The following is a 55,813-nucleotide window of genomic DNA, read 5'->3' on the forward strand; positions in this document are numbered from 1 at the left end:
GTCGGCGGTGGAGGAGCAGACCGCGACGACGACGGAGATGTCTCGTGGGGTGCAGGAGTCCGCGACGGGTGCTTCGGAGATCGCGGGCAACATCACCGGCATCGCGACCGCTGCGCAGGAGAGCGCGGCGACGATGCAGCGGATGAGCGTGGCGGTCGACGAGCTTGCCCAGGTCTCGGTCGAGCTGCGCACCCGCGTCGCCCAGTTCCGGATCTGAGCCCGCCGGTGAAGCACAAGGCGTCGACCGCGCGCCCGGCCGGGAGCCCTCAGGGGTCCTCGGCCGGGTGCACGGCCCTGCCCGCCGTCCCAGGAGGACTCGCGTGATCCGGGTGCTCGTCGTCGACGACTCGGTCGTCATCCGGCGCCTCGTCACGCAGACCCTCGAGCGGGACCCAGAGATCACGGTCGTCGGCACCGCTGCCGACGGACGCCTCGCCCTCGCGAAGGTCGAGCAGCTCGAGCCCGACCTGATCACGCTCGACATCGAGATGCCCGTGCTCGACGGCATCGAGACGGTGCGCGCGCTGCGCGCCGCCGGCCGGCGCATGCCGGTCATCATGTTCTCGACGCTCACGGAGCGCGGAGCAGGGGCGACGCTCGACGCGCTCACGGCCGGGGCGACGGACTACGTGACGAAGCCCAGCGGCACGGGCTCGGTGCAGACCGCCCTCGAACGGGTAGGGCTCGAGCTCGTCCCCAAGATCAAGGCTCTCGTGCCAGGTGCCCGTCGACCGGCAGCGGCGGGGCCCGGCAGCGCGGTCGCGGCCGCCGTGCCGACCACGCGCAGGGCGGCGCCGCGACGCCCGGTCCGTGCCGTCGTCGTCGGCTCCTCGACCGGGGGGCCCGACGCGCTGCGCAGGGTCTTCTCGGCGATCCGTGAGCCGTTGCCCGTGCCGGTCCTCGTGGTCCAGCACATGCCGCCCGTGTTCACCCGCCAGCTCGCGGAACGGCTCGACCGTGAGGGGCCCACGACCGTGGTCGAGGCCGTCGGAGGAGAGATCCTCGCGCCTGGTCACGCCTACCTCGCGCCCGGCGGGCGTCACCTCGAGGTCGTGCGCCGGGGCTCCAGCCTGGCGACCGCCGTCACGGACGGCCCACCCGTCAACTTCACACGCCCCTCGGTCGACGTCCTGTTCCGGTCCGCGGTCCAGGTGCTGGGTGGCGACCTTCTCGCGCTCGTCCTGACCGGCATGGGCTCGGACGGGCGCGACGGCGCAGGAGCGGTCACCGGGGCCGGGGGACACGTCGTCGCCCAGGACGAGGCCTCGTCGGTCGTGTGGGGCATGCCGGGTGCCGTGGTCACGGCGGGGCACGCCCACCAGGTCCTTCCGCTCGACCACCTCGCCCGAGCCGTCGTCTCGGCGATCGAAGGAGCACACGCATGACCGTGTCCACCCAGTCGTTCTCGTTCGTGAGCGACCTGGTCCGCCGGCACAGCGCGATCCAGCTCGCCCCTGGCAAGGAGTATCTCGTCGAGTCGCGGCTCGGACCGTTGGCCCGGGAGAAGGGGCTCCACGGGACCGACGCCGTCGAGCAGTACGTGCAGAGGTACGTGCGCACGGGTTCGAGCGGCGAGATCGTGCGCGTGGTCGAGGCCATGACGACCAACGAGACGTCCTGGTTCCGTGACACCTCGCCGTTCACGGCCCTGCGACGCGTCGTGCTGCCGGCCCACGGCGACGGCGACCTGTCGATCTGGTCGGCAGCGTGCTCGACGGGCCAGGAGCCCTACAGCATCGCGATGGTCCTGGCCGAGCAGGGGCACCAGCGCTTCCGGATCCTCGCGACCGACATCAACGCGCAGGTGCTCGACCGTGCCCGTGGCGGCCGGTACAGCCAGCTCGAGGTCAACCGCGGGCTGCCCGCCCCGATGCTCGTCCGCCACTTCCGACGGGCCGGCGCGGAGTGGGAGGTCGACCCCGCGCTGCGCCGGAACCTGACGTTCGAGAAGCACAACCTGCTCACGCCGCCTCCGGGCGTCGGGACGTTCGACGTGGTCTTCCTGCGCAACGTCCTCATCTACTTCGACATGCCCACCAAGCAGTCGATCCTCGCCCGGCTCCGTAGCCGGGTGAGACCTGGCGGCTACCTGATCCTGGGTGCCGCCGAGACGACCGTCGGTGTCGATCCCGCGTGGGAACGCGTCGACGGCGCACACGGCTCCATCTACCGACTCCGAGGAGGCAGCGCATGAGAGCGCTGGTGATCGACGACTCGCGCGTGATGCGCCGCATCGTCGCGTCGACGTTGAAGGGTCTCGGCTTCGAGATCGCCGAGGCGGGGGACGGGCGCGCAGCGCTCGACCTGCTCGAGGCCGGTGAACGCTTCGACCTGGCGTGCGTCGACTGGAACATGCCCGTGATGGACGGCCTGGAGCTCGTCCAGGAGGTCCGCAAGCGCCGGGACTGGCGCGACCTCACGCTCATGATGGTCACGACCGAGTCCGAGCAGAACCAGATCGTGCGTGCCCTCGCGGCCGGGGCGCACGAGTACCTCATCAAGCCGTTCACCCCTGATGCGCTCGAGGCGAAGCTCGACATGCTCGGGCTGCTGCCGCAGAAGGAGCTCGCATGACCGACACCACCTCGACGCTCGCACAGAGCGTCGTCCCGATGGCGCAGGACCTGTTCACCGCGATGGTCGACGGCGAGCCGGGGTTGCTCCTGCCCATGGAGGCCCTGGAGGAGCCGATCACCGACCCGCTGTACGCCTGGGTCGACATCGTCGGACCGGCGGTCTCGCGCACGCTGGTCGTGACGGCCCGTGAGACCGCGGACCGTCTCGCCCGCTCGCTCCTGCTCAAGGAGGACGACGAGCCGGTGACGCTCGAGGACGTCCAGGACGCGCTCGGGGAGGTCGCGAACGTCGTCGGTGGGAACCTCAAGGCCATGATGCCCGAGGGGTCGTCGCTGACGCTGCCGGTCGTCGAGCACGCCGAGCCCTCAGCCTCCCGCCCGGCTGATCACGAGCAGGCGCTGCTCTGGTGGGGCGGCCCGATCCTCATCCAGCTGTGGACCTCGACGAACGGAGAAGACCTGTGAGAGTCCTCGTGGCGGACGACAGCCGCGTCATGCGACAGATCGTCCTGCGCACCCTGCGTCAGGCGGGCTTCGGCGACTGGGACGTCGTCCAGGCCGGTGACGGTGCCGAGGCGCTCGCCCTGACCCGCGCGGAGAAGCCCGACCTCGTCCTGTCGGACTGGAACATGCCCGAGATGAACGGGATCGACTTCCTGCGTGCGCTGCGCGCGGGCGGTTCGAGCGTCCCGTTCGGCTTCGTCACGTCGGAGGGCTCGCCGCAGATGCGCGAGCTCGCCGAGAGCGAGGGGGCGCTGTTCCTCATCGCCAAGCCCTTCGACGCCGGCACGTTCGAGTCGGCGTTGCGTCCGCACTTCCGCTGACCTCATCCACGCGCACCCCCAGCGCACCACCCACCGAGAGACCCCGGAGGACCCCACTCGTGACCACCACGCCCCTGCCCCAGCTCAAGGAGATCAAGGACCTGTACGCGGGCCTGGTCGGCCGTGCGTGCACGGCCGTGCCGGCCGGCCGGCTCATGACGCCCGAGACGAAGGGACTCGTCGTGGCCACCTACCTGAGCAACCGCGGCCAGGTCGAGGCCGTGGTCGCGGTCGACGTCCCCCTGGGCGCGTACCTCGGCGCGTCGATCGGCCTCATGCCGCCCGGACCGGCGAAGGACGCCGCGGCGGACGGGAGGCTCAGCGACGTGCTGCTCGAGAACGTCTCGGAGGTCCTCAACGTCACGGCCGGGCTCTTCAACACGCAGGATGCCCCGCACCTGGTGCTCGCCGACGTGTTCGACTCGACGCGGGCCGCCCTGCCGGGCACCGCCGTGTCGTTCCTGCGCAGCACGGGTCGTCGGCTCGACGCCGAGGTGGAGGTCGCGGGCTACGGCGGAGGAGCCTTCACGGTCGTCCTGCGGTAGTCCTCCACGGCTCGACGCACGAAGGAAGGCCCGTCCGGTTCCCCGGACGGGCCTTCCTTCGTGCGTCGAGCACTGCGTCGAGCGGGCCTGCGTGGAGCAGCGCACCCGGTGCGGCGGGGGACGGTGGTCAGGCCGGGACGAGCTCTCGCCGCAGGTCCAGTCCCTGGCCGTCGAGGATCGTCTGGATCGCGGCACCGGTGTCCGGGTGTACCAGGACCGGGGCCATGAGGTTGACGCTCACGACCCCGGCGCGTGCGCTCGCGACCACGAGGACCACGGGGTCCTGGTCGGACGCTCCGATGAGCGCGAGGTCGCCCGCCGGGATCGCGGGGGCGTAGTCGGGCACCCAGCGGCCCGGGTCGACGACGAGGAGCTCGACGCCGGGGACGTCGAGAGCCGCGAGCGTGTAGACGCCTTCGGCCTGCTCGTCGAGCAGCTCGAAGCGGCGCGCGGTGAGGCCCGGGGGCGGGGTCACGAAGGTGATGGTGGTCATCGGAGATAGTCCATGAGAGTGGGCTGCAGGAGGTTGGACCCGATGCTCAGCGTCGCCTGGTAGGCGACCTGCTTGAGCTGGAGGTCGATCGCGATCTCGGCGATGTCGGCGTCCTCGATCCCGGCGCGCTGCGTCTTGAGCGCGAGCTGAGAGTCGGCGTTGGTGTCCGTGGCACGTTCGAGCTGGTTCTGCCGTGCACCGACGGTGGTGTGCTGGGTCAGGACGGCGGACAGCCGGGAGTCCACGGCTGCGAGGTGGCCCCGGACGTTCGTGCCCGTCCGCAGGTCGGCCACGACCGTGTCGAGGAGGGCGAAGACCGATCCCGCTCCGGTGCCGAAGACCGCGGCCCCGTCGATGTCGACCTGGACGGTCGAGTCGGCACCGATACGACGCTCGACGCTGCTGCCAGGGACACCGGTGAAGCTGTAGTCGTCACGGAACGCGACGCCCTCGTCGGACGTGCCGGCGAACACGTTGCGCCCCAGGTAGGTCGTGTTCGACTGGCGCAGCAGCTCGGAGCGGAGCTCGTCGAGCTCGACCGCGATGGCTTCGCGCGCGTCGGGCGACGCCGTGTCCGAGGCTCCCTGCATCACGAGGTCGCGCACGCGCTGGACGACGTCCGTGACGGACCCGAGCGCCGAGTCGAGCGTCGAGAGCCAGCCGTCGCCGTTCTCGATGTTGCGCTGGTACTGCTTCTCGGTCGCGAGCTGGTTGCGCACCGACAAGGCGTCGGCCGCCGCAGAAGGGTCGCTCGACGCGCGGACGAGCTTGCGTCCGGACGTGCCCTGCTCCTGGAGCTCGGCCATCCGGGCGAGGTTGGCCTGCATGCTTCGTGTGACGAACGAGGCCTGCATCTGGTTGGTGATGCGCACGGTTCTCCCCTAGGAGGCGGGTCGGGCGGGCGGGCCGGCGGGCCGACGCGGCGGACGGTTCGGGTGGGTCACAGGCCGACGCGGCCCGTGCGGTTGATGAGCTGGTCGAGCATCTCGTCGACCGCGGTGAGGACACGCGCGGCCCCCTGGTAGGCGTGCTGGTACTGGACGAGGTTCACGGTCTCCTCGTCGAGCGAGACGGCCGAGTTGGACAGCAGGTCGGAGAACGCCGCGGTGGACGCGATGGTCGCGAGCTTCGCGTCGTACGTCGCCGAGCTCGACTTCACGGCGATCGTCGCGACGTGTGCGGACCAGCCGGCGTCGGGACCGTCGGACGCGACGCCGAGTCGGGCGATCTTGTCCGCGACGGATCCGTCGAGCGCGCCGCCGCCGCCGCTCGCAGCGACCTGCGAGGGGTCGGTGACCGCGACCTTGATGCCCGACGCCGGGGGCTTGCCCGCGTCGAAGACGAAGAAGGGGCCTCCCGGCGCGCCCGTCGTCGTCTGGGCCGTCGTGTGGAGCGCGTTGACCTGGGCGGCGATCGTCGAGGCGAGGGTGTCGTAGCCCGCCGCGGCCTGGGCGTACACGCCACCGGACGAAGCGGGTGCCAGGGCGGACAGGTGCCCTGCGAGGTCTCCGCCCTCGAGGGCGACCTGCGCCCCGGCGCGGTGCGCCCACTCGAGGCGGACAGGGTCCGTGGTCACGCCGTCCATCGACTGCGAGCCCGCCAGCTTGACCGGGTTGGTCGTGGTGCCGTCGACGAGCAGGTTGCCGCCCAGCAGGACGCTGACCGTGCCGTCCGGGTTCATGCTGGCCTGGGCGCCGGCGACCTGTGCGAGCGAGGCCGTCACCTGGTTCCGGTGGTCCACGAGCTCGTTGGTCGAGACACCCTGGCCTGCGGCGTCGCGGATCTGTGCGTTGAGCGCCGCGACCTTGTCCGCCATCGCGTTGACCTCCGAGACGAGGGAGGTCGCGCTCGTGCGGGACTGCTGCCACTGCCCGGCGACCTCGGCGCGCCCCGCGACGAGCCGGTCGACGATGCCCACCGCGCGCTCGATGACCACGCGCGCCTGGGCCTCCTTGCCGGGGGCGTTCGCGACGTCCTGCCAACCGCTCCAGAACGACTGCAGGGTCGCGGACATCCCCGTGTCCGAGGGCTCGCCGTGGATGTCCTCGACCGCGTTGAAGGCCGTGGCGCGCACCACGGAGTACCCCTCGTTCGACGCGGTCTGCCGCACGCGGGACTCGAGGAAGAGGTTCCCGAGACGGGCGACGCCGTCGATGCTCACGCCCTGGCCGTTGCGCACGGGCTGGGCGAAGCGCGCCAGGCCCATCTCGGCCAGCGGGGAGACGGACGACTGCTGGATGCGCTGACGCGTGTAGCCGTTGGTGTTGAGGTTGGCCACGTTCTGACCGGTCACGTCGATACCGGCCTGGGCGGCGTTCAGGCCCTGGCGGGCGGTGTTGAGGATGGCGAACGAGCTCATGGGCGCGGTTCCTTACAGGATCGTGTCGAAGAGGCGGGCGACGGCGGACTGCGCCGTGGCGGCGCCGGTCGCGTCGTAGGTCCGCGCCTCACCGCCGAGCGTCGCGAGGGTCTCCTGCGTCGAGCGTGAGGCGTGGTTGACGATCTGGGTGTTGGTGTCCCGGACCGTCTTGATGCGCACCGTCAGCTCGGTCAGGCCGGCGAGGTGCCCCTCGAAGATCTCGCGCCACGGTCCGGTGCTCTGCGCGGCCGCCGCGATCTCACGCAGCGTCGCGTCGGGGGACAGCCCCCAGGACGAGGCGACCGTCTCGGAGGCGACGGTGCGCACGAGGGTCGCCTCGCGCACCTTCTCCATGACGGTCTCGACCTCACGGTTGGCGTGCGCGAGCCAGCGGGTGCGGCCGGCCGTGAGGAGCAGCTGCTCCTCCTCGAGCTTGAAGAGCAGCATCTCCAGCAGCTCACGCTCTCGCCACAACAGGGTCGACAGCTCCTGAGGGCCCAATGCGGCTCTCCCTTACGTGCGGCGTGGTCGGTCGGGACGGCGGGCCGCGAGGCCCGCTCGGAGACCACTGTCGGTCGCTGCGGCGCGGATGTGGCGACTGATCGTCGACCGATCCGCATGGGAGTCCTTGACGCGGTCGCCACCGCGTACCTCGCAGCGTCCTCCCCGGTGCCCTCTCGGGGCGGTGCGACGCAGGGTGCCCAGCAGATGCCCAGCAGAAAGGTGCTTCGGCGTGAACCTCTCCGAGCGCAATGCTCTCGTCGTCGACAACCTTGCCCTCGTCGGCTTCCTCGTGTCCGACCTGTGCGCCCGAGCGGACCACCTCTCGCGGGAGGACCTCGCGTCGGTGGGGGCGATCGCGCTGACGACGGCCGCGACGGCGTACGACCCGGCCCGCGGGGTGCCCTTCGGTGCGTACGCCCGACGCCGCATCGTCGGTGCCCTCTCGGACGAGCTGCGGTCCCAGGACTGGGCGCCCCGGTCGGCGCGCAAGCGGATCAAGGAGCTCACCGCGGTCGAGGCCGCGCTGACGGCGTCGTTGGGCCGGGAGCCGACCGACGTCCAGGTCGCCGAGGCCATGGGCGTCGTGGTCGCGGACGTCCGGGCGATCCGCGACGACGCCGGCCGCTCGATCGTCGCGGTCGACGACACGATGTACGAGCACGTGGTCCTCGATGCGCCGAGCCCCGAGGAGCAGGTGCTCGCGACCGAGGAGCGGCACGTCGTGCGCGAGGCCGTCGCGGCCCTGCCCGAGCAGCTGCGGTACATCGTGGAGGAGGTCTACTTCGCAGGCCGCACCGTCGGCGCTCTCGCCGAGGAGCTCGGCATCGGGCACTCGACGGTCTCGCACGCGAGGATCGAGGCGGTCCGCCTGCTGCGTGAGGGGCTCGAGGCGCACTACTCCGACCGGGAGTCGCGGGGCTCGACGGCGCCGCTGTCCGCGCGGCGTCGTGAGTACCTGGCCGACGTGGGGGACAGGGTCGCGGGTGGCGCGACCCGCCGTGCCGCCTGGTCGACCCCCGCGGCCTCCTGACCTCAGGGTCGCCGGGCGCCGGCCCGCGACCAGATCTCACCCGCTCGGTGCCAGACGACGACGTGATCCGTGCCGACAGTCGTGGTCGACCGGCCCATGGATGGGCTGGGGGACCATCTTTCTCGCCCGTCTCACGGAGGACTCATCATGGGCTTCAGCGTCAACACGAACGTCTCTGCACTGAACACGTTCCGTAACCTGACGAACACGCAGAACAGCCAGAGCAAGTCGCTCGAGAAGCTGTCGTCGGGTCTTCGTATCAACCGTGCGGCCGACGACGCCGCGGGTCTGTCGATCGCGGAGGGCCTCAAGGCTCAGGTCAACGGCTACTCGGTCGCTGCTCGTAACGCGCAGGACGGCATCAGCGTCGTGCAGGCTGCTGAAGGTGCGCTGGGCGAGTCCCAGTCGATCCTGCAGCGTATGCGTGACCTCGCGGTTCAGGCGTCCTCGGACACGAACAACGCCGACGCCCGCACGGCGATCAAGTCCGAGCTCGACGAGCTCGCGAACGAGCTCACCCGCGTCGTGCAGTCGACGAACTTCAACGGCATCAACCTGCTCACCGCCGCGGCGACGGACCTCACGGTCCAGGTCGGCGCGGAGGGTGCCGGCAGCGGCAACACCATCACCATCGCCCTCGCGGCGAACGACCTCGAGACCATCATCGGGGCCGGGATCTCCGCCGCCGGTGGTGGGTCGTCGCTGACGGTCGCCACGGCGGCGAACGGTCAGGCCGCGATCGAGACGATCGACACGGCGCTCAAGGCTGTGTCGACGGCTCGTTCGAACTTCGGTGCGACGCAGAACCGTCTGGAGTACGCGATCTCCAACATCAACGTCGCCGCGGAGAACCTGACCTCGGCGGAGTCGCGCATCCGCGACGTCGACATGGCCAAGGAGATGATGAACTACTCGCGCACCAACATCCTGTCCCAGGCCGGTACCGCGATGCTGGCCCAGGCCAACCAGTCCAACGCCGGAGTCCTGCAGCTCCTCGGCTGAGACTGACAGCCACTGGCGGTCGCCCTGAGGGGACCTGCCGACGACGGCGCCGCACCGGAGGACCGGTGCGGCGCCGTCGTGCATCCCGGGACGGCCACGGTGGGCCTCCGCCGACGTGCGTGCCGGGAGCCAGGCACCGGGGCCGGCACCGATTCACCCGATCCCCGCTCACGCCGGTGCCCGCGATGCCGACAGTGGTGGATGACCGGCCCATGGATGGGCTGGGGGACCATTCTTCTCGCCCGTCTCACGGAGGACTCATCATGGGCTTCAGCGTCAACACGAACGTCTCTGCACTGAACACGTTCCGTAACCTGACGAACACGCAGAACAGCCAGAGCAAGTCGCTCGAGAAGCTGTCGTCGGGTCTTCGTATCAACCGTGCGGCCGACGACGCCGCGGGTCTGTCGATCGCGGAGGGCCTCAAGGCTCAGGTCAACGGCTACTCGGTCGCTGCTCGTAACGCGCAGGACGGCATCAGTGTCGTGCAGGCTGCTGAAGGTGCGCTGGGCGAGTCCCAGTCGATCCTGCAGCGTATGCGTGACCTCGCGGTTCAGGCGTCCTCGGACACGAACAACGCCGACGCCCGCACGGCGATCAAGTCCGAGCTCGACGAGCTCGCGAACGAGCTCACCCGCGTCGTCGACTCGACGAACTTCAACGGCATCAACCTGCTGACGGCAGCGGCCACGGACCTCACGGTCCAGGTCGGGGCCGAGGGCGTGGCCGGTGGTGGCAACACCATCACCATCGCCCTCGCAGCCAACGACCTCGAGACGATCCTCGGGGACGCAGCAGGGAGCATCTTCTTCGCCACGGGCGCCGCTGCAGGCACCGCCCCCGGGACCGGCCTGACCGTCGACACCGGGGCCAACGCCCGTACGTCGATCGAGACGATCGACACGGCGCTCAAGGCTGTGTCGACGGCTCGTTCGAACTTCGGTGCGACGCAGAACCGTCTGGAGTACGCGATCTCCAACATCAACGTCGCCGCGGAGAACCTGACCTCGGCGGAGTCGCGCATCCGCGACGTCGACATGGCCAAGGAGATGATGAACTACTCGCGCACCAACATCCTGTCCCAGGCCGGTACCGCGATGCTGGCCCAGGCCAACCAGTCCAACGCCGGAGTCCTGCAGCTCCTCGGCTGAGACTGACAGCCACCCGACGGGCCCCTGAGGGGGCCTGCCGACGACGGCGCCGCACCGGAGAACCGGTGCGGCGCCGTCGTGCGTCCGGAACTCACCCCCCACGAAGCCGGGGGCCCTGCCGAGAGTGGTGGGTGACCGGCCCATGGATGGGCTGGGGGACCATTCTTCTCGCCCGTCTCACGGAGGACTCATCATGGGCTTCAGCGTCAACACGAACGTCTCTGCACTGAACACGTTCCGTAACCTGACGAACACGCAGAACAGCCAGAGCAAGTCGCTCGAGAAGCTGTCGTCGGGTCTTCGTATCAACCGTGCGGCCGACGACGCCGCGGGTCTGTCGATCGCGGAGGGCCTCAAGGCTCAGGTCAACGGCTACTCGGTCGCTGCTCGTAACGCGCAGGACGGCATCAGCGTCGTGCAGGCTGCTGAAGGTGCGCTGGGCGAGGCCCAGTCGATCCTGCAGCGTATGCGTGACCTCGCGGTTCAGGCGTCCTCGGACACGAACAACGCCGACGCACGTACCGCGATCAGCTCGGAGCTCGACGAGCTCGCGAACGAGCTCAACCGCGTCGTCGACTCGACGAACTTCAACGGCATCAACCTGCTCACCGACACGGCCGCGGACCTCACGGTCCAGGTCAGCGCGGAGGGCGCCGGCAGCGGCAACACCATCACCATCGCCCTCGCAGCCAACAACCTGCAGGACATCATCAAGGACACGGTGTACGACGACGCGGGCGGCGCCGGCGGCACCGCGCTGAACGTCGTGGACGCCACGAACGCCCGTACGTCGATCGAGACGATCGACACGGCGCTCAAGGCCGTGTCGACGGCTCGTTCGAACTTCGGTGCGACGCAGAACCGTCTGGAGTACGCGATCTCCAACATCAACGTCGCCGCGGAGAACCTGACCTCGGCGGAGTCGCGCATCCGCGACGTCGACATGGCCAAGGAGATGATGAACTACTCGCGCACCAACATCCTGTCCCAGGCCGGTACCGCGATGCTGGCCCAGGCCAACCAGTCCAACGCCGGAGTCCTGCAGCTCCTCGGCTGAGACTGACAGCCACCCGACGGGCGGCGGCGTCCGCACAGGTCGCCGCCCGTCGGGTGCTCTTCCCTCACCGACCTGACCCTGGCTGACCCAGCCGACCCAACGTCCTGGAGGCATTTCCCGTGGGCATCACTCTCTCCGGTCTCACGTCGAGCGGGCTCGACGTCAAGGCGCTGGTGGCGGACCTCATGAAGGTCGAATCGATCCCCCAGCTCAACCTCCAGGCCAAGGTCAAGCTCCAGCGCACGGAGATCACCGCGCTCCAGGACCTCAACACGCGCATCGCCGCGCTCGCGAAGTCTGCCAAGGACCTCACGTCCCCCAACGCCCTCGCCCAGTTCAAGGCGACGAGCTCGTCGGACGCCGTCGCGGTGACGGCCAAGCCGGCGGCCGGCGCGGGCACGATCGACCTCGTCGTCGACTCCGTCGCCGCGGGCCAGAAGTCCGTGACCGGGGCCATGAGCACGGCCCCCGGCACGAAGTTCACGATCACCGACGCCAAGGGCGCGCACACCGAGGTCACGGCGGCCTCGACCTCCCTCGACGACGTCGTCGCGGCCCTCAACGGGTCGGACACGGGCGTCCGGGCCGTCAAGGTGTCCGCAGGCACCGACCCCGGTACGGGCGAGAAGCTCTTCCGCCTCCAGCTCACGTCGACCGAGACCGGTGCCGAGAACGCGTTCTCGTTCCACGCCGGCACTGCGGCCGAGGTGGACGGCGGCACCGCGACCAACCTCCTCACGGCCCCGGGGGCCGCGACCGTGACCGCCGCCGCCGACTCGAAGGTGCGCCTGTGGGCAGGGACGCCCGCCGAGCAGACCGTGACGTCGTCCACGGCGGTCTTCACCGACCTGCTCCCGGGGGTGGACGTCACGGTCGCCAAGGCCTCCGCCAACCCGGTGACCATCACGGTCAACGAGGACACCGAGGCGCGGACCGCCACGGTCAAGGGCTTCGTCGACTCGGTCCAGTCGATCCTGTCCCGCATGGCCGCGCTGACCAAGGTCACGATCGCGGCCGACGGATCGACGTCGGGCGCGACGCTGGCCGGCGAGTCCGTCGTGCGCAACGCGCGCCAGACGCTGACCGACGCCGCGTCCTACCCGATCGACGGCGAGTCGCTGTCCGCGATCGGCATCGAGATCACGCGCACCGGCGAGGTCGTGTTCAACGCCGAGAAGCTCGACGCAGCCCTGGCGGCGGACCCGAACAAGGTCACGGCCACGTTCAACAAGGTCGCGGCCCGTGTCCAGGAGGCCGCCGAGTCGCTGTCGGACAAGTACGACGGCCAGCTGACCACCTCGATCCAGAACCGTGAGACCAACGCGAAGCGGATGGACGAGCAGATCGTCCGGTGGGACACCCGGCTCGAGCAGCGCTACAACCGGCTCAGCGCGCAGTTCACCTCGATGGAGGTGCAGCTCGCGAAGCTCGACTCCCAGCAGCAGTGGCTCACAGGACAGCTCAACGCCCTGAACCCGTCCAAGCGCTGACCCTCCCGCGAAGGAAACCCCGTGACCAACCTCGCCCAGAGCGCCTACGGGCGCGACGCCATCCTCACCGCGTCGCCGGCGCGTCTGCTGACCATGCTCTACGACCGGCTGGTGCTCGACCTGCGCCGGGCCGAGGTCGCGCAGGGCGAGGAGCGCTGGACGGCCGCCTCCGAGCAGCTCCTGCACGCGCAGGCGATCGTCGCGGAGCTCATGGGCTCGCTCGACACCTCCGTCTGGGACGGCGGCGAGGACCTCCTCGCCGTGTACGTCTACGTGCACGAGGCGCTGGTCGCGGCGAACGTCCACCGGGACATCGCGCGCACGCACGAGGTGCTCGAGCTCGTCCTGCCGCTGCAGGAGACGTGGCGCCAGGCCGCCGAGGTGCTCCCTGCGGGGCACGACAGCACCTCGTCCGTCCGCACGGGCGGTGTGTCCGGTGTCGCCTGACTCGCAGCTCGTGACAGCCCGGCCCGGGACGGCGGCGCCGGCAGCGTGGGAGCTGCAGGAGCCCTCGCGGGTGCAGGGCTCGCCGGCCCTCGCGGACGCGTCCGAACCGTCGGTCGCTCCGGAGCCGGACGCCGCCCTCGACCGTCACCGAGCCCTCGACCCGCAGGGTGCCACCGACGCTGTCGCGGACCCGCACGCCGCCTGGTCCCGCGTCCTGGACGACCTCGCCGCGATGTCGGCGGGGGCTGGTCCCGACGCCGGCGCCGAGGTGATGGACAGGCTCGTCCGCTGGACCCCGCCGACCGACCTGGGGCGCCTGCCGGCGAGCCTGGTGGACCGCGCGCTCGAGGTCCTGGCGGGCCATGCGCACATCGTCGACCACCTGCACGACGCCGTCGCGGAGAACCGTCGGCACGCGCGAGCGCTGTCCGCCGTGCCGACCGTGCACGACGCGCCGGTCGCCGCCTACCTCGACGTCGAGGCCTGACCCGCTCCGTTCCGCGCGCGCCTGGCGGCGCCGCGCACGCCCCTCGCGGCGGACGACGGCTGACTCCCCGCAGCCCTGCATAGGGCTCGAAGTGACACGACGACGCATCCCTTCGCCCCCGACCCGGGGCAGGGCACGCGACGCACGACGGCCGCCCTGCGGCCGAGAGATCACGGTGAGCACGGACGACTCACCCCGTAGGCCATGGGACGGCCGACACCTCCGACGTGGGGATACCGCGATCGTGTTCGACTCCGTCACCTCCTTGGCGCTCCAGAGCGCGCTCGACGGGCTCTCCGCCCGTCAGCGTGTGATCGCGGAGAACGTCGCCAACATCAACACCCCCGGGTACACCGCGAAGCGGGTCCAGTTCGAGCAGGCGCTGGCCTCCTCCGTCGCCTCGGGCGAGGGGCGCGTCGCGTTCAGCGTGTCGCGCTCGCTCGAACCCACCCAGCTCAACGGCTCGAACGTCAACCTCGACACCGAGACGCTCTCCAACATCGACACCGTGCTGCGCTACCAGTTCGCGACGCAGGCTGTCGGCGGCGAGGCGGCCTCGCTGCGCGCGGCGATGAGGACGAGCTGAGATGACGTTCGACGCGATCGGCATCGCCAGCACCGGCCTGACCGTGCACCGCAAGTGGCTCGACGCGGTCGCCGACAACCTCTCCAACGTGAACACCGTGACGTCGACCGACGACGCCGCGTTCCGCGCCCGCTACGTGACCGTGCAGGAGGGTGGCAACGACACCCCCGGCGCGTTCGTCGCGGGCGCCGCCTGGGGCAGCGAGGAAGGGCGCGTCACGTACGAGCCGGACCATCCGCTCGCCGACGAGGACGGGTACGTGCGCTACCCGGACATCGACATGTCCGAGCAGATGGGCAGCCTCATCCTGGCCCAGCGCGGGTACCAGGCGAACGCGGCGGTCGTCGACCGGGCCAAGACGGCCTACGAAGCAGCCCTCCAGATCGGGAAGTGAGCCCCATGCCTGTGTCTCCTATCGAGCCCACGACCGCGACCGGCTACCTGTCGGGTGCCGAGGCTGCGTCGGCCCTGTCAGGCCTGTCGCCCTCCGCCGCCACCGCGTCCACGGGGCAGGTGGGCGCGAGCGCGTTCGCCGAGGTCCTCGGTGGCGCGGTCGACAACACCCAGCAGCTGCAGGCCGCCTCCAACGAGCTGACGATCGCCGCGGTGTCGGGCGACCTGGCCGACATCCACCAGGCGACGATCGCCTCGACGCGTGCCGCTACCACCCTCGAGCTCGTCGCCACCGTGCGCAACAAGGCGGTCGACGCGTTCAACGAGATCATGAGGATGCAGGCCTGACATGCCGGAGAAGATCAAGTCGTCGTTCGGGCGCGCGTTCGGCGCCGTCCGCGACTTCACGATCGCGCAGCGCACGCTCGCGGTCCTCGCCCTCGCGATCCTCGTGGTCGCCGTGGTCGGTCTCGTGTCCTGGGTGTCGCGCCCCAGCTTCACGCCCCTGTACTCGGGCATGTCGAGCGCGGACGCCTCGGCGATCGTGGACCAGCTCAGGTCGCAGGGCGTCCCCTACCAGCTGACCGACGGCGGAGCGACGGTGCTCGTGCCCGAGGAGCAGGTCTACGAGCAGCGGCTCGCCGCCGCCGCGGCGGGGCTGCCGGCCGACGAGTCGACCGGCGGGTACTCGCTGCTCGACGAGATGGGCGTGACGTCGAGCGAGTTCCAGCAGGACGTGACGTACAAGCGTGCGCTCGAGGGCGAGCTGGCGCGCACGATCGGCGCCATGGACAACGTCTCGACCGCGACCGTGCAGCTCGCCATCCCGGAGGCCACGGTCTTCGCCGCGGAGAAGGGCACCCCGACAGCGTCGGTGTTCGTCGCCCCGGCTCGCGGCAAGTCGCTGGCACCGGAGCAGGTCGAGGCCATGGTGCACCTGGTGTCGGCCTCGATCGACGGCATGTCGCCCACCGACGTCGCCGTCGTGGACCAGAGCGGCGCCGTCCTCTCGGAGGTCGGCGTGGGCACCCGGTCGTCCGGCAAGCAGAGCTCGGAGTACGAGGAGCGCACGGCCCGGGCGGTGCAGGCCATGCTCGACCGCGTCGTCGGTGCGGGGAACTCCACCGTCGCGGTGACGGCCGAGATGGACGTGTCGAGCTCGGAGCGTCTCGAGGAGAAGTTCACCGCTCCCGAGAACGGACCGGTGCTCAACGAGTCGACCACGACCGAGGAGTACTCCGGCACCGGCGGAGGCGGGGCAGGCGTGCTGGGGCCGGACAACATCGCGGTCCCGAACGGCGGGAGCGGAGACAGCACCTACACGTCCCAGGACGCGACGCGCAACAACGCGGTCGACAAGACCACGGAGACGACGACGCGGCCCGCAGGCGCCCTGACCCGTCAGACGGTGTCGGTCGCGCTCAACGCCGACGCGGCCGGCGCGGGCAACACCGCGGCGATCACGAGCCTCGTGGCGGCCGCGGCCGGCATCAACCCGGACCGCGGGGACGTGGTCGAGGTCGAGCGGCTCGTGTTCGACACGGGGGCTGCCGACGCCGCCCAGGCCGCGCTCGCCGCTGCCGAGGCAGCGGCCGCCGCCGAGAAGCAGGGCCAGATGCTGCGGACCGGAGCGGTCGTCGCGGGCATCCTGCTGCTCCTCGTCCTGGGCCTCGTGGTCTGGTCGCGGGCCCGTCGCCGCCGTGAGCGTCGCGAGACGGTCGACATCGCCGACCTCGAGCTGCGCCCCGTGGGCGACGGTCTCGACGAGTTCGGGCCGATGCACGGTGGCCGGGACGACGGTGACGGGCTGCTGGAGCCGGTGCCTACGCGCCCGGAGATCCAGCCGCCGACGCCCCGCTTCTCGAGCCTGGACCAGCGTCGGGCCGAGGTGGACGCGCTCGCCGGGGCCGACCCGGACAAGACGGCCGAGTACCTGCGGGTGCTCCTCGCCGAGGACAGGGCGGTGCGGCGATGACCGTCACGACGAACGCGCCCGGTACCGGCGTGCAGGACGCACCGACGGGTACCCCGGGTGCCCCCGCGGCGAGCGTCACGCAGACGATCACGATCGACGCCCCCGACTCCGGGGAGTCACGCCTCCCGGTCGAGACCCTGCGCCGGATCGCCGGCATGTCCGGTGTCCAGAAGGTCGCGCTCGTGCTCATGCAGATGAGCCAGGACCGCGCCGCCACGGTCATGTCGCTGTTCTCCGAGGAGGAGACGGGCGAGGTCGCCGCGGAGATCATGCGGACGCAGGTCGTCGACCCGGACCTCGCGGTCGCGGCCCTCGACGAGTTCTACGACATGGCGCTGTCCGGCAGCCCTCGTCCCCGAGGCGGCAAGGACCTCGCGGTCGGCCTGCTCGAGGCGTCGCTGGGGGTCGACAAGGCCGCCGACGTCGTCGAGCGCCTTGTGGCGAGCATGCAGGGCAAGGCCTTCGAGTACCTCGACGGGACCGAGCCGGGTCAGATCATCTCGCTGCTCGACGGTGAGCACCCGCAGACCGTGGCCCTCGTGCTCGCGCACCTGAGCGCGACGGTCGCGTCGTCGGTGCTGGCCAACCTGGCCGACGAGTACCGCACCGACGTGGCCCAGGCGCTGGCCACGATGGGTACGGCGTCGCCCGAGGCGGTCAAGCTCGTCTCGGACCAGTTCCGTGCCCGCATGGGGGCGAGCATCGCGCCGCGTCAGCCGGTCGAGATCATCGGCGGGGTCCAGCCGCTCGTCGACATCATCAACCGCTCGGACGTCGCGACCGAGAAGGCTCTCCTCGAGGGCCTCGAGGCGCGCGACCCGGCGCTGGCGGACGAGGTCCGCTCGCGCATGCTGACGTTCGAGGACATCGCCTCGTTCGAGGCGCGCGACGTCCAGATCATCCTGCGCGGTGTGGAGATGGCGGTGCTCGCGCTCGCGATGAAGGGGACGACCGCACGGGTCGTCGAGGCCGTCACGACCAACATCTCGGCGCGCAACCGCACGCTCCTCGACGAGGAGATCGCGGGCCTGGGGGGCGTGCGCGTGAGCCAGGTCGAGGAGGCGCGGGCCGAGATCGTCCGCATCGTCCGGGACCTCGAGGCCGACGAGAAGATCACGATCCACCGCACGGACGGGGACGAGCTTGTCTACTGAGTCGGCGTTCGTCCCGAGCGCGGTGCCGGTGCTGCACAGCTCGCGGGTCCAGGAGGTCGAGGCGGCCGCGTCCGCCCGTGGCTACGCCGCGGGGTACGCCGCGGGTGCCCGCGCCGCCCAGGAGGGCATGGACCGGCTGCGGGCCTCCCTCGAGGAGGAGCACGCGCGCCGCGCCGCCGAGCAGGTCGAGAGCATCCGGCGCACGGTCACGCTGCTGCACGAGGCGGCCCGTGCGCTCGCCGAGCGCACGGTCCCGGTCGTCGAGGCCGCGCAGGACGCCACGTTGCGCGGTGCGCTGGGGCTCGCCGAGGCGATCGTCGGTGTGCAGCTCACGGACCGCTCCCAGGCCGCGCACGCCGCGCTCGCCCGGGTGACGTCGAACGCCGAGGCTGCGGTCGTCGAGGTGCGCCTGCACCCCGACGACGTGCGCCTGCTCACCGAGGCCGGGGTCAGGGAGCCCGTGCTCGTGCCGGACGCGACGCTGCGCCGGGGCGACGCCGTGGCGGACCTCGAGCACGGCTTCCTCGACGCCCGCGTCGGGGCGGCGGTCGAGCGGGCCAGGACCGAGCTCGCGGAGCTCGTCGAGGTCGCGGAGCTCCCGGGCACGACGGGGCTCGACGAGGTCGCCGAGCGTCGCAGCTCGGGGCGTCCCGGGGTCGGGAGGGCGGGGGCATGACGGCGGTCGACGTGATGGACAGGGCGACCGCCCGTCCGCTCTCCGGTCCGGCACCCTGGCGTCCGGCCGCGCTCGACGACCTGGCCGCCGCCGCCCGCCCCGAGCGGGTCGGTGTCGTGTCCTCGGCCGTCGGCCTGAGCGTCGAGGTCGCAGGACTGCGGTGCGCCCTGGGGGACCTGGTCCACATCGGGGAGGCGCCCCACGGCGTCGCGGCCGAGGTCGTGGCGACGTCGGAGGGGCTGGCCCGGTGCATGCCGCTCGGCAGGCTCACGGGGGTCGGCGCCGGTGCGCCCGTGCGCACGAGCGGCACGGGCATCCTCGTCCCCACGGGGCGGGGACTGTTCGGCCGCGTGATCGACGCGCTGGGGCGACCGGTCGACGGCCTGGGCCCGATCGTCAGCGACGTGCGGGTCCCGGTCGACAACGAGGCGCCCTCGGCCATGGACCGCGCCCGCATCGACACGCCGCTCCAGACGGGCGTGCGCGTGCTCGACTCGCTCGTGACCCTCGGCCGTGGGCAGCGCATCGGCCTGTTCGCGGGCTCGGGTGTGGGCAAGTCGTCGCTGCTGTCGATGGTGGCGCGCGGGACCGACGCCGAGGTGTCGGTCATCGCCCTCGTCGGCGAGCGTGGTCGTGAGGTCCGCGAGTTCCTCGAGGACGACCTGGGGCCCGAGGGCCTGGCGCGGTCGGTCGTGGTCGTCGCGACGTCGGACGAGCCGGCCATGATGCGTCGTCGGGCCGCGTTCACGGCGACCCGGATCGCGGAGGCCTTCCGGGACGAGGGCGCCCACGTGGTGCTCATGATGGACTCGCTGACGCGCGTGTCCATGGCCCAGCGCGAGATCGGTCTGTCGGTCGGGGAGCCCCCGGCCACGCGCGGGTACCCGCCGTCGACCTTCTCCCTCATGGCGAACCTGCTCGAGCGGGCGGGCACGGGCGTGCGCGGGTCCGTGACGGGGATCTACACGGTCCTGGTCGACGGCGACGACCACAACGAGCCGATCGCCGACCAGGCGCGCTCGATCCTCGACGGGCACGTGGTGCTCGACCGGGCCATCGCGGTCTCGGGCCACTACCCGGCCGTGGACCCGCTCGGGTCGATCTCGCGGGTCGCGTCACGCGTGACGACCCCCGAGCAGCGGTCGCTCGCGCTGACCCTGCGCAAGGTCCTCGCGGCGCGCCGCAAGGCGCAGGACATCCTCGACATCGGGGCGTACAAGAAGGGCACCGACCAGCTTGTGGACGCCGCGATCACGCACGAGCGCGCGATCGACGCCTTTCTCCAGCAAGCCATGACGGACGGCACACCGGCCGAGGAGACGTGGTCGCGCCTCGCGCGACTGACCGAGGCCCTGATCGACGGGGAGGCGTGATGAGCACGAAGTTCCGGCTCGCGGGGGTGCTGCGGCTGCGGCGGCTCGAGGAGGACACGGCCAAGGCGCGTCTCGCGAGCGCCCACGCGGACCTCGCGCAGACCGTCGAGGAGGCGGGCGGGCTCTCGGCGTACCTCGAGTCGTCGCCCGACCGCGCCACGACAGGTGCTTCGCTCGCCGCGATCGCGGCGTCGCGAGCCGCCACGAGCGCGCTCTTCGCAGCCCTCGAGGCCGAGGCGCGCCGCAAGTCGGCCGAGGTCGACGCGGCGTTCAGCGGGCTCCAGGGAGCGCGGACGGCGCGCCTCGGGCTCGAGAAGCTCGAGGACCGCCACGACGAGGACGTCGCACGCGCCGAGGGGCGCGCCGAGCAGGTCACGCTCGACGAGGTCGCCTCGTCGACGTGGCGGCCGACCACCGGAAGGACCACCGGACCATGAGCATGACCCAGGCCCTGACCCGCGTCGGGGAGATCCGCACCGAGATCTCGGCCCTCCAGGACCCGACGGCTGCGCGCGGCGCGTCGTCGACGGGCACGACGGGCACGTCCTCGGGTACCGGCACGGCGAGCGCGACCGACTTCGCGTCGGTGCTCGCGGCGGTCGGCGCCGGGGACGCGAAGGGGTCGTCGGACCTGTTCGGCAGCCTGCTGTCGTCGCTGACCGGCACCAGCACGGGGACCGGAGCCGGCACCGGCGCCTCTCCGGGGTCGCTCGATCTCGCGGGTCTGTTCTCCTCGCTCGCGGCCGGTGCGACGTCGGCCGGCAGCGCGACCTCCGCGGGCGCGGCGGCCGCCGCGACGCCGTCGGCAGCGGCCACGAACGGCGCCACGTCCGGTGCCGCGGGCAAGGCCGGGGCGATCCTCGACACGGCCAAGCAGTACCTGGGCGTGCCCTACGTCTGGGGCGGCGAGAGCCTGGCCGAGGGTGGTCTCGACTGCTCGGGTCTCGTCCAGCTCGTGTTCGGCGCGCACGGTGTCGACCTCCCGCGGGTCGCGAAGGACCAGATGCGTCAGGGCACCGAGGTCGCCTCGCTCGCGCAGGCGCAGCCCGGTGACCTCATCGTCCAGCGAGGTGGCAAGCACATCGGCATCTACCTGGGCGACGGGCAGATGATCCACGCGCCCAAGCCCGGCCGGACGGTCGAGATCACGCCGGTCACGGACGCCTCCGTGACCACGATCCGCCGCGTGCTGGGCTGAGGGGCGCCGTCATGACCGCTGTCACGTCGTCGCTCGCGAGCATCCTCGCCCCTCCTGCCACGCCCGGCCCGCGCCGCGGCGCGGGGGACTCCTCGGACGCGTTCGGCCGGTCGCTCGCCGCGGCGTCGGACGAGGCCGCCGGGCAGGCAGGCACGCCGTCGCCCGGCGAGGGGCCGGGCGTCGTGGGCACCCTGCCCGACGGCGCCGCTCACCCGGGGAGCGTCGGTGCACCTGGCGTCCCGGGCAGCCAGGCAAGCTCCGGAGCGTTCGTCGAGGGGATCGTGCCCGGTGAGGGCGGGACGGGTACGGCCTCCGACGGTGTCCTCGGCAGCGAGGACACCGACGAGACCGACGGTGCCGGCGAGGGGACGGGCGTCGAGGGGGCTGTCGTGGTCGACGGGCAGCTGCCGGCTGCGCTTGCCGTGGTCCCGCCGTCCGCGCCGCCCGGCTCGGCCGTGCTCCCGGAACCCGTCGGTCTGCCGGGGACCGCAGGTGCCGTCGTCGACACCGGTACTGCGACCGGAGTCGTCGGGCCGTCCTCTGCCGGACCGGAAGAGCAGGCCACCGGGCCCGTGCCACCGGCAGGCAGCGCGGCGCCGACCGCCGGGGAGCCTGGGGCGTCCGTCGGACAGGCCGCCGCGGGGGGCGCCGCCCCGCGTGGTGCCTCGACGGCGACCGGCGAGGCAGCGCCGACGGACGCCGGCCCGCTCGGCGACACGGCCGTGCCTCCCGTCGCGGCCGGGCAGGCGTCCGGCGGGGGAGCGGGCGGCGCGTCCGAGGGGTATCGGCAGCCCGCCGGGGGGCCCGTGGTGACCGCCCCGGCAGTCACCACGACGCCCGTCGCGACTCCTGCACGTGTCCCGGCGGACGCCGGGACGACGACCGAGATCGCCGCCGAGCCGACGGCGGCGCCCGTGCAGGTCGTCCCCGCGCCCGTGCCCGTGGTCCAGGCCCCGGTGAGCGCCGCCGTCGGGCAGGTCGCCCCCGCCCCTGCCACGCCCCAGGCGGCGCCCACGCTCCACGCCCAGGTCTCCGGCCCCGTGTTCCAGCTCCTCGACGCGGGCGACGGCGACCACGTCCTCACGCTCTCGGTGACCCCCGACAACCTGGGGCCCGTGACCGTCCGGGCGCACATCGCGGGCGGCGAGCTGCGGATCGAGCTCTTCGCCCCGCACGACGCGGGCCGTGAGGCCCTGCGCGCTCTCGCGGCCGAGCTCCGCCGCGACCTCGCAGGCATCGCGCCGACGGCGTCGCTGTCGGTCTCGGACGCGAAGGAGGCTCCGGCGCAGGGGACCGGCCACCAGGCCGGGGCCGGCCACGGCACCGCGGGCGACGGAGGGGCCGGGAACGGTGCCACCGGTCGCCCGGGCGAAGGGCACCCGTGGCAGTCTCGACCCGGCGCACGGACCGGCGTCCCCGGGGCGACCACCGACCAGACCATCCAGCCGACAGTGGACGACACGACGCCGGGTGCCGCCCGGCGCCTCGACGTCCTCGTCTGAGAGAGGAACGACGTGCCGGTCACCCCCGTCACCGGGCCCGTCTCCGCCCCCGTGGAGACCGCCCCGCGCACGCAGAACGCGCGCGCCCCCAAGCAGGAGTACGACAGCGAGCTGTTCCTCGGGCTGCTCGTGACCCAGCTCCGCAACCAGGACCCGTCCAGCTCCATGGAGACCAGCGAGATCGTCGCCCAGACGACGTCGCTGGCCATGATGGAGTCCCTCAGCGCCATGCGGACCCTCGTCGAGGACTCCGCGGTGCGACAGCAGGAGGCGTTCGCGCTGCAGATGCGCGACGCGGCCGCCACCCTGCTCGGCAAGGAGGTGTCCTACCTCGACGCGGACGGCGTCGAGCACACGGGCATCGCCACTGCGGTGTCCTACAAGGACGCCGTCCCCACGGTGACGATCGGCGACAAGAGCATCGCGCTCGACAAGGTCTCGGGCGTCACCGGCACGGTCAGCACGGATGCCACCGAACCCCCACCCGCCACGGACGGCGCAACCGACAGCCAGGCCGGCGCAGCCGCCTGACCCGAAAGGACTCTCGTGCTCCGTTCTCTCAACACCGGAATCTCCGGTCTGCGCGCCCACCAGACCATGCTGGACGTGACGGGCAACAACATCGCCAACGTCAACACGACCGGCTTCAAGTCCTCGCGCACCCAGTTCCAGGACACCCTCTCGCAGCTCGTCGCCGCAGGTGTCGCCCCTGACCAGCAGGTCGGTGGATCCAACCCCGCACAGATCGGCCTCGGCGTCACGACCGCGGCGATCACGACGCAGTTCACGCAGGGCGCGTCGCAGGCCACGGGCGTCGCGACCGACCTCATGATCGACGGCGACGGGTTCTTCGTCGTCGAGAGCGGCGGCCAGCAGCTCTACACCCGCAACGGGGCGTTCGACTTCGACGCGAGCGGCCGCCTGGTCAACGCCGACGGCGCGTTCGTCCGCGGCTGGACCGCGGTCAACGGGGTCGTCAACACGAGCGGCCCCCTCGGCCGCCTCACGATCCCCGTGGGCGACGTCGCCCCGCCCGAGGCCACGACGAGCGTCACGCTCGGCGGCAACCTGCCCGCCGACGCGAAGGACGGCACCAAGGTCGTGCGCGACATCGAGATCTTCGACGAGCTCGGCACCTCGACCAAGCTGTCGCTCGAGTTCACCGCGACCGGCGGGACGTGGTCGGTGAGCGCGCTCGACGCCGCGACGGGCACGGTCATCGGGGGTCCGCAGGACCTGACCTTCACCGACGGCGCCCTCACGACCGGCGGATCGCTCACGGTCGCGGGCGTGGCCATCGACCTCAGCACCGTCACGTCCTACGCGGGCCTGTCGAACGTCGCGGTCTCGGCCAAGGACGGTGCGGCGGCGGGTTCGCTCAAGTCGTACTCGGTCTCCGGCAACGGGTCCATCATCGGCACCTACTCGAACGGCAAGACGGCCGTCCTCGGGCAGGTGGCGCTCGCGTCCTTCACCAACATGGGCGGCCTCGAGAAGGCGGGCGGCTCGACCTACGCGGCCACGCAGTACTCGGGCGAGGTCATCGTGGGCGGCGCGGGCGACCAGGGCATGGGCAAGATCACTGCCGGCTACCTCGAGATGTCGAACGTGGACCTCTCGCAGGAGTTCACGAACCTCATCGTGTCCCAGCGCGGGTTCCAGGCGAACTCGCGCGTCATCACCACCTCCGACGAGGTGCTGACCGAGCTCGTCAACCTCAAGCGTTGACGACGGCCGCGCGCGGGGCGGCGCGCGGTCACCACGGCGCCCCCGGGACGGTTCGTCCCGGGGGCGCCGTCGTGCGCCGAGCCGCGGGGGGACCAGGCCCGACCTGCTCGACCGGTTCAGCCCCCCTCCCCGTTCACGAGAGCACGAGGGCTGCCGAGAGTACGGATCAGCGGGGCACGGCCGACCGGCGGTGCACCGCGCCCCGAGAGGCCATGCTCGTCGCCCTCGCCCCCTCCGACCGACCCGACCCGAAGGTGGAACCGTGATCGTCCTCACGCGCTTCAGCTCCGAGCGCATCGCGATCAACGCGGACCTCGTGGCCCGTGTCGAGACCAACCCGGACACCCGGGTCACCCTGATCGACGGTTCTCGATACATCGTCACCGAGTCGATGGAGGACGTGATCCGACTGGTCGAGGAGCACAAGGCCCGCGTCCTGCTGCTCGCGCAGTCCATGACCAGCATCGGTGAGCGCACGCCGCTCGGCATCGTGCCGGACCGGCCCGATCCAGAGGCCGACGACCGGGCCCCGGTCGCCGTGACCCCGCTCCCCACCCCGAGGAAGTAGGCCCCATGGATCCCGCAACCATCATCGGCATCCTGTTCGCGTTCGGTGCGCTCGTCGCGATGGTGCTCCTCGAGGGAGCCCAGATCACGTCGATCCTGCTGCCCGCGCCGATCATCCTCGTCTTCGGGGCCAGCATCCTCGTCGCGGTCGCGTCGGGCACGGTGCGCGACGCGCTCCAGGCGATCAAGGCGCTGCCGAGGGCGTTCGTGAGCAAGCCGGCCCGCCCGGCCGACGCGATCGAGGAGGTCGTGCGCGCCGCCGAGATCGTGCAGAACGACGGAGGCCTCCTCGCGCTCGAGGCGGAGTCGCAGAAGACCGACGACCCGTTCCAGCGCAGCGCCCTCCAGTCCTTGGCGGACGGTGCCGACGCCGACCAGCTCCGCACCCTGCTCGAGGAGCGGATCGAGACCAAGAGCCGTGAGGACGCCGTCGCCTACGACTTCTACAACGCCATCGGCGGGTACGCCCCGACGATCGGGATCGTCGGCACCGTCGTGTCGCTGACGCACGTGCTGGAGAACCTGTCGGACCCGGCCCAGCTCGGCCACATGATCGCCGCCGCGTTCATCGCGACGCTGTGGGGCATCCTGTCGGCGAACTTCATCTGGCTGCCCATCGGCGCCAAGCTCAAGCGCATCTCCGACCTCGAGATCCAGCGCCTCGACGTCCTCCTCGAGGGATACATGTCGATCCAGGCGGGCGCCCGAGCCCGTGTCATCGACGAACGGCTCAAGACCATGGTCCCCGACTGGTCGCTGCCCACGGGCAAGGCCGCCTGATGAGCGGCCGCTCGGCGGGGCACGGTCGGCGCCGACGAGGTGGCGGCGGGGGAGGCGGCGGGGGAGGCCACGACACGAGCGGCAGCGGTCGCTGGATGGTCTCCTACATGGACATGGTCACGGTCATCATGTGCCTGTTCATCGTGCTCTTCGCCATCAGCTCGGTCGACCAGGACAAGTACCAGGAGCTCAAGTCGTCGCTCGCGGCAGGCTTCGGCACGATCGAGGACGCCGACGTCGTGGAGGCGGTCATCGACAACCCGGCCACCGAGCCTCCCGCAGACGTCGAGACCGACCTCGAACGGGCCCTGGCCGAGGTCGCCGACCTGACCGCGTTGCGCGACGCGATGGCGAAGGACCTGGAGTCCTACGGGATGTCCGAGACCGTGAGGTTCGAGATCGACGAGCGCGGCCTCACGGTGCGCCTGGTGTCGGCCGACACGTTCTTCTCGCCGGGCAGCGCCGACCTCACCGAGGAAGCGGGCGGGGTCCTGCAGATCGTCGGCCCCGTGCTCGCCCCGACGCCCTACGAGATCCAGGTCGAGGGGAACGCCGACTACAAGTCGACCGTGGGCTCTCGATTCCCCACCAACTGGGAGCTGTCGTCGTCGCGCGCCACGGCGGTCCTGCGCTATCTCGTCGAGCACAGCGGCCTGACCGAGCACCGGATCGCCGCCGTGGGGTTCGGGTCGGCGCGGCCGCTCGCTGCGGGGACGCACCCCGAGGCGCTCGCCGCCAACCGGCGCGTCGACATCATGGTCCTGTCCGCGCAGCCCGAGGCCGTGCGAGCGCTCATCCCCGAGGTCCTCGGTGGCACGCTCACCGCGGCGGACGTCCCGGCGGCGGAGTCGGCGCAGCGCGCGGCCCTCGCGGGCGTGGCGGAGGCCACGGCCGAGACCGGCTGATACTCCGACGGCACCTCCTGGCGGGTGCGGGCCCGCTCGCCGTCGCCCGCCGCTGCCCGTCCGGTCGGCGTGCAGGCTCTCCGTCGCCTGCCTGCATAGGAGACCGACGTGAGCACGACGACACCCGTCAGGGTCCAGGGTCCCGCCGAACGGCGCAAGGTAGAGGTCTACGACTTCCGGCGCCCGACGACGCTCGTGCGTGAGCACCACCGCATCCTCGAGATGGCGTTCGAGAGCTTCGCCCGTCAGTGGGGCACGCAGCTCACGGCGCGCGTCCGGGTCGTCTCCCAGGTGAGCCTGGCGGCGGTGACCATGCGCACGTACGACGACTACGTGGCGGACCTGCCGGTCACGACCGCGGTCGTCGTGTGCGAGATCGACGGTGTCAACCCGCGGGCGGTGCTGCAGTTCCCGCACACCGACGCCCTGACGTGGATCGCGCACATGCTCGGCGCCGGTCCCTACATCCCGGCGATCGACCGCAAGTTCACCGACGTCGAGCGCGCCCTCGTCACCTCGCTGGTCACCGAGACGCTGCGCGACCTGCGCCACTCGATGGGCCGGCTCCTGGAGACGCCGTTGAAGATCGGCTCGATCCAGCACAACTCCCAGTTCGTCCAGGCCGCGCCGACCGCCGAGCTCATGATCGTGGCGGAGTTCAACCTGCGCGTCGGGGACGGGCCGTGCACCGCGACCCTCGCCCTGCCGGCGACCGCCCTGCTGCCGCACCTCGGCGAGGCCAACCCGGCCGACGACCCGGCCGACGCGGCCGCCCGCACCCGGCGACACCTCGCCCGGTCCCTGGTCGACGTCACCGTCGAGCTGTCGAGCGCGGTCATGACGCCGGTCGAGGTCGTCGAGCTCGCGGTCGGCGACGTCATCCGCCTGCCGCACAACCGGTCCCGCCCGCTCGACGTCATCGTCGACGGCCACGTCCTGGCACGCGGTGCGGTCGGCTCGTCCGGCTCCCGCCTCGCCTGCCGCATCGTCACCACCGAGGAGAACTGAAGCATGAGTACCGCCACCACCGCCGACCGCACGGCCGTCGAGGCCGCGGTCGAGGCCGCACGGGCGCTCGTCGAGCTCGTCCCCACGAGCACGCCTCTCTCCGCCGCGCTCTCCGGCGGGGCTCCGGTCGGCCCGCAGGCCGTGACCGCGGTCGTCGCCTCGTACGTCGGGGACACGGGGACCGACATGGCGCTCGCGCTCATCGACGAGACCTCCCTCGCCGACGCGTCCGAGACCCCGACCCTCGACGTGACAGACCTCCTGCGCCCGGCGCTCGAGGCAGCGGGCGCCACGACGGGCGTCGGTGTGCTCGGCGACGTCCGTGTCGCCGACGCGACCGAGCTCTTCGAGGACGAGGAGGCCGTCGTCTTCGAGCTCTCCGCGGGCGGCGGGCCGACGGCCGGCTGGTTCGTGGTGCGCGCGCGCAAGACCCTGCGCGGCCTGCCCGACGAGGCCATGACGGGCAGCCGGCTCGCGCGCATCTCCAACGTCGAGATGCGGCTCGCCGTCGTCGTCGGGCACACGCGGATGCCCGTGCGCGAGGTGCTCAACCTCGAACCCGGCGCCGTCGTCGAGCTCGACCGCTCGGCAGGCGCGCCCGCCGACGTGCAGCTCAACGGCCGGACCATCGCCAAGGGGGAGGTCGTGGTCGTCGACGGTGGCGACTACGGCGTGCGGATCACCAAGATCCTCGACGCGGACGACTGAGCCCGTGGACGTCACCACCGTGCTGCGGGTCGCCTTCTCCCTGGCGGTCGTCATGGGGCTGCTGTGGCTGTCGTACCGCGTCGCCGACCGGAGCAGGCGCCAGACGCCCGGGGGACGCGGCGCACAGCTCACCGTCGTCGCCCGCCAGGGGTTGAGCCAGAAGAGCGCCGCGGTGCTCCTCGACTCGGGCGGCACCCGCTACCTGCTCGGGGTCACCGAGTCGTCGGTCACGGTGATCGACCAGGGGCCGGCCCCCGCGGCGGCCACGGCGGCTGCGGCCGCCGGCCCCAAGCACGCGGTGCGCGACGCGACGGCGAGCCGCCTCGGTCCCTTCAACGTGGTGAAGTCGGCGGCCGGTCCCCGGTCCGCAGCCGCCCCGTCGGGCGGGGCTGCGGTCGCGCCGGTCGACCAGGGAGCGCCAGCCGACGTGATGGACGGGACCGACCCGGTCCCCGCAGGCGGCCTCGCCGGACGCCCGACGAGCCCGTCGTTCGACGAGGCCGTCCTGGCCGCGCAGGTTTGGCTCGACGAGACTCCGCTCGCGTCGGTCGCCGCACCGGCCCGACCCGGTCGCACGGTGGCCGTGACGGCCGCGGCCGCTGCGCCGTCGGGCGTGACCTCCGCGGGGCTGGACCCGGCCGCGGTGCGCTCCCTCCTGGCCGTCGACACCTGGCGCCAGGCCGCCCGTGCCGTGTGGGGGCCCAGGCGATGACCGTCGTCGTCCCGGCGCGCCAGGGGGCGCGCCGCGCCGTGGCGCTGGCCGCGGCCCTGCTCCTCGTCGCGCTCGTCCTCGTGGCGACCGTGCTGCTCGCCCCGTCCGCGAGCGCCGCCCCGACCGATCCCACGGCCCCGACGGCTCCCGTCGACCCGACCGCCCCTGACGGGGGCAGCAGCTTCTCGGTCGAGATCAACGGCCCGAACGGTGAGCCGTCGTCGTCCCTCGTGACGCTCGTGGGCATCACGCTGCTGTCGCTGGCCCCGACGCTGCTGCTCATGATGACGTCGTTCACGAAGATCTTCGTGGTGCTGTCGCTGACGCGCAACGCGCTCGGCACGGGGACCGTTCCGCCCAACATGGTCCTCGCCGGGCTCGCGCTGTTCCTGTCGATGTTCATCATGTGGCCCGTGTTCGGCGAGATCAACGACGCCGCCGTCCAGCCCTACCTCGAGGGCGCCACGACGTTCAGCCAGGCGCTCGACGCGGGTTCCCAGCCGCTGCGGGAGTTCATGCTGGCGCACACGCGCGAGGAGGACCTCGCGCTCATGACGCGCGCGGCCGACCTCGACAACCCGGCGACCATGGCCGACGTGCCGCTGACCACGCTCGTCCCGGCGTTCGTGATCTCGGAGCTGCGGGCCGCGTTCATCATCGGCTTCGTGATCTTCGTGCCGTTCCTCGTGATCGACCTGGTCGTGGCGGCGGCGCTCATGAGCATGGGCATGATGATGCTCCCGCCCACCATGATCTCGCTGCCCTTCAAGCTGTTGCTGTTCGTCCTCGTCGACGGGTGGGGGCTCATCACCACCTCGCTCATCGGCTCGTACGGGGTGGGGTGACATGGAGACCTCGGCCGTCCTCGACATCGCGACCCAGGCGATGATCCTGGCCGCGAAGCTCGCGGCCCCCGTCCTGATCACGTCCCTCGTCGTGGGGTTCTCGATCTCGCTCGTGCAGTCCGTGACCCAGATCCAGGAGGTCACGCTCTCGTTCGTGCCGAAGGCCGCGGCGGTCGCCGTCGCGCTCATCGTGTGCGGCAACTGGATGATCGGCGAGCTGGTCTCGTTCACGCACGCGATGTTCGACCTCATCCCGTCGCTGCTGGGCGGCGGCTGACGTCGGTGACGTTCGACATCGACCAGGCGTGGCTCCAGGCGACCCTGCTCGCCGGGGTCCGCCTGGCCGCGTTCATGCTGCTCGCGCCGCCGTTCTCCCACAAGGCCATCCCGCGCCAGGTGCGCGCGATCCTCGCGGTCTCGCTGGGCCTGGTGGTCTCGGGCCGGGTCGCGCCGACGTACGAGGCGGTGGGCACGGCCACGTTCTTCGCCCACGTGGTCGCCGAGGCGGCGACGGGCGCGATGCTGGGCACGCTCGTCATGATCGTCTTCTCGGCCGTGACCGCGGCCGGCTCGCACCTCGACCTGTTCGGGGGATTCTCGGTCGGCATGGCGTTCGACCCGCAGACGAACGTGAGCGGGTCGCAGTTCACGCGCCTGTTCGCGCTGGCCACGGTCGTCCTGATGTTCACCTCGGACGCCTACCAGCTCGTGATCCTGGGCCTCGCGCGCTCGTACGACGTGGTGCCCGTCGGGACGTTCGCCGAGGTCCCGGCCGGGGCGTTCGTCGACGCGCTCACGGGGTCGTTCGTCGCCGGTCTCCAGATCGCGGGGCCCATCGTCGTGGTCCTCTTCCTGGCCGACGTCGGACTGGGCCTGGTCACCCGTGTCGCCCCGGCGCTCAACGCGTTCGCGCTCGGCTTCCCGCTCAAGATCTTCCTGACCCTCTCGCTCGTCGGGACGGTGCTCATCGCCCTGCCGCACGCCCTGTCCGCGCTCACGGCGCAGGCCCTGAAGCTGATGGGAGGCGTGGGCTGATGGCGGACACGTCCGAGGAGAGGACCGAGCAGGCCTCCGACCGCAAGATGAAGGAGGTCCACGAGAAGGGTCAGCTCAGCCGGTCGCAGGACCTCACGGCCTGGGTCGGGATCGCGGTCGCGGGGGCCCTGCTGCCCCTGACGCTCGGCAAAGCGGCCGGTGCCGCGACCGAGCAGGTCCTGTCGATCCGCACCGTGATCGACAACCCCGAGCCCGCCGTGGCCCTCGTGCTCCTGCAGGAGGCGCTCCGCTCGGTCCTGCCCACGATCGGCGTTCTGCTCGCGGCGGTCGCGCTCGCCGCGATCATCGGCTCGGTCGTGCAGGGCGGCCTGCACCTGAAGAAGTTCCGCGGCGAGTTCCAGCAGTTCAACCCGGTCTCGGGGTTCAAGCGGATCCTCGGCCCCCAGGCGTTGTGGAACGGCGTGAAGGCGCTGCTCAAGACGACCGTGGTCGGGGTCGTGCTGTACGTCGTGATCCAGTCGCTCATGCCCGTGCTGCTGTCGGCGGGCGGGCTGCCCGTGGCGTCGCTGCTGGAGGCCGCCGGGTCGGGGGTCAGGTCGCTGCTGCTGTGGGCGACGGCGGCGGGGATCTCGCTCGCGCTGCTCGACGTGCTCGTCGTCGCCAAGCGCAACCGCAAGAAGACGCGCATGACGAAGAAGGAGCTCAAGGACGAGCACAAGAACAGCGACGGCGACCCCATGGTGAAGTCGCAGCGCCGCTCGATGGCCCGCTCGTTGTCGCGCAACCGCATGCTCGCCGCGGTGGCGGACGCCGACGTCGTGATCGTGAACCCCACGCACGTCGCCGTCGCGATCCGCTACGAGGCGGGCAAGTCCGCGCCGCGCGTCGTCGCCAAGGGTGCGGACCACCTGGCCGCGCGCATCCGTGAGAAGGCCGAGGAGGCCCGGGTGCCGATGGTTCGCGACGTCCAGCTCGCCCGCGCGCTCCACAAGGTGTGCGACGTCGGGCAGGAGGTGCCGGTCGAGCTCTACATGGCCGTCGCGCGCGTGCTCGCGTTCGTCATGGCCCTCTCGCGCCGCGGTGCCGCGGTCTCCTCGGTGCCGCACCGGTTGGGCCGCCCGGCGATCGCGCCGGGGGAGTGGCCGGCGGACGAGGACCCCGCGGGAGCGGGCGAGGAGCGCACGGCGTGAGTCGGGGCGCCCACCGCGCGAGGTGGGACGCACCGACCGCCGACCCGCGCTGCCGCCGACCGGACGTGCATAGGGAGTCGCGGCAGCACCTGCCACCATTCCGGACCGGGAAGGACCAGGGTTCCGCGTGAAGAACCGCTCCCTCGCCATGATCGCCGTCCCGCTCGGCGTCGTCGGCATCGTCCTGCTGCTCGTCGTGCCGATCCCCGCGGGGATGCTCGACGTGCTCATCATCGTCAACATCCTGCTCTCGCTCGTGATCCTGCTGACGTCGATGTTCGTCACCAAGCCGCTCGACTTCTCGGTCTTCCCGTCGTTGCTGCTCGTCGCGACGCTCTTCCGTCTCGGCCTCAACGTCGCCTCGACCCGCCTCGTGCTGGGCGACGGGTACGCGGGCGAGGTCATCAGCGCGTTCGGCCACGTCGTGGTCAACGGGAACCTCGTCATCGGCATGGTCGTGTTCCTGATCCTGGTGGTCATCCAGTTCCTCGTGATCACCAAGGGCGCCGAGCGAGTCGCCGAGGTCGGTGCGCGCTTCACCCTCGACGCGATGCCGGGCAAGCAGATGGCGATCGACGCGGACCTCAACGCGGGGCTCATCTCGGAGACCGACGCCCGTGCGCGGCGCGCCGAGGTCTCCGCGGAGGCGGACTTCTACGGTGCGATGGACGGTGCCTCGAAGTTCGTCAAGGGCGACGCGATCGCGGGCGTCGTCATCACGATCATCAACCTGGTCGGCGGCATCGTCATCGGCGTCGTCATGCACGGCATGCCCGTCGGGGAGTCGGTCGACACCTACTCGATCCTGACGATCGGCGACGGCCTCGTGACCCAGGTCCCGGCGCTGCTCATGGCCGTCGCGACGGGCATGATCGTGACCCGTTCCAACTCGGGCGAGGGCGACGTCGGCTCGCAGGCCTCGAGCCAGCTCGTCCAGTCGCGCCAGGCCGTCGCGATCGCCGGCGTCGCCTCGTTCGCGATGGCGTTCATCGAGGGCATGCCCAAGCTGCCGTTCATCGTGCTCGGGATCGGTCTCCTCGTCGCGGCGCAGCAGATCAAGGCGCGCCAGGACCGGGCCGAGGTCGCGCGGGCCGCGGCCGAGCAGCTCGAGCAGGGCGCGGCCACGTCGTCGGACGGCACGGAGAACCTCATCGAGCAGATGCGCGTGCACGCGCTGGAGATCCTGCTGGCCCCCGACCTCGTCGACCTCGTCACGGGCGCGCACGACGACCTGCTGGGACGCGTGCGTGCCCTGCGGCGCAAGATCGCGATGGACCTGGGCGTCGTCGTGCCGCCCGTGCGCACCCGCGACTCGATCGAGCTGGTCGCGTCGACGTACGCCGTGCGGATCGCGGGGGTCGAGGCGGGCCGCGGCCAGGCGCCCGCGGGCAAGGTCCTTGCGCTGGGCGACAACCTGGGGTCGCTGCCCGGGCAGGTCACCGTGGACCCGGTGTTCGGCATGGAGGGAAAGTGGGTGCCCGTCGAGATGCGGCACAGCGCCGAGATGGCCGGGGCCACGGTCGTCGACCGCGTCTCGGTCCTCGTCACCCACCTGTCGGCGATCATCTCGGCCAACGCCGCCAGGCTGCTCTCGCGCGAGGACGTCCGTGTGCTCACCGACGAGGTCAAGCGCACCAACCCCTCGGCGGTCGACGAGCTCACCCCGACCCTGCTGTCCCTCGCCGAGATCCAGCGTGTGCTCCAGGGCCTGCTCGAGGAGCGCGTCGCGATCAACGACCTGCCTCGCATCTACGAGGGGCTCGCGCTCGCGGCCCGGCGCTCCACGGACGCCGAGCACCTCGTCGAGTCGGCGCGGTCCGTGCTCGGCCCCGCGATCCCGGCGCGGTACACGGTCGACGGCACGATCCGCGTCGTGACGATCGCGCCCGTGCTCGAGCAGGCCATGCTCGCCGGGCGGCAGCCGGGCGGTGAGCACGGCACGGTCATCGTCGTGGACCCGGCGCGGCTCGACGCGTTCCGCACCTCGGTCGCCGACGTGGTCGAGGCCGCCCGAGGGGCCGGCCACGACGTCTGCCTGGTCTGCGCGCCGTCCCTTCGTCCGGCCGTCCGTCGCCTGGTGGCGACCCAGCTGCCCGACCTGGCGGTGCTCTCCTACACGGAGGTCACCTCGGGGAACGCCCTCATCGAGACGGTCGGGGTGGTGAACGATGCCCCGGCGATTGCGGCTCGCGGGTGACACCCTCGAGGCCATCCTCGACGACGCGCGGCGCGAGCACGGCCCCGACGTACGGATCGTGTCGGCCGAACGGATCATCACTGGCGGCATCAAGGGACTCTTCGGCAGGCAGCACTACGAGGCCGTGATCGAGGTCGCGTCGCCGCCCGCGCTCCACGTCACCGACCACCCCGTCCGTTTCCCGGCGGCGCGCAGGGCGGGGATCGCCGCCCTGCTCGACGACGCCGACGACGCCGACCGGCTCGAGCCGTCGAGGTCGGAGGACCTCGAGATGTCGACCGGGGGCGACGACTTCGCGGCGATGCTGGACGAGCTGATCGCCGAGACGGCTCTCCCCGAGCGCACCGGGGGCCCGAGGGAGACCGGCCCGTCGACGGCCCCGGGAGACCTCGTCGCGCTCGTCGGCCTGGGAGGCGACGCGGTGGCCGTCGCTCACGCGATGCGCGGTCGTCTCGGGCTCCTTACGGCCTCTGCGGGGCAGGCGCGCGACGCCGACGCCCCCCGGGTCGTCGACCATCGCAGCGCGACCGAGGCGAGGGCCCGCGGCGTGCACGCGGGCACGTCGACCGCGGTCGCCGTCGGCCTCACGACCGATCTCGCCGACGGGCTCCGGATCCTCGACGTCCTCGCACCCGAGCAGGTGTGGGTCGTGGTCGACGCCTCGCGCAAGCACGCGGACACCGCCGCCTGGGTCGACGGGCTGCGCGGTGTCGTGCACGTGCACGCCATGGTCGTCGTGGGACGGTCGCTGACCCGGACCCCGGAGACGGTCCAGCTCCTCGGGCTGCCCGTGGGGTGGGACGCGGACTGACGGCCGCTCGGCGCGCATAGGTGCCCCGGAAGGTCAGGACGACATTCGCGAACGTCAGGAGGACGTCGATGCTGGTGCTGGGGCGCAAGGTGGGTGAACGGATCCTCGTGGGCGAGGACATCGTCCTGACGGTGGTCTCCGCGGGACGCGACGGCGTGCGGATCGGGATCGAGGCACCGCGCGACGTACGGATCCACCGGGCGGAGATCGTCGACCAGGTGGCCGAGGGCAACCGTGCAGCCGTCGCGACCGACACGACGGCCGACGAGGTGCGTGCCCTGCTCGCGCTGCGTCCGGCGTCCTGAGTCACCGACGACGCGACGCGGCACACGGGTCCCCAGGATCCTCGGCACCTCGGCGGGAGCGCACGGCTACCGCCCCACCAGGTCGTCCGTGCGCGCTAGACGCGGGGGACCGAGCTCGCGCGGCCGTGACGGCGCTCGCTGACGCTCCGGCCCCGGCCGCGAGACCTGTCCGACCGGTCGTTGCGGTGACCGTTGCCGCGGTCGTCGTCCCGGTCCCCGTCGCCCCGCCCCTGGCCCCGCTGCTCGTCGCGCCCGTGCCGGTCGCCGCGCCGTTCGTCGTCGTCGTCCCGGTCGTCGTCCTCGTCGTCGCGCTCGTGCCACTCCGCGCGCCCGAGGTCGTCGTGGTCGCGCCAGCTGCTGCCGTTGCCGTGCCGGCCGCCCTCCTGGGGGACCTGCGGGCCGGTCCCGGCCCCGGTGCCCGGGACGGGGGCGACGGGTACCGCGGGCGGGACGGGGGGTGGCGGGACCGTCGGAGCCGGTGCCTGCTGCACCGCGGGAGCGGGCGTCGTGGGCGAGTCGACGGGGACCGGCACGACGGCGTCGGGGTCCTTGTCCTTGCCGTTGCCGACGAGGTTGTCCCACAGGCCGACGATGGGCATCGTGAGCCGGTCGACGAACGACACGTTCGACGTGCCCGTCTCGTCGACGGGGCGCTCCTCGGCGGGTGCCACCGCTGCGCCGACGACGATCGTCACGGTCGACAGCAGCGCCGCCGCACTCCATCTCAACGACTGCCGGGGCGACATGCCGTGGCCCAGGACGGTTCCGGGCCGCCGGCGGGCGTGCCGGGGGATGCCGGCCGACCCGGTGGTCCTGCGGGCCGCGAGGCCTACCGGGGCCTTCAGGACCGGCGCCACGCCGGCCCCGTCCGCGAGGGGGGCGGACGGAGGGATGGCCGACGCGACCCCGGTCGAGCCGACGGTGACGACGGCCGGTCGAGTGCTCGCGGCGGGCGGGACGCGGTCGGCCGCCGTCTCACGCACCGCGAGCAGGTTCGCGCGCTGCGCCGCGAGCCGCTGCCGGTACGGCGCCACGGCGACGGCCCCCTGGGCGGCCGACCGGCGCACGGCCCGTGCCGACTCGGCGCGCAGCGTGGGCACCCAGGTCCGGGGATCGATGCTCCGGTGACCTGCCGCGACGTCGCGGAGCAGCGCCTGCTGGGCCGTCGTCACGGCATCGAGCGCCGCCGTGCGGTCGGCGGGAGCCACCAGGTGCGCCCGCACGACGCGCCGCGCCTCGCGTGCGAGCTCGCCGGCGCGAGAGGCCCAGAACTCCGCGAGGGCGTGCTCACGGGCGCTGGCGGGCAGGGCGGCGAGACCGGACAGTGCGTCGACCCCGACGGGGCCGCGCGCAGGACGTGCGTCAGACATGCAGCGTTCTCCCCTGCCTACGGGAGCGCAGGCTGGTACGGCCGCCGTCACGGCGGTGGTGCGGCAGAGCGAGGGCACGTCGGCGCGAGGTCCTGGCGTCGACGACCGACGTCGCCGAGCCCTGCGCCGAGGCGCCCGGGCGGGAGATCGCGCTCACGCCGTCTCCAGGAGGTCGGCACCGATGCCCATCGCCCGCAGGCGTGCGGCAGCGAGCTCACGGACCCGGTCGATGTGCGCCACGGTGCTCCGGCGGGGCAGGCCCAGCGTCCGGGAGATCCACACGACAGTGTCCTGACCCGGGAGGGGACCGCCGCCGTCGTACGCCTCGGCCATCCACAGGGCCGCGACCTTGCCGCGCGTCGGGTTCTCGGCCCGTGCCGCGTCGACGACCGAGCGCACCAGGGTGGGCGCCTCGACGGGGTGCAGCACGCAGTCGAGCTCGTCCTGGACGAGACCGGGGGAGTCGAGGGCCTCGTCGAAGCACAGCGCCCCGGACAGCACCAGCTCGTCGGCCTCGGTGACGACCATGCCCTGCCGCACGACGTCGGAACGGTGCGCGGCGAGCCGGTCGTTGGTCGCCTGCACCGCCTCCTGCACGGTCGGCACGGTGCCGCGCAGGGCCGCGAGCTCGGCGCGCGTGCGGGCGAGCTCGCGTCGGCGCCGCTGGGCAGCGACCATGCCCGACGCGGGCGCCGTCGCGTGGTCCACGAACGAGCGCACCCTCGGGCGCGCGGTGTAGACGACGATCGCCAGGAACGAGCGCATGCCGGCCAGGTAGGCCGGGTCCTGCCTCGACTTCTCGAGCATCTCCCAGACGGTCTCCACGACGATCGACTCGACGTCCTCGAGGTGCTGGGCGACCTGCACCGAGTTCGTGCGGCACAGCCGGGCAGCGATCCGTCGCCAGTGGTCGCGGTGGCCCGCGATGAAGGCGGACACCTCCGTGCGGTAGCTGGCGTCGTCGCCGAGCACGACGATGCGCGCGACCTCCGAGCGGACCGCGTCGGCGGGTGCGTCGTGGTCGTCGTCGAGGGGCTGCTCCTCCGCGACACGCAGGGAGCGCGCTTCACGCGCCCGGTCCGGGCACGTGCCGGATGGGGGCCGCACGTTCATGCCATCAGCATGCGGCCGCTTCGCACTACTTTCACGTCTGAACACGGTTTTCACACCGGAGTTCACCCTCGGTGCTGCTATAGGTGGTGCCATGCTGGGAGTTGCCGCGGCCCGAGCCCGGGAATTCACCCGGACGGGCGGCGGTTCGTGTCGTTCGCCCCTTCTGCACCGGCACCGGGGATGGATACACTTCCGCGTCGGCGATCGCTCGCCGACCTGGGCGCGGACACGCAGACGAGCAGGAGGTGGAGCATGGGCGGCAGGACCTGCGCACCGTCCTCGGCGACGAGGCGTACCCCGGGCGACGTCCCGTCGGGGACGCTCTCGGCGGGCCGGACCGGTCTCCCTGCCGCTGGCCGTCGACGGCGTGCCCGGGCGATGCCGCGATGACGAACCCGGCCCCGTGGGACGACACCACCTGGGCGGCGTGGGCCGTCGGGCTCGTCGAACCCCTGATCGATCCTTACGACCGTGTCGCCGATCTCGAGGCGATGCGGGAGCAGGCCCGAGGACATCGGTTGCGGGCCGTGACCCTCCTCGCGGGGACCCTCTCAGACCTCCTCGACTCGCTGCCGGACGAAGACCCCTGGCGTCACGTGGACCCCGCGACGTTCGGGACCTACCGCGACGGGCTGGACCTCGTCCCGACCGAGGCCACCGAGATCCGGGAGGACATCGGTCTTGCTGCGCTCGCCCGTCCGCTGGGCCGCGAGGGTGCACAGATCATGAGCGACGCCGAGCACGGCTGGGAGAACGCCGCGCACAGGGCCAACGAGCTCGACGACCCGATCCCCGTGCTTGCCCGCGTCGTCTCCTGGGCGTCCTGGCGCCGCCGCGTCTACGTCGGCGAGGACACCTATCCCGTCCTGGTCGTCTTCTCGTGGCTCCGACGCGCGGCCCTGGTCGCGGCGGGCCAGCAGATCGACGACGCCGAGTCGCACGAGCGGACGAGGGCCTCGGCCAGGATCGTCGACGACCTCGTCTGACGTGCGACGTGACGGTCGGACGTCACCACCGCTCGTGCCGGGCCGACGACGGGTCGACGTGGTCGGCCACGATGAGCCCCAGGTCGATCCCCTTCGCGAGCGCGTCCTCCCGGCGGCGCACGCCCAGCTTGCGGTAGACGGACCGGAGCTGGCTCTTGACGGTGTTGACCGAGACGGTCAGGCTCAGCGAGATCTCGACCGCGGTCGCGTGCCGTCGCAGGCTGTCGAGCACCACGATCTCGCGGTCCGTGAGCGCCTGCGGGAAGCCCACCATCGCGGCGAACCTCTCGGGGACGGGACCCGCCGCCGCGAGGACCCGCTGCGCCGTCCTGTCCTTGCTGCGGGCGGCCAGGTCGACGAGCGCGAGGAGCTCCCGTCGCGGCGGGAGCGTGAGGGCGAAGAGCAGCTGGCGGTCGTCGGCGACCGCCGCGAACTTGCCCAGCGCGTCGCACGCGTGCGACTCGTCGGAGCCGTTGACGAGCGCCGCCGCGAGGAGCAGCGAGTGTGCGACCCTCAGCCGCGGCGACGCGTCGACCGGTGGGGTGTGCTCGACCAGGACGTCTCGTGCGACCTGCCAGGACTCGGTGAGCAGCGCGAGGTGGGCGCGCAGGAGCGGGGCGCTCGCCGACGACGGGGACGCGCCCCGCAGGGTCGCGTGGACCGCCCCCAGCCGGCCACGGGCGAGGTCGAGCAGGCCGGCGGCGTAGCCCAGCTGGTCGGTGTCCCGGACGGAGATCCGCTGCCTCCCCCGCTCGGACTCGATGTACCGGCGCAGCCGCTCGGCACCCAGCGCAGGCTCGAACGTCAGGAGGTCGACCGAGGCCTGGGCCAGCGCGAACTGCGGCCGCGACTCGAGCGTCGAGAGGAAGGGGCGCATGGCGTCCAGGTGGGCCTGCGCGCCGCGCGCGTCGAACCGCTCGATGCGCACGAGGGCGTGCGCCAGGTGGTAGACGTCCTGGCTGCGGCGCGGGGTGGTCTCGTCGTGCCGGGACGCCTCGACGACGGCCAGGTCCCGGCGCGCCTCGGGCATGTTGCCGTGCACGGCGTGGGCGAGCGCACGCAGCGCGAGACCGTGGAGCGCGGGTGGCTCACCGAGGGAGTCGCCGAGGTCCTCCAGGATCGCGAGGGACTCGTTCTCGGCGCCGCCGCGGAGCATCGAGCGTGCGATCTCGGCGCGCAACCGCGGCAGGTCGCGCGCCATGGAGCGTCGTTCGGTGACCCGGAGCTCGTTCAGCATGCGGCCTGCGCGGCGTGCCGGGTAGAGCGCGCGCTCGGCCGATCCGGTCGACCGCAGCGCGAGGCTCTCGAGGACCTCGAGCACCACGCGCTCGCTCGGGGTCGCGGGGCGAGGCGCGACCCGCAGCCCTGCGAGCGCTGCGTGGTAGAGCTCGATCGCCTCGTCGCGTCCGCCGGGGACGGCGTCGTAGTGGCGGGCGAGCGCTCCGGCGAGCAGGGGCCAGGGACGCAGCTCCGCGACGGGGACCGCCCGCAGGACGTCGAGGCTCGCGATCGTGCGCTCCTCGAAGACCTGGGTCCAGTAGCGGGACACCGCGGCCGAGGCGATCGACAGGTCGCCCGCCGTCACCGCGTGCCGGACGGCCTCGACCGGGTAGCCGTGCTGGAGGTACCACCGGGCGGTCGCCGCCTCGACCACCTGCGACGCCTCCGGGTCCTCGAGCCGGAACGTCTCCAGGAGCAGCGACCGCACGACGGGGAAGAGCACGAAGACGAGCCCCGTCGGTCGCCGTTCCCACGTGCCGAGGCCACGCGCCTCGAGGTCCGACAGGAGCTCGGGAGCGTCCGGGTCGAGGGTCAGGGCCACCGCGAGGTCGCCCGTCAGGATCTCGGGGACGACGCACCGTGCGAGGAACAGCTCGAGCCGGTGCCGCGACGGGCCCTGGAGCTGCTTGTCGACCGCTGCCCGCAGCAGCTCGGCGGCGACCTGGACGTGGGCGGGCGTGCCGTGGGACCCGGCCAGCTCGGCGGCGAGCATCGCGACCCGCAGGTAGAGGGGCTGGCCGCCCGTGCTCACGTGCGTCTGCGCCGGGTCGAGGTCCGCCCCGACCTGGCGCAGCATCCGCGCGGTCTCGTCCAGGGTGAGCGGGAGCTGGTCGGCGGTGATCACGGTGCGGTTCATCTCGAGGCCGACGACGGGTGCCTCGAGCATGGAGCTCGTGGTCGTCGCCAGCGCGACCGACAGGTTCGGGCAGGCGCGCAGCAGCGCGAGGACGTCCTCGTGGACCTCGGCGTCCCGGACGTTCTGATAGTCGTCGACGACGACCAGGACCTCGCCCCGGACCGTGAGGAACGCCTCGGCCAGCCGTACGGTCAGGGCGGCGGTCGACAGCTCGTCGAGGCCGATCGTCGTCTCCGAGCGCAGCAGCCCGGACTGGGTGGCGCGGCGAGCGACCGTGCGCCAGAGCTCGGTCCGGGTCGTGCCGGGCGACGTCGCGATCCAGACCCCTTCGGCCCCTCGTCGTCGGGCCCACTCGGCGAGGAGCGAGGTCTTCCCGCCGCCCGACGGGCCACGGACGACGCGCAGGGCTGCGTCGGCGTCGAGCCGGTCGACGAGCCGCTCCCGCACGAGCTCGAGGTGGGGTGGTCGCGGAGCGCCGTGCAGTCTGCCGGGGGTCGTGCTCACTACCGGCATCCAGCCTCCCGCCCTCTCCTGGTGAGGTGCCCGGGCAGCCTGCCGTCGGCTGCGTCGCCTCTGGCACTGGAGCCGGCACCGCGCCGCTCTCCGGAGAGCCACTTTATGTGACGAGGAGCGGTTTTGCGGGCTACGTGGTGAGCGACACCCCGCTGGGTCGCACCGGGAGGAACGGCGGACGGCGCGTGCCGGAGCGGGTCAGCCGCGGGGGAGCGGCCCGCCCTGCTGGTCCACGAGCGGGAGCAGCCGCTCCAGGACGTCACCCGTGCGCAGCCCGTCGTGCTCGAACTCGTTCGTGACGAGCGCCTGCACGTTCCCCACCCTGGACGCCGTGTCGAGCGAGAGGTGGGCGTCGACGAACATGTCGTCGTAGTAGACGGCTGCGGCGACGGGGACCTCGTTGGCCGCGAGCGCGTCGAGGTCGTACAGCTCGGTCCAGTCCTCACGACGCGCCAGCTCGTCGGCCGCGCCGCGGAAGGCGCGCAGGCCCGCGATCTCCTCGAACATCCAGGGGTAGATCATCTCGCCCGTGAAGAGCAGCGGCCGGGCGCCCGGGTCGAACTCCGGGTGCTCGGCGCGCACGCGCTCGGCGGCCCAGCCCGTGGCTCCGTGGCCCGACGCGTAGATCGACTCGTGCAGCACCGCGTACAGCGGGTTCGTCAGGTACGACGTCAGGTCCCTGACCTCGCTGAGGAACGTGTCGCTCAGGTCGTCGTCGCCGTGGTCGAACGCCTCGTCCAGCAGCCAGTGGACGCGCTCGAAGCCCGGCTTCATGCCGAAGTCCATCCCGAGCGTCTGGAGGCGGCGCACGGAGAGCGCGTCGCCGTCGGGCAACGTGACGTCACCCACCGCGATCCTGTCCGCGATGCGCGCGAGGCGTGCGACGTCGTCGGGGAAGCGCGCCGCGAAGCGGGCGTTCTTGGCCGCGGTGCGCGGGTACGTGCGGCGGTAGACCTCGGTCGCGTCGGCCTCCAGGCCCGCCAGGCCCCCGGTGACGTAGCAGGCCGCGAGCCCCTCCGGGGCGCGCGAGAGGTACGTGAGCGTCAGGAAGCCGCCGTAGCTCTGGCCGAGCGACTCCCAGCGGCGACCGCCGAACAGGGTACGGCGCAGGTGCTCGGCGTCCGCGACGATCGAGTCGGCCCGGAAGTGCGAGAGGTGCTCGGCCTGCGCGGCCGCGTCGCCGAGCGCCGCGAGCGAGCGGCCGCGCACGGCCGAGCTGCGGCCCGTGCCGCGCTGGTCGAGCAGGATCACCCGGTGGGTCGCGAGCATGGTCCCGACCCAGCCCTCGGGCCCCGTCGGACGCGGGCCCTTGCCGCCCGGGCCGCCCTGGAGGAACACGAGCAACGGCAGGTCCTCGCGCCGCCGCATGGGGTCGACGAGCTCGCGCGCGAAGATCGTGATCCGCCGCGAGTCCCGCTCGTCGAACCAGTCGAGGGGGACCTCGACCTCGTGGTCGGTGACGTGCATCCCGGGGATCGTTGCGCTCACGGAGGTCATGGCGACGAGCCTAGCCACAGAAGCCGCCGGGCACGCGGGAGCCGGTCGGTTCCTGACGTGCCGGAGCCGGCGTGACCTCGGGTCACGCCGGCTCCGGCGAGGCTGCGAGAAGGACTACTTCTCGACGTCCTCGTCGACCCAGTCGAGGGTCTTGCTGACGGCCTTCTTCCAGTTGCGGTAGAGGCGCTCGCGCTCGCCCTCGTCCATCGACGGGCTCCAGCGCTTGTCCTCGGCCCAGTTGGCGATGACGTCCTGCTCGCCCTGCCAGAACCCGACCGCGATGCCCGCGGCGTACGCGGCGCCGAGCGCCGTCGTCTCCGCGACCTTGGGCCGCACGACGTCCACGCCGAGCTGGTCCGCCTGGAACTGCATGAGCAGCTCGTTCTGGACCATGCCGCCGTCGACGCGCAGCTCGGTGAGGTCGACGCCCGAGTCCGCGTTCATGGCGTCCAGGACCTCGCGGGTCTGGAACGCGACGGCCTCGAGCGCGGCGCGCGCGATGTGGTTCTTGTTGACATAGCGCGTGAGGCCCACGAGGGCGCCACGGGCGTCGGAGCGCCAGTGCGGCGCGAACAGGCCCGAGAACGCGGGCACGAAGTACGCGCCACCGTTGTCGTCGACCTTGCGGGCGAGCCACTCGACGTCGGGCGCGTCCGAGAACATGCCGAGGTTGTCGCGGAGCCACTGGATGAGCGAGCCCGTGACGGCGATCGAGCCCTCGAGCGCGTAACGGGCCGGCTGGTCGCCGATCTTGTAGCAGACCGTGGTCAGCAGGCCGTTCTCGCTCATGACCTTCTCGGTGCCCGTGTTGAGCAGCATGAAGTTGCCCGTGCCGTACGTGTTCTTGGCCTGACCGACCTCGAAGCACGCCTGGCCGAACGTCGCGGCCTGCTGGTCGCCCAGGATGCCCGCGATCGGGACGCCGGGAAGGAGCCCGCCGGGGCGACCCTTACCGTAGACCTCGGACGACGACTTGATCTCGGGGAGCATCGAGAGCGGGATGCCCATGTCGGCCGCGATGTCCTCGCGCCAGGACAGCGTGTCGAGGTCCATGAGCATGGTGCGCGACGCGTTCGTCACGTCGGTGACGTGCACGCCGCCGTCGACGCCGCCCGTCATGTTCCACAGGACCCAGGTGTCGGTGTTGCCGAACACGAGGTCGCCGGCGTCGGCCGCCGCGCGGGCGCCCTCGACGTTGTCGAGGATCCACTTGACCTTGGGGCCGGAGAAGTAGGTCGCGAGCGGGAGGCCCACGATCGCCTTGTACTTCTCGGGGCCCGCGTCGCCGCCGAGCTCGTCGACGATCTTCTGCGTGCGGGTGTCCTGCCAGACGATCGCGTTGTAGACGGGCTTGCCCGTCTTCCGGTTCCACACGACCGCGGTCTCGCGCTGGTTGGTGATGCCGACCGCGGCGATGTCGGTGTACGTGACGTTGGCGCGGGTCAGGGCCAGGCCGACGGCCTCGCGGACGTTGTTCCAGATCTGCTCGGGGTTGTGCTCGACCCAGCCGGCCCGCGGGAAGATCTGGTCGTGCTCGAGCTGGCCGGAGGAGACGATCTCCCCGGAGTGGTTGAAGACGATGGCCCGGGAGCTGGTGGTTCCCTGGTCGATGGCGAGAACGTAGTCGGCCATGGTGTGTCAGTCCTTCACGTCGGTGTGGTTGAGCGGTGGTCGCGCGGTGCGCGACCGAGCATCGTGGCCGCGTTCGTCGAGCTCCTGCCCGACGGCGGCCGGTCGCGTGACCGGGGCGGGTCGCCCCGGTCACGCGGGGGAGGAGAGCGGGATCAGCCCCAGGCTGCCCCGAGGAGGCCGGCGAGCACACCACCGACGAGCGGACCCGCGACGGGGACCCACGAGTAGGCCCAGTCGCTCGACCCCTTGCCCTTGATGGGCAGCAGGGCGTGGGCGATGCGCGGACCGAGGTCACGAGCAGGGTTGATGGCGTACCCGGTGGGACCACCGAGGGACGCGCCGATACCGACCACGACGAGAGCGACGGCGAGCGGGCCGAGCCCGGACGGGGTGTTGCCCGACGCGACGACGAAGAACACGAGCACGAACGTCGCGATGACCTCGGTGATGAAGTTCCAGCCGTACGAGCGGAGCTCGGGGCCGGTCGAGAACACGGCGAGCTTGGTGGCGGCGGGCGCCTCCTCGTCGAAGTGCTTCTTGTAGGCGACGAACGCGAGCACGGCACCGAGGATCGCACCGATCATCTGCGCGCCGAAGTAGATGAACATGTTGCTCACGGTCGGCTCGATCGTCGCGGTGACCATGCCCTCGGGCCCGGTGACCGAGAAGAAGGGGCGGTCCGCGGTGAACAGTCCGATGGTCACGGCCGGGTTGAGGTGCGCCCCGGACTTGTAGGCGACGTACACGCCGGTGAAGACCGCGAGGCCCCATCCGAAGTTGATGAGGAGCCAGCCGCCGTTGAAGCCCTTGGTCTTGGGGAGGATCACGTTGGCTACGACGCCGGCACCCAGCAGGATCAGGGTCGCGGTGCCGAGTATCTCGGACCAGAAGGCGTTGAGGATGAGTGTGTCCATCAGATTCTCTCTTTCTTGGTGGACTTCGTTGTCGCAACCACCCCGACGCATCCGTGCGCCGGGGCCCCGGCGTGCGTCGCAGAGCGCGCATCCGTGAGGTTGAGGGGTGCCGGTCCGGCTCCGCCTCGCGCGAGTCGAGGCGGGCCGGGGGCCGGGCTATGAAGTTGTTCTCGGGGGAGCCGGCGTGGCTCCCGGTCGGTCGGCGGGGTGAGCCGGGTTGGTCAGGATCCGGACAGCGGCTTGAGCGGTGCGACGTCGTCGGCGGCGAGGCGTGTGCGCTCGGCCGTGGCGTCGTCGGGCTCCTGCTCCGCTGCCTCCTCGGCCGCGGCGCGTGCGGTGTAGGACGCGATCTCCTCTGCCTTGTGCTCGTCGTCCCAGCCGAGGAGCGGCGCCGCGATGTCGGCGATCTCGGGGAGGGCGCCGAGCCCGCGGTCGAGCACCTCGTAGTTGAGGCGCGTGCGGTGGAGCAGCAGGTCCTCGAGGTGCAGGGCGCCCTCGTGGGTCACGCCGTAGCTGATCTCGGCCCGCAGGTAGGCGGGAGCGTGCTCGAGGGGCCGCGCGAGCGTGGGGTCCGCCTCGCACAGGGCGACGATGTCGCGCAGGTTGGATCCGTAGCGGTGCAGCAGGTGGTCGACCATCTGCGGCGTCCACCCGAACTTCGAGGCCCACGGGCGGGCCTGGCGGCGGACCGCGTCGAGACCGACCGCGCCGACCAGGGGGATCTTGTCCGTGATCGAGGGCAGCGCTGCGGAGCGCTGACCGATCGCGAAGTCGACGGCGTCCTTGGCCATGACGCGGTAGGTCGTGAGCTTGCCGCCCGCGATGACCGTGAGGCCGGGGGTCGGGGAGGCCGTGGTGTGCTCGCGCGAGACCTTGGCCGAGCTCGTGCCCTCCTTGGTCCCGGGCTGGAGCAGCGGGCGCAGTCCCGCGTAGGTGCCGATGATGTCGTCGCGCGTCAGGGGCTGGGCGAGGACCGCGTTGGCGTGCTCGAGGATGTAGTCGATGTCCGCGGCCGTCGCGACGGGGTGCGTGAGCTCCTGCTCCCAGGGTGTGTCGGTCGTGCCGATGACCCAGTAGCGGGACCACGGGATGATGAACAGGACGGACTTCTCGGTCTGCAGGATCAGGCCGACCTGGCCCTTGATGCGCTCGCGCGGGACGACGATGTGGACGCCCTTGGAGGCGAGGACGCGCAGGCCGCCCTCGGAGCCCGCGAGGGCCTCGGTGTCCTCGGTCCACACGCCCGTCGCGTTGATGACGGCGCGGGCGCGGACCGTGATGCGCCGGCCCGTCTCGAGGTCCTCGAGGATCGCGCCGTTGACCGCACCGGTCGAGCCCTTGGTCAGCTCGACGACCTGGGTGCGGGAGGCGGCGTGGGCGCCGTAGGAGGTCGCGGTGCGGATGAGTGTCGAGACCAGGCGTGCGTCGTCGACCGAGGCGTCCCAGTACTGGACGGCGCCGATCGCCGCGTCGTGCGCGAGGTCGGGGAACTTGCGCTCCATCTGCTTGCGCGAGAGGTGACGGTGCAGCGGCAGGGCGCGCTTGCCGGGGGCCATGCTCGCGAGCGTGTCGTACAGCGCGATCCCGGCGCCGACGTAGGCACGCTCCCACACGCGGTGCTCGAGGGGGTACAGGAAGGGGACCGGGCGCACGAGGTGCGGCGCGAGGTCCTTGATGAGGAGGTCGCGCTCGGTCAGGGCCTCGTGGACCAGGTGGAAGTCGAGCATCTGGAGGTAGCGCAGACCACCGTGGACCAGCTTGCTCGAGCGGCTCGACGTGCCGGACGCCCAGTCCTGCCCCTCGACGATCGCGGTCGAGAGCCCGCGGGTCACGGCGTCGAGGGCGATGCCGGCTCCGGTCACGCCGCCGCCGATCACGAGGACGTCGAGCTCCTGGTCCGCGCTCGTGCTCGCCTCGAGCGCGCTGAGCGCCCGCTGGCGAGACTCTGCGGTGAGTCTGCTGGAAGTCATCCGATGGCCTTCTCTCGTCGTCGATCTGGTGCGTCACCGGCGGGGCCCCGTGAAGGATTCCCTCCTGTGACGTTCCCACGGCTCCGCGTCCCGCGCTAGCGGTACGAGGCGGGACCCAGGAGGGCGCCGTGCCGCGGCACAGCGCTGTCGGAACGGCGCTGCACGTATTAACGTCAACATGTCAGGAACGAACGCGCAAGCGCAGTGCACAAACGTGCAGCACGAGCATCACCAGCGGCAGGAGACCAGCAGATGGCCGATCGGGAGCAGGACGTCCTCCGGGCCGCCTCGATGTACTACCTCCAGGACATGAAGATGGAGGCGATCGCCAAGCACCTGCGCACCTCGCGCTCGACCGTCTCGCGCTTGGTCAAGAGAGCCCGTGAGACGGGTCTGGTGGAGATCACGCTCCGGCCCACGCAGAGCCGGGCCCCCGGCCTCGGGGCGCACATCTCCGCCACCTACGGCATCGACGCCTACGTCGTCCCTGTCCCGGACTCGACGCAGCAGGTCGACCGGCTCGACCAGGTCGCCCTCACGACGGCCCGCCTGCTCGGGTCGTGGTTCGACTCCGACATGATCCTCGGCATCGCGTGGGGCACCACGCTCGCGGCGATCTCGCGACACCTGAGCCGCAAGCCCACGCGGGGCTCCGCCGTCGTGCAGCTCAACGGGGCGGCCAACACCCGCACCTCCGGGGTGCACTACGCGGGCGACCTCATCGCGGGGTTCGGCGAGGCGTTCGACGCCCACGTGCACCATTTCCCAGTGCCCGCGTTCTTCGACTACGCCGAGACCAAGCAGGCGATGTGGCGCGAGCGGTCGGTCCGGCGCGTGCTCGACGTCCAGGGGCGGGCCGACGTCGCGCTGTTCTCGGTGGGTGCGGTCTCGGGTGGGGTGCCGAGCCACGTGTACTCGGCGGGCTACCTGGAGGCCGAGGACATCGCGGTCCTGGAGGCCGAGGGCGTGGTCGGTGACGTGTGCACGGTCTTCCTGCGGGCCGACGGCACCTACAAGGACATCGCGCTCAACGAGCGGGCCACGGGTCCCGGGCCCGACGAGCTCAAGCGCATCCCGCAGCGCATCTGCGCGGTCGCGGGGGACAACAAGGTCGCCCCGCTGCGGGCCGCGCTGCGGGCCGGCGTCGTGACGCACCTCGTCGTGGACGAGATCACGGCCTCGCACCTGATCGAGCAGGAGACGGGGCGCATCGCGGTCGCCCGGACGCGACTCGAAGGTATGCAGTCGGGTGCATGAGTACGCGCCAGGCTTCGTGGAGGCGTAGATTGTCGGCGTGACGAGCAGCCCCACGCCCACCCTGACGCTCCGCCCCGCCCTGCCGGCCGACGTGCGCGCGATCCGGTCCCTCGTCGAGCCCTACGCCGAGGAGCGCATCCTCCTCGCCAAGGAGATGGTCGGCTACTACGAGGCCGTGCAGGAGTTCGTGGTCGCCGACGTCGGTGGACCGGGTGCCCCGCAGGTCGTCGGGTGCGGCGCGCTGCACGTCATGTGGGACGACCTGGCCGAGATCCGCACGCTCGCGGTCGACCGCGCGTGGCTCGGCACCGGGGTGGGTCACCGCCTCGTGGTCGAGCTCCTGGAGCGAGCCCGCGCACTGGGCCTGGAGCGCGTCTTCTGCCTGACGTTCGAGGTCGACTTCTTCCGCGCGCACGGGTTCGAGGCGATCGAGGGCACCCCCGTGTCGCCCGACGTCTACGCGGAGCTCCTGCGCTCGCACGACGACGGCGTGGCCGAGTTCCTCGACCTCGCCCGGGTCAAGCCCAACACCCTCGGCAACACCCGGATGCTGATCACCCTCTGAGCGCCCGCGCCTCGGACCGGGAGCCGGGCGGCGGGTGGACGGCCTCAGACCGGGAGCCGGTAGACCTCGCCGTCCTGCTCGAGCAGCCCGTCCTCGACCAGGCTCGCGACGCACCGCCCGAGCTGGGCCGCGTCGGGCCACAGGTCCGCGACCACGTCGCGGTGCACGGGACCGTCCGCACCGCGCAGCGCGGCCATGACCCGTCCCCGCGCCTGCCGGTCCGTGCCCTCCCAGGCCTGGGTCCGGCGTCGGGCGCCGTGCTCGTCCGGCGGGCTGCCCGCGGCGCGCCACGCGCACAGGTCCGCGACGGGGCACGCCTCGCAGCGAGGCGAGCGCGCCGTGCACACCAGCGCCCCCAGCTCCATCGAGGCGGCGGCCCACAGTGCGGCCTCGGCGTCCTCGGCAGGTGCGACCTGCGTCGCGAGCCGGCGTTCGGCCGCGGTGTACGACGGAGCGGGCAGCGCAGTCCCGGACACCGCGCGCGCCAGGACCCGCCGTACGTTCGTGTCGACGACGACCGCGCGCCGCCCGTGCGCGAACGCCGTGACCGCCGCGGCCGTGTACTCCCCGACGCCCGGCAGCGCGAGCAGCGCGTCGGTGTCGAGCGGGACCCGCCCCGCGTGGCGCTCGACGACCGCCCGCGCACAGTCCTGCAGGCGCAGCGCGCGGCGCGGGTAGCCGAGGCGCCCCCACGCCCGCAGGACGTCCGCCGTCGACGCCGCCGCGAGGTCCGCGGGCTCGGGCCAGCGCTCCATCCAGGCGCGCCACGCGGGCTCGACCCGCACCACGGGCGTCTGCTGCAGCATGACCTCGCTGACCAGGACACCCCAGGGGGAGCAGTCGTCGCGACGCCACGGCAGGTCGCGCGCGTTCGCGGCGAACCACTGCCCGACGGCGTCGCGCAGGTCTGCGTGCGGGTCCGGGCCGGGGAGGGGCGTCAGTGCTGCGCGGAGGTCCGTCGTGCGAGGGAGGGTCGTGCGAGGGCGGGTCGTCGGACCGGCGGCGGACGTGGCGGGGGAGGGCGACATGGTCCGACCATTCTCGCCGACGTCGCCACCCGGATCGGCACCCGGGTGCCGGGGATGCGGCCCGCTGCGGTGTGGCAGTGCGAGAACCGTCGCCACGGCGACGTACCGTTGGCCCCAGCGCAGGAAGGGCCCGCGCCGACCGTCGAACGGAGCCGTACGTGAGCACGCCGCAGGGCACCCGGCCACCCACCGGGGCGACCCCGGTCCAGGGGCGATCCTCGGACGGGTCCGGCGCCGCGTCGTCGGGCAGGCCGACGTCCAGGACCTTGCGGCTCCGCCGGGTCATGGCTCTCGTCCTGCTCGCGGTCATCGTCGTCGGCGTCGTGATGCTGGTCAGGGCCGCGATCGCGTTCGGGGCGGGCCTGCTCGCCGACGCACCACAGGGCAAGGTGGCCCCGCCCGAACCCCAGGAGGTCGCGGCGACCGGGTACAAGGCCTGCCAGGCCAAGGACGTGACGCTCTGGCTCGCGGCCTCGAAGACCGAGTACGCGGTCGGGGAGAAGCCCACCTTCACCACGACCCTCACGCACGTGGGGCCCAGGCCGTGCCTGATCGACGCCTCGACCGCCGTCCAGGAGATCACGATCACGTCGGGCACCGACCGCATCTGGTCGTCGGCCGACTGCCCGGCGGCGTCGAAGGACCTGCTCATGGCGCCGGGCGACGTGTGGACCGAGACGGTCACGTGGAATAGGGACCGCTCGGCCCCCGAGTGCGCGACCGGGCTGCCCGGTACACAGCCGGGGAGCTACAGCGTCGTCGCAGCGTCGAACGAGGCCGCGGGGATGACGAGCCCCGCCGTGCCGTTCACGCTCGTGGCCCCTGCACCCCCGCCCGAGGCGCCACCGGCGACCGAGGCGCCCGCTGACGGCGATCCGCCGGCGGACGGGACCGAGGTGCCCGCAGAGGGCGCAGAGCCTCCTGCGGACGGGGCGACCGCGCCCGAGGGCGGGGCCACCGCCCCCGCAGGGGACGCGCCGCCGCAGGGGTGACGGGCTGCCGCCGGGTGACGGGCTGCTGCCGGGAAGGGCTAGACGTACCGCTCGAGGATGCTCGACTCGGCGAGGCGTGACAGGCCCTCACGGACCGCACGCGCCCGCTGCTCGCCGACGCCGTCCACGGCCATGAGGTCGTCGATGCTCGCGGCCAGGAGCTTCTGCAGCCCACCGAAGTGCGAGACCAGGCGGTCGATGATCGCACCGGGCAGGCGGGGGACCTTCGACAGGAGCCGGTACCCGTGGGGAGCGACCGCGGCATCGAGTGCCTCGCCGCCTCCCGGGAGGTCGAGGACCCGCCCGATGAGCGTGAGGTCGAGGAGCTGGGTCGAGTCGAGCGCACCGAGCGCGTTCTTGACGTCCGCGAGGGAGCGGTCCTTGCGTCCGAGCTCGACGTAGTCCCGGATGACGGACTCGCGGTCCGAGCCGATCCCGCCGATGAGCTCGTCGAGCTGGAGGGCGAGCAGGCGACCGTCCGTGCCGAGCTCGACCACGTAGCCCGCGATCTCCTCGGAGATGCGGCCCACCATCTCGAGGCGCTGCACCACGGCGCACACGTCCCGGACGGTGACGAGGTCCTCGATCTCGAGGGCCGAGAGCGTGCCGCTGACCTCGTCCAGGCGGGCGCGGTAGCGCTCGAGCGTCGCGAGAGCCTGGTTGGCGCGCGACAGGATGGTGTCCGAGTCCTCCAGGACGTAGCGCTGGCCGCCCACGTACAGGGCGACGATCCGCATGGACTGGCTCACCGAGATCACGGGGAAGCCGCACTGCTTGGCGACGCGCTCGGCCGTGCGGTGACGCGTGCCGGACTCGGTCGTCTCGATCGTCGCGTCCGGCAGGAGCTGGACCGCGGCGCGCAGGATGCGGTTGGCGTCCCGGTCGAGGACCACGGCGCCGTCCATCTTGGAGAGCTCGCGCAGGCGGGTCGCGGAGAAGCCGACGTCCAGGACGAAGCCGCCCGAGCACATGGTCTCGACGACCTTGTCCAGGCCGAGGACGATCAGTGCGCCCGTCCGGCCGCGCAGGATGCGCTCGAGGCCGTCGCGGAGCTCGGTGCCCGGAGCCACTGCTGCGAGGGTCTCCCGGAGCATGTCGTCAGGGTGCACGGGGGAGTTGGCCACGTGGGCATCCTACGCTGCCGGGCCGTCCCAGGGGCGAGAAGACACCGTTCCTGGGACGACGAAAGGTCACGATGGCGCAACGGTTCTCACTCGTCGAAGCGCGTGCGCTCCTGCTGCGGCGGGAGGTGGCCCCCACGGGCGAGCTCGACGGCCTCGCCGAGGTGCTGCGCGGGCAGCACGGTCATGCCTGCCGGGGGCTTGGGGGTGGAGCCGCGAGGCACCACGGCTCGCGTGAAGCCGAGGCGTGCGGCCTCGCCCAGGCGCCGGTCCAGGCCCGAGACGGGGCGGATGTCGCCCGCGAGCCCGACCTCGCCGATCGCGATGGTCCCGGGCGGCATGACCTGGTCCTCGCGGGCCGAGAAGGTCGCGAGCGCGATCGCGAGGTCCGCGGCGGGCTCGGTCACGCGGGCGCCGCCGATCGTCGAGACGTACACGTCCTGGTCGACGAGCCGGACCCCGGCGTGCCGGTGCATCACGGCGAGGATCATCGCGAGCCGGCTCGAGTCGACACCGCTCGTGGTGCGCCGCGGGTTGGTCAGCGAGCTGGGGACCACGAGCGACTGGATCTCGAGCGCGAGCGGGCGACGTCCTTCGAGCGTCACGGTGATGAACGTGCCGGGTGCCCCGGCCCCCGCGTGCGACATGAACAGCCCGCTGGGGTCCGCGAGGCCAACGATCCCGGTCTCCGACAGGTCGAAGCAGCCGACCTCGTCGGTCGGGCCGTAGCGGTTCTTGATGGCCCGTACGAGGCGCAGGCGCGAGTGCCGGTCGCCCTCGAACTGGCACACGACGTCCACGAGGTGCTCGAGCGTGCGCGGCCCGGCGACCGACCCGTCCTTGGTCACGTGCCCCACCAGGATGACGGGCAGGTCACGCTCCTTGGCCGCGGCGATCAGCGCGGCCGCGACCTCGCGGACCTGGCTCACGCCTCCGGGAGACCCGTCGACCTGGGCCGAGGCGATCGTCTGGACCGAGTCGACGACGAGCAGGGCCGGGTCGGTGGCCTCGATGTGCCCGAGCACGGTCGCGAGGTCGGTCTCGGCGGCGAGCAGCAGCCCCGGGGCCAGAGCCCCGACCCGCTCGGCACGCAGCCTGACCTGCCCGGCCGACTCCTCGCCCGTGACGTACAGGACGGTGCGCGGCCGGGGCGCCGGACCTGTGGCGTCGTCGGGCGACGCGGCCTTGTCGCTCACGCCCGCCGCGACGTTGCTCGCGACCTTGAGCAGCAGCGTCGACTTGCCGACGCCCGGCTCTCCCGCGAGCAGCACCACGGCTCCGGGGACGAGGCCGCCGCCCAGCACGCGGTCGAACTCGGCGACGCCCGTGGGTGTGGCACGCGCGGTCTCGACGTCGATCTCCCCGATGGGACGCGCCGGGTTGCGGGTCGGGGCGACGGCCGCGGTGCGCGGCCCGGCGCTCGCGGCCGCCTCCTCGGTGACGGTGCCCCACTCCTGGCACTCGCCGCAGCGGCCCACCCACTTGGCGGTGGTCCAGCCGCACTCGCTGCACCGGTAGGCGGGCTTGGCCGGGCGCTTGCTCGTGGCGCGCGAGGCGGAGGTCGATGTGGTCACGCGGTCACGCTAGCCGTCGGTACCCACACGTCCCCGCAGCCACCCGTACCCCTCGGCCCAGGGCTGTGCCGGCGCGTGCCGGCGCGTGCCGGCGCGTGCCGGCGCATGCGGGCGTCCCGATGGCGCACCGGCGTGCTCGTGCCCATCATGAACCATGCGCAGGCTCCGGAAGGACAGCCCGTGGTGGACCGTCATCACCACGCTCGGCTCGCTCGCGGCGTGCCTGCTCCTCTACTACGGCGTGCCGCTCGGGGACGCGGACCGTGAGTGGGTGCAGATCCTGCTGTTCGCGGTCGGCTTCGTGGGGCTGTGCTACCTCATCAGGTTCCAGGTGCGCCGTCAGCTGCGCGCCGGGCGGGAGCCGAGCGTGCGGGTCCAGTCCGTCGTCGGGCTGCTCTCTCCCATCATCATCTTCTTCTCGATCGCCTACTACCTCCTGGCCATCAACAGCGACGCCGAGTTCGTGGGGATCGAGACCCGGACGGACGCGCTGTACTTCACGGTCGTCACGCTCGGGACGGTCGGTTACGGCGACGTCCACCCCGTGGGGCAGGCAGCGCGCGTCATCACGATGGTCCAGATCCTGTTCGACCTGGCCGTGATCGGCGTGCTGGTCGCCGTCGCGACGCAGCGGCTGAAGGAGCGCGCGGAGCTGCACCGCCCGCACCGGCCCGAGGGGAATTGACCCGGACGGGTCTGCGCGGCCTCCGTGGTCCGGGCGTGCGCGCGCACTAGTCTGGCGCGGTCACAGCGTCGCCACGAGGAGAGTGTCATGAGCCAGCAGACGGGACGCCCGCGTCAGTCGTCCCCGGCAGGCCCCGGGTTGCGGGACAGCCGTCACCACCGGGCTCCCTCGTCGTCCGTCTATGCCCGACGGCGCCTCGTCGCCCTGGTCGTGCTGCTCGCCCTCGTGGGCGGGGTCGTCGCCTTTCTCGCGCTCGTCTGGCCGGGGTTCGCCGCCGGAGGTGGGGCCGGGACGCCCGACGAGGTCACCGTGACCGCGCCGCCCGCGACGCCGACGATCGAACCGGTCGAGCGGACCGCGACGACCGAGCTCGCCAAGGCGATGCCCGCGAGCGTCCTGCAGTTCGCGCTCCGTGCCGAGGCGCCGACCGAGGCCTTCGCCGACGCGGGCGCGATCGAGGGCCACGAGCTGACCTACGCGGACGCCGAGGGCGACGGGGCGACCAGCGTCACGGTGCTCGCAGGCCAGTGGGGCACCGACGACGAGGCGGAGGCCGCCTACGACGAGCTGCTCGCGGCGGCCGTCGAGGCCGGGGGCGCGGCCACGTCGACGGGGGACGTCGAGGTCGGCGGCGAGCCCGCAGGGGCCTTCGCCGTCACTCCGGTCGCCCCGGTCGACGGAGCGGCGGCGTCGGCGACGGTCACGTGGCGCAACGGCACGGTCGTGCTGCAGGCGACGGGGCCCGTCGACGAGATCGAGGCGTTCTACACCGCGTTCCCCCTCTAGTCTGCGACGAGGCGCACCGGGCGGACGGTGGCCTCCGGTGCTCGTCGTCGGGCTCGCCCCGCGGGCCGGCAGCGACCGACCGGGACGCACGACCAGGAA

58 protein-coding genes and 1 pseudogene are annotated in these 55,813 nt (G+C 72.3%); 45 read left to right on the plus strand and 14 right to left on the minus strand.

Annotated elements, in window-relative coordinates; all coding sequences use genetic code 11:
* From WFH32_RS11040 to WFH32_RS11070, 7 genes and pseudogenes are all read left to right on the plus strand, one after another.
* Positions 1-217 (plus strand): annotated as a pseudogene (locus WFH32_RS11040) (methyl-accepting chemotaxis protein); the annotation flags it as partial.
* 103 nt (positions 218-320) lie between these two features.
* Positions 321-1,385: a protein-glutamate methylesterase/protein-glutamine glutaminase gene (locus WFH32_RS11045; protein ID WP_191796699.1), complete on the plus strand. Its 1,065-nt coding sequence runs from the start codon at positions 321-323 to the stop codon at positions 1,383-1,385.
* A complete protein-coding gene (locus WFH32_RS11050) occupies positions 1,382-2,194 on the plus strand; it encodes a CheR family methyltransferase (protein ID WP_191796698.1) in 813 nt (270 codons plus the stop codon). The genes WFH32_RS11045 and WFH32_RS11050 overlap by 4 nt, the downstream gene beginning before the upstream one ends.
* Entirely contained in the window at positions 2,191-2,574 is a 384-nt protein-coding gene (locus WFH32_RS11055; protein WP_138825814.1) for a response regulator, read from the plus strand. Before WFH32_RS11050 ends, WFH32_RS11055 begins: the two co-directional genes overlap by 4 nt.
* Complete coding sequence (locus WFH32_RS11060; RefSeq protein ID WP_191796697.1) at positions 2,571-3,041, plus strand: chemotaxis protein CheX; 471 nt, start codon at positions 2,571-2,573, stop codon at positions 3,039-3,041. The genes WFH32_RS11055 and WFH32_RS11060 overlap by 4 nt, the downstream gene beginning before the upstream one ends.
* On the plus strand, positions 3,038-3,400 hold the full coding sequence (locus WFH32_RS11065; protein WP_191791652.1) for a response regulator: 363 nt from the start codon (positions 3,038-3,040) through the stop codon (positions 3,398-3,400). The genes WFH32_RS11060 and WFH32_RS11065 overlap by 4 nt, the downstream gene beginning before the upstream one ends.
* Before the next feature lie 59 nt (positions 3,401-3,459).
* Positions 3,460-3,945: a hypothetical protein gene (locus tag WFH32_RS11070; protein WP_191796696.1), complete on the plus strand. Its 486-nt coding sequence runs from the start codon at positions 3,460-3,462 to the stop codon at positions 3,943-3,945.
* Between the two features lie 127 nt (positions 3,946-4,072).
* Here WFH32_RS11070 and fliW read toward each other — a convergent pair whose 3' ends face one another.
* From fliW to WFH32_RS11090, 4 genes are all read right to left on the minus strand, one after another.
* Positions 4,073-4,438 carry a flagellar assembly protein FliW gene (fliW, locus tag WFH32_RS11075; protein ID WP_191796695.1) on the minus strand — a complete coding sequence of 122 codons (366 nt, stop codon included), beginning with the start codon at positions 4,436-4,438 and terminating at the stop codon, positions 4,073-4,075.
* Positions 4,435-5,310 (minus strand): flagellar hook-associated protein FlgL, encoded by an 876-nt coding sequence (gene flgL, locus WFH32_RS11080; protein WP_318244170.1) that lies wholly within the window; start codon positions 5,308-5,310, stop codon positions 4,435-4,437. Before flgL ends, fliW begins: the two co-directional genes overlap by 4 nt.
* A gap of 68 nt (positions 5,311-5,378) precedes the next feature.
* The gene (gene flgK / locus WFH32_RS11085; protein WP_191796694.1) at positions 5,379-6,797 is read right to left on the minus strand and encodes a flagellar hook-associated protein FlgK; all 1,419 of its coding nucleotides are present in this window, start codon (positions 6,795-6,797) and stop codon (positions 5,379-5,381) included.
* A gap of 12 nt (positions 6,798-6,809) precedes the next feature.
* Positions 6,810-7,298: a flagellar protein FlgN gene (locus tag WFH32_RS11090; RefSeq protein WP_138825802.1), complete on the minus strand. Its 489-nt coding sequence runs from the start codon at positions 7,296-7,298 to the stop codon at positions 6,810-6,812.
* A gap of 232 nt (positions 7,299-7,530) precedes the next feature.
* Here WFH32_RS11090 and WFH32_RS11095 point away from each other — a divergent pair, with 232 nt between their 5' ends.
* The 32 genes from WFH32_RS11095 (at position 7,531) to csrA (ending at position 35,574) form a co-directional block, all read left to right on the plus strand.
* Entirely contained in the window at positions 7,531-8,331 is an 801-nt protein-coding gene (locus WFH32_RS11095; RefSeq protein WP_191796693.1) for a sigma-70 family RNA polymerase sigma factor, read from the plus strand.
* Positions 8,332-8,478: 147 nt separating this feature from the next.
* The gene (locus tag WFH32_RS11100) at positions 8,479-9,333 is read left to right on the plus strand and encodes a flagellin N-terminal helical domain-containing protein (protein ID WP_138825798.1); all 855 of its coding nucleotides are present in this window, start codon (positions 8,479-8,481) and stop codon (positions 9,331-9,333) included.
* 263 nt (positions 9,334-9,596) lie between these two features.
* Complete coding sequence (locus tag WFH32_RS11105; protein ID WP_336707461.1) at positions 9,597-10,484, plus strand: flagellin N-terminal helical domain-containing protein; 888 nt, start codon at positions 9,597-9,599, stop codon at positions 10,482-10,484.
* A gap of 193 nt (positions 10,485-10,677) precedes the next feature.
* Positions 10,678-11,541 (plus strand): flagellin N-terminal helical domain-containing protein, encoded by an 864-nt coding sequence (locus WFH32_RS11110; RefSeq protein WP_138825794.1) that lies wholly within the window; start codon positions 10,678-10,680, stop codon positions 11,539-11,541.
* 119 nt (positions 11,542-11,660) lie between these two features.
* The gene (fliD, locus tag WFH32_RS11115) at positions 11,661-13,031 is read left to right on the plus strand and encodes a flagellar filament capping protein FliD (protein WP_336707463.1); all 1,371 of its coding nucleotides are present in this window, start codon (positions 11,661-11,663) and stop codon (positions 13,029-13,031) included.
* A gap of 21 nt (positions 13,032-13,052) precedes the next feature.
* On the plus strand, positions 13,053-13,478 hold the full coding sequence (fliS, locus tag WFH32_RS11120; RefSeq protein WP_191791658.1) for a flagellar export chaperone FliS: 426 nt from the start codon (positions 13,053-13,055) through the stop codon (positions 13,476-13,478).
* Complete coding sequence (locus WFH32_RS11125; RefSeq protein WP_191796691.1) at positions 13,468-13,965, plus strand: hypothetical protein; 498 nt, start codon at positions 13,468-13,470, stop codon at positions 13,963-13,965. The genes fliS and WFH32_RS11125 overlap by 11 nt, the downstream gene beginning before the upstream one ends.
* 244 nt (positions 13,966-14,209) lie before the next feature.
* A complete protein-coding gene (locus WFH32_RS11130; RefSeq protein WP_138825786.1) occupies positions 14,210-14,551 on the plus strand; it encodes a flagellar basal body rod protein FlgB in 342 nt (113 codons plus the stop codon).
* A 1-nt stretch (position 14,552) separates the two neighbouring features.
* Positions 14,553-14,945: a flagellar basal body rod protein FlgC gene (locus WFH32_RS11135; protein WP_138825784.1), complete on the plus strand. Its 393-nt coding sequence runs from the start codon at positions 14,553-14,555 to the stop codon at positions 14,943-14,945.
* A 5-nt stretch (positions 14,946-14,950) separates the two neighbouring features.
* Entirely contained in the window at positions 14,951-15,292 is a 342-nt protein-coding gene (gene fliE, locus WFH32_RS11140) for a flagellar hook-basal body complex protein FliE (protein WP_191796690.1), read from the plus strand.
* A gap of 1 nt (position 15,293) precedes the next feature.
* Positions 15,294-16,919: a flagellar basal-body MS-ring/collar protein FliF gene (gene fliF, locus WFH32_RS11145; protein WP_191796689.1), complete on the plus strand. Its 1,626-nt coding sequence runs from the start codon at positions 15,294-15,296 to the stop codon at positions 16,917-16,919.
* On the plus strand, positions 16,916-18,073 hold the full coding sequence (gene fliG / locus WFH32_RS11150) for a flagellar motor switch protein FliG (RefSeq protein WP_225228221.1): 1,158 nt from the start codon (positions 16,916-16,918) through the stop codon (positions 18,071-18,073). The genes fliF and fliG overlap by 4 nt, the downstream gene beginning before the upstream one ends.
* Positions 18,063-18,749, plus strand: a complete 687-nt coding sequence (locus WFH32_RS11155; RefSeq protein ID WP_191796688.1) for a FliH/SctL family protein — start codon at positions 18,063-18,065, stop codon at positions 18,747-18,749. The genes fliG and WFH32_RS11155 overlap by 11 nt, the downstream gene beginning before the upstream one ends.
* Positions 18,746-20,122, plus strand: coding sequence for a FliI/YscN family ATPase (locus WFH32_RS11160; protein ID WP_225228220.1), 1,377 nt, complete (start codon positions 18,746-18,748; stop codon positions 20,120-20,122). The genes WFH32_RS11155 and WFH32_RS11160 overlap by 4 nt, the downstream gene beginning before the upstream one ends.
* The gene (locus tag WFH32_RS11165; RefSeq protein WP_138825776.1) at positions 20,122-20,559 is read left to right on the plus strand and encodes a flagellar export protein FliJ; all 438 of its coding nucleotides are present in this window, start codon (positions 20,122-20,124) and stop codon (positions 20,557-20,559) included. Before WFH32_RS11160 ends, WFH32_RS11165 begins: the two co-directional genes overlap by 1 nt.
* A complete protein-coding gene (locus tag WFH32_RS11170) occupies positions 20,556-21,320 on the plus strand; it encodes a C40 family peptidase (RefSeq protein WP_336707465.1) in 765 nt (254 codons plus the stop codon). The genes WFH32_RS11165 and WFH32_RS11170 overlap by 4 nt, the downstream gene beginning before the upstream one ends.
* A gap of 11 nt (positions 21,321-21,331) precedes the next feature.
* Positions 21,332-22,822, plus strand: a complete 1,491-nt coding sequence (locus WFH32_RS11175) for a flagellar hook-length control protein FliK (RefSeq protein WP_336707467.1) — start codon at positions 21,332-21,334, stop codon at positions 22,820-22,822.
* Positions 22,823-22,834: 12 nt separating this feature from the next.
* Positions 22,835-23,353 (plus strand): flagellar hook assembly protein FlgD, encoded by a 519-nt coding sequence (locus WFH32_RS11180; protein WP_191796685.1) that lies wholly within the window; start codon positions 22,835-22,837, stop codon positions 23,351-23,353.
* A 15-nt stretch (positions 23,354-23,368) separates the two neighbouring features.
* Complete coding sequence (locus tag WFH32_RS11185; RefSeq protein ID WP_191796684.1) at positions 23,369-24,550, plus strand: flagellar hook protein FlgE; 1,182 nt, start codon at positions 23,369-23,371, stop codon at positions 24,548-24,550.
* A gap of 262 nt (positions 24,551-24,812) precedes the next feature.
* Positions 24,813-25,118, plus strand: a complete 306-nt coding sequence (locus WFH32_RS11190; RefSeq protein ID WP_191796683.1) for a flagellar FlbD family protein — start codon at positions 24,813-24,815, stop codon at positions 25,116-25,118.
* A 5-nt stretch (positions 25,119-25,123) separates the two neighbouring features.
* Entirely contained in the window at positions 25,124-25,897 is a 774-nt protein-coding gene (locus WFH32_RS11195) for a motility protein A (protein WP_138825763.1), read from the plus strand.
* Entirely contained in the window at positions 25,897-26,802 is a 906-nt protein-coding gene (locus WFH32_RS11200) for an OmpA/MotB family protein (RefSeq protein ID WP_191796682.1), read from the plus strand. Before WFH32_RS11195 ends, WFH32_RS11200 begins: the two co-directional genes overlap by 1 nt.
* Before the next feature lie 108 nt (positions 26,803-26,910).
* Positions 26,911-27,810, plus strand: coding sequence for a flagellar motor switch protein FliM (locus tag WFH32_RS11205; protein WP_318244169.1), 900 nt, complete (start codon positions 26,911-26,913; stop codon positions 27,808-27,810).
* 3 nt (positions 27,811-27,813) lie between these two features.
* Positions 27,814-28,518 carry a flagellar motor switch protein FliN gene (fliN, locus tag WFH32_RS11210; RefSeq protein ID WP_138825759.1) on the plus strand — a complete coding sequence of 235 codons (705 nt, stop codon included), beginning with the start codon at positions 27,814-27,816 and terminating at the stop codon, positions 28,516-28,518.
* A gap of 4 nt (positions 28,519-28,522) precedes the next feature.
* On the plus strand, positions 28,523-29,230 hold the full coding sequence (locus WFH32_RS11215) for a FliO/MopB family protein (protein WP_191796680.1): 708 nt from the start codon (positions 28,523-28,525) through the stop codon (positions 29,228-29,230).
* Entirely contained in the window at positions 29,227-30,075 is an 849-nt protein-coding gene (gene fliP, locus WFH32_RS11220) for a flagellar type III secretion system pore protein FliP (protein ID WP_191796679.1), read from the plus strand. The genes WFH32_RS11215 and fliP overlap by 4 nt, the downstream gene beginning before the upstream one ends.
* Before the next feature lies 1 nt (position 30,076).
* On the plus strand, positions 30,077-30,352 hold the full coding sequence (locus WFH32_RS11225) for a flagellar biosynthetic protein FliQ (RefSeq protein WP_030152072.1): 276 nt from the start codon (positions 30,077-30,079) through the stop codon (positions 30,350-30,352).
* Positions 30,353-30,357: 5 nt separating this feature from the next.
* Positions 30,358-31,110: a flagellar biosynthetic protein FliR gene (locus tag WFH32_RS11230; protein WP_138825754.1), complete on the plus strand. Its 753-nt coding sequence runs from the start codon at positions 30,358-30,360 to the stop codon at positions 31,108-31,110.
* The gene (locus tag WFH32_RS11235; RefSeq protein WP_336707471.1) at positions 31,110-32,261 is read left to right on the plus strand and encodes an EscU/YscU/HrcU family type III secretion system export apparatus switch protein; all 1,152 of its coding nucleotides are present in this window, start codon (positions 31,110-31,112) and stop codon (positions 32,259-32,261) included. Before WFH32_RS11230 ends, WFH32_RS11235 begins: the two co-directional genes overlap by 1 nt.
* A 148-nt stretch (positions 32,262-32,409) precedes the next feature.
* A complete protein-coding gene (locus tag WFH32_RS11240; RefSeq protein WP_336707682.1) occupies positions 32,410-34,458 on the plus strand; it encodes a flagellar biosynthesis protein FlhA in 2,049 nt (682 codons plus the stop codon).
* The gene (locus WFH32_RS11245) at positions 34,430-35,269 is read left to right on the plus strand and encodes a hypothetical protein (protein ID WP_336707472.1); all 840 of its coding nucleotides are present in this window, start codon (positions 34,430-34,432) and stop codon (positions 35,267-35,269) included. Before WFH32_RS11240 ends, WFH32_RS11245 begins: the two co-directional genes overlap by 29 nt.
* A gap of 68 nt (positions 35,270-35,337) precedes the next feature.
* Entirely contained in the window at positions 35,338-35,574 is a 237-nt protein-coding gene (gene csrA, locus WFH32_RS11250; RefSeq protein WP_138825747.1) for a carbon storage regulator CsrA, read from the plus strand.
* A 95-nt stretch (positions 35,575-35,669) separates the two neighbouring features.
* Here csrA and WFH32_RS11255 read toward each other — a convergent pair whose 3' ends face one another.
* Positions 35,670-36,944 (minus strand): hypothetical protein, encoded by a 1,275-nt coding sequence (locus WFH32_RS11255; protein WP_336707474.1) that lies wholly within the window; start codon positions 36,942-36,944, stop codon positions 35,670-35,672.
* A 153-nt stretch (positions 36,945-37,097) separates the two neighbouring features.
* A complete protein-coding gene (locus WFH32_RS11260) occupies positions 37,098-38,057 on the minus strand; it encodes a hypothetical protein (RefSeq protein ID WP_191796675.1) in 960 nt (319 codons plus the stop codon).
* Between the two features lie 386 nt (positions 38,058-38,443).
* On the opposite strand from WFH32_RS11260, the gene WFH32_RS11265 reads away from it, so the two are divergent.
* Complete coding sequence (locus WFH32_RS11265; protein WP_191796674.1) at positions 38,444-39,043, plus strand: hypothetical protein; 600 nt, start codon at positions 38,444-38,446, stop codon at positions 39,041-39,043.
* 22 nt (positions 39,044-39,065) lie between these two features.
* On the opposite strand, the gene WFH32_RS11270 is transcribed toward WFH32_RS11265, so the two are convergent.
* The 5 genes from WFH32_RS11270 to WFH32_RS11290 all read right to left on the minus strand — a co-directional run bounded on the left by WFH32_RS11270 (position 39,066) and on the right by WFH32_RS11290 (position 47,706).
* Positions 39,066-41,684 carry an AAA family ATPase gene (locus WFH32_RS11270; RefSeq protein ID WP_336707476.1) on the minus strand — a complete coding sequence of 873 codons (2,619 nt, stop codon included), beginning with the start codon at positions 41,682-41,684 and terminating at the stop codon, positions 39,066-39,068.
* A 207-nt stretch (positions 41,685-41,891) separates the two neighbouring features.
* On the minus strand, positions 41,892-43,190 hold the full coding sequence (locus tag WFH32_RS11275; protein ID WP_336707477.1) for an alpha/beta fold hydrolase: 1,299 nt from the start codon (positions 43,188-43,190) through the stop codon (positions 41,892-41,894).
* Positions 43,191-43,304: 114 nt separating this feature from the next.
* Positions 43,305-44,822, minus strand: a complete 1,518-nt coding sequence (gene glpK / locus WFH32_RS11280) for a glycerol kinase GlpK (protein ID WP_336707478.1) — start codon at positions 44,820-44,822, stop codon at positions 43,305-43,307.
* Between the two features lie 152 nt (positions 44,823-44,974).
* Positions 44,975-45,736, minus strand: a complete 762-nt coding sequence (locus WFH32_RS11285) for an MIP/aquaporin family protein (protein WP_191796672.1) — start codon at positions 45,734-45,736, stop codon at positions 44,975-44,977.
* 221 nt (positions 45,737-45,957) lie between these two features.
* Positions 45,958-47,706 carry a glycerol-3-phosphate dehydrogenase/oxidase gene (locus WFH32_RS11290; protein WP_191796671.1) on the minus strand — a complete coding sequence of 583 codons (1,749 nt, stop codon included), beginning with the start codon at positions 47,704-47,706 and terminating at the stop codon, positions 45,958-45,960.
* 252 nt (positions 47,707-47,958) lie between these two features.
* Here WFH32_RS11290 and WFH32_RS11295 point away from each other — a divergent pair, with 252 nt between their 5' ends.
* Both WFH32_RS11295 and WFH32_RS11300 read left to right on the plus strand, forming a co-directional pair.
* Entirely contained in the window at positions 47,959-48,963 is a 1,005-nt protein-coding gene (locus tag WFH32_RS11295; protein WP_138825730.1) for a sugar-binding transcriptional regulator, read from the plus strand.
* Positions 48,964-49,000: 37 nt separating this feature from the next.
* Complete coding sequence (locus tag WFH32_RS11300) at positions 49,001-49,528, plus strand: amino-acid N-acetyltransferase (protein WP_191796670.1); 528 nt, start codon at positions 49,001-49,003, stop codon at positions 49,526-49,528.
* 44 nt (positions 49,529-49,572) lie between these two features.
* Here the strand turns inward: WFH32_RS11300 and WFH32_RS11305 are convergent, their stop codons facing one another.
* Positions 49,573-50,556: an A/G-specific adenine glycosylase gene (locus tag WFH32_RS11305; protein WP_336707479.1), complete on the minus strand. Its 984-nt coding sequence runs from the start codon at positions 50,554-50,556 to the stop codon at positions 49,573-49,575.
* 158 nt (positions 50,557-50,714) lie between these two features.
* Here WFH32_RS11305 and WFH32_RS11310 point away from each other — a divergent pair, with 158 nt between their 5' ends.
* Positions 50,715-51,548: a hypothetical protein gene (locus WFH32_RS11310; protein ID WP_191796668.1), complete on the plus strand. Its 834-nt coding sequence runs from the start codon at positions 50,715-50,717 to the stop codon at positions 51,546-51,548.
* 38 nt (positions 51,549-51,586) lie between these two features.
* Here the strand turns inward: WFH32_RS11310 and disA are convergent, their stop codons facing one another.
* On the minus strand, positions 51,587-52,642 hold the full coding sequence (gene disA / locus WFH32_RS11315; protein ID WP_191796702.1) for a DNA integrity scanning diadenylate cyclase DisA: 1,056 nt from the start codon (positions 52,640-52,642) through the stop codon (positions 51,587-51,589).
* A 116-nt stretch (positions 52,643-52,758) separates the two neighbouring features.
* Positions 52,759-54,243, minus strand: a complete 1,485-nt coding sequence (radA, locus tag WFH32_RS11320) for a DNA repair protein RadA (protein ID WP_191796667.1) — start codon at positions 54,241-54,243, stop codon at positions 52,759-52,761.
* A 154-nt stretch (positions 54,244-54,397) separates the two neighbouring features.
* Between radA and WFH32_RS11325 the strand changes: the two genes are divergently transcribed.
* Both WFH32_RS11325 and WFH32_RS11330 read left to right on the plus strand, forming a co-directional pair.
* Positions 54,398-54,928 carry a potassium channel family protein gene (locus WFH32_RS11325; RefSeq protein ID WP_191796666.1) on the plus strand — a complete coding sequence of 177 codons (531 nt, stop codon included), beginning with the start codon at positions 54,398-54,400 and terminating at the stop codon, positions 54,926-54,928.
* A gap of 87 nt (positions 54,929-55,015) precedes the next feature.
* The gene (locus WFH32_RS11330; protein ID WP_336707483.1) at positions 55,016-55,714 is read left to right on the plus strand and encodes a hypothetical protein; all 699 of its coding nucleotides are present in this window, start codon (positions 55,016-55,018) and stop codon (positions 55,712-55,714) included.
* The last annotated feature ends 99 nt before the right edge of the window (positions 55,715-55,813 follow it).

It is taken from the genome of Oerskovia sp. USHLN155, assembly GCF_037145535.1.
Classification (GTDB): Bacteria; Actinomycetota; Actinomycetes; order Actinomycetales; family Cellulomonadaceae; genus Oerskovia; species Oerskovia rustica.

Coding starts and splice junctions, on each gene's coding strand:
- fliN (WP_138825759.1), top strand. CDS start 27,814: ATGAGTACCGCCACCACCGCCGACCGCACGGCCGTCGAGGCCGCGGTC.
- WFH32_RS11290 (WP_191796671.1), bottom strand. CDS start 47,706: ATGACTTCCAGCAGACTCACCGCAGAGTCTCGCCAGCGGGCGCTCAGC.
- fliG (WP_225228221.1), top strand. CDS start 16,916: ATGACCGTCACGACGAACGCGCCCGGTACCGGCGTGCAGGACGCACCG.
- fliE (WP_191796690.1), top strand. CDS start 14,951: ATGCCTGTGTCTCCTATCGAGCCCACGACCGCGACCGGCTACCTGTCG.
- WFH32_RS11060 (WP_191796697.1), top strand. CDS start 2,571: ATGACCGACACCACCTCGACGCTCGCACAGAGCGTCGTCCCGATGGCG.
- WFH32_RS11165 (WP_138825776.1), top strand. CDS start 20,122: ATGAGCACGAAGTTCCGGCTCGCGGGGGTGCTGCGGCTGCGGCGGCTC.
- WFH32_RS11255 (WP_336707474.1), bottom strand. CDS start 36,944: ATGTCTGACGCACGTCCTGCGCGCGGCCCCGTCGGGGTCGACGCACTG.
- WFH32_RS11100 (WP_138825798.1), top strand. CDS start 8,479: ATGGGCTTCAGCGTCAACACGAACGTCTCTGCACTGAACACGTTCCGT.
- fliW (WP_191796695.1), bottom strand. CDS start 4,438: ATGACCACCATCACCTTCGTGACCCCGCCCCCGGGCCTCACCGCGCGC.
- WFH32_RS11305 (WP_336707479.1), bottom strand. CDS start 50,556: ATGTCGCCCTCCCCCGCCACGTCCGCCGCCGGTCCGACGACCCGCCCT.
- WFH32_RS11245 (WP_336707472.1), top strand. CDS start 34,430: ATGCCCCGGCGATTGCGGCTCGCGGGTGACACCCTCGAGGCCATCCTC.
- WFH32_RS11285 (WP_191796672.1), bottom strand. CDS start 45,736: ATGGACACACTCATCCTCAACGCCTTCTGGTCCGAGATACTCGGCACC.
- WFH32_RS11135 (WP_138825784.1), top strand. CDS start 14,553: ATGACGTTCGACGCGATCGGCATCGCCAGCACCGGCCTGACCGTGCAC.
- WFH32_RS11195 (WP_138825763.1), top strand. CDS start 25,124: ATGGATCCCGCAACCATCATCGGCATCCTGTTCGCGTTCGGTGCGCTC.
- WFH32_RS11225 (WP_030152072.1), top strand. CDS start 30,077: ATGGAGACCTCGGCCGTCCTCGACATCGCGACCCAGGCGATGATCCTG.
- glpK (WP_336707478.1), bottom strand. CDS start 44,822: ATGGCCGACTACGTTCTCGCCATCGACCAGGGAACCACCAGCTCCCGG.
- WFH32_RS11105 (WP_336707461.1), top strand. CDS start 9,597: ATGGGCTTCAGCGTCAACACGAACGTCTCTGCACTGAACACGTTCCGT.
- WFH32_RS11175 (WP_336707467.1), top strand. CDS start 21,332: ATGACCGCTGTCACGTCGTCGCTCGCGAGCATCCTCGCCCCTCCTGCC.
- WFH32_RS11275 (WP_336707477.1), bottom strand. CDS start 43,190: ATGACCTCCGTGAGCGCAACGATCCCCGGGATGCACGTCACCGACCAC.
- WFH32_RS11325 (WP_191796666.1), top strand. CDS start 54,398: ATGCGCAGGCTCCGGAAGGACAGCCCGTGGTGGACCGTCATCACCACG.
- WFH32_RS11160 (WP_225228220.1), top strand. CDS start 18,746: ATGACGGCGGTCGACGTGATGGACAGGGCGACCGCCCGTCCGCTCTCC.
- WFH32_RS11200 (WP_191796682.1), top strand. CDS start 25,897: ATGAGCGGCCGCTCGGCGGGGCACGGTCGGCGCCGACGAGGTGGCGGC.
- WFH32_RS11170 (WP_336707465.1), top strand. CDS start 20,556: ATGAGCATGACCCAGGCCCTGACCCGCGTCGGGGAGATCCGCACCGAG.
- WFH32_RS11330 (WP_336707483.1), top strand. CDS start 55,016: ATGAGCCAGCAGACGGGACGCCCGCGTCAGTCGTCCCCGGCAGGCCCC.
- WFH32_RS11240 (WP_336707682.1), top strand. CDS start 32,410: ATGATCGCCGTCCCGCTCGGCGTCGTCGGCATCGTCCTGCTGCTCGTC.
- WFH32_RS11295 (WP_138825730.1), top strand. CDS start 47,959: ATGGCCGATCGGGAGCAGGACGTCCTCCGGGCCGCCTCGATGTACTAC.
- fliF (WP_191796689.1), top strand. CDS start 15,294: ATGCCGGAGAAGATCAAGTCGTCGTTCGGGCGCGCGTTCGGCGCCGTC.
- WFH32_RS11265 (WP_191796674.1), top strand. CDS start 38,444: ATGACGAACCCGGCCCCGTGGGACGACACCACCTGGGCGGCGTGGGCC.
- csrA (WP_138825747.1), top strand. CDS start 35,338: ATGCTGGTGCTGGGGCGCAAGGTGGGTGAACGGATCCTCGTGGGCGAG.
- fliP (WP_191796679.1), top strand. CDS start 29,227: ATGACCGTCGTCGTCCCGGCGCGCCAGGGGGCGCGCCGCGCCGTGGCG.
- WFH32_RS11050 (WP_191796698.1), top strand. CDS start 1,382: ATGACCGTGTCCACCCAGTCGTTCTCGTTCGTGAGCGACCTGGTCCGC.
- WFH32_RS11260 (WP_191796675.1), bottom strand. CDS start 38,057: ATGAACGTGCGGCCCCCATCCGGCACGTGCCCGGACCGGGCGCGTGAA.
- WFH32_RS11235 (WP_336707471.1), top strand. CDS start 31,110: ATGGCGGACACGTCCGAGGAGAGGACCGAGCAGGCCTCCGACCGCAAG.
- flgK (WP_191796694.1), bottom strand. CDS start 6,797: ATGAGCTCGTTCGCCATCCTCAACACCGCCCGCCAGGGCCTGAACGCC.
- WFH32_RS11055 (WP_138825814.1), top strand. CDS start 2,191: ATGAGAGCGCTGGTGATCGACGACTCGCGCGTGATGCGCCGCATCGTC.
- WFH32_RS11110 (WP_138825794.1), top strand. CDS start 10,678: ATGGGCTTCAGCGTCAACACGAACGTCTCTGCACTGAACACGTTCCGT.
- disA (WP_191796702.1), bottom strand. CDS start 52,642: ATGCTCCGGGAGACCCTCGCAGCAGTGGCTCCGGGCACCGAGCTCCGC.